This is a genomic window from Alsobacter sp. (assembly GCF_059501845.1).
In genome coordinates, this window is sequence record NZ_JCACDK010000001.1 from 633184 (window position 1) to 688878 (window position 55695).

The following is a 55695-nucleotide window of genomic DNA, read 5'->3' on the forward strand; positions in this document are numbered from 1 at the left end:
GACGCGCAGTCTTGCGGAACGGCCATGCGGGTCTGAAGACCCGCGCTCCGTGGACTGCGCGTCTTCAGACGCGCCGTGAGGCGCTGGCCAGTGGGTCTGGAGACCCGCGCTCCACGCGCAACCTCCTGTCAACGCTTCCTTAACGTTAACCATGTGTTGTGGAACGGATGCTCCTGCGGGCCTCCCGCGAGGGCTCGCGCACCCGTCCCGTTCCATTGACGACCATATAGTCCCATGGTATCCCAAATCATCCCGTACCTAAGGCGTTGCGGATCTGCCGTTCGGGGAGAGGTCACGGTCTCTCCCGGTGCGCAGCCGTGCCGTCGAGTGGGCGGGGTGCGTGAAGCCGGTGCGTGTTCCGCCGGCCGTGCGGCACAGGGACCGGATGGATCGCTTCGTTTCCAGCTTCACCAACAGGTTGGATGCGAAGGGGCGCGTCTCGATCCCGGCTCCCTACCGGGGCGTGCTGGCGAGGGATGGTTTCGAGGGGCTCTACGTGCATCCGTCGCTGGAAGCATCGGCGCTGGATGCCGGAGGCAACGGGCTCCTCGCCGAGATCGACGGGCTCATCGCGGGCCTGACGCCGTTCTCGGACGAGAGGGATACCTTCTCGACCGCTCTCTACGGCATTTCGGAGGTGCTGAAGGTGGACCCGGAGGGCCGCGTCGGCTTGACGGAGACCCTGAAGGGCCACGCGGGGATCACGGACGCGGTCACGTTCGTGGGCCTTGGACACAAATTCCAGATCTGGGAGCCCGAAGCCTTCAAACGTCATCTCGACGAGGCCAAATCGAAGGTCAGGGAACTCAGGAAGGGGCTCGGCGCGATCGCGCGCCAGGCTCCCGACCCCGGAGCACGGGAACGATGACGGGTCGCGGCGAAGGGAACTCCGACGCCGCTGGCGGACCGGCCCGTCACGTTCCCGTGCTGGTCCGGGAGGTCATCGACGCGCTCGATCCCCGTCCCGGCGGCTCCTATTGCGACGGCACCTTCGGCGCCGGCGGCTATACCGGCGCCATCCTCGACGCCGCCCCCGACACCCGCGTCGTCGCGCTCGACCGCGATCCCACCGCCATCATGGGCGGCTATGGGATGGTCGAGGCCATGGCCGGCCGGCTGACGCTGGTGCAGAGCCGCTTCGGCGAGCTCGACGAGGTGGCGCGGGCCCACGGCTTCACGCCGCTCGACGGCGTCGTGCTCGACATCGGCGTGTCGTCCATGCAGCTCGACGATGCCGAGCGCGGCTTCTCCTTCCGGCAGGACGGCCCGCTCGACATGCGCATGGAGAACGCCGGCGAGAGCGCGGCCGACCTCGTCAACACGCTGACGGAGAGCGCGCTGGCCGACGTGATCTACGAATATGGCGAGGAGCGCCGCTCGCGCGCCGTGGCGCGGGCCATCGTGGCCGCACGGCGCGATGAGCCGATAACCACCACCAAGCGGCTCGCCGACATCGTCGGCTCCGTCGTGCGCTCCGCCCCCGGCGACATCCACCCGGCGACCCGCACCTTCCAGGCGCTGCGCATCGCGGTGAATGACGAACTGGGAGAACTCGAGGCCGCGCTCACCGCCGCCGAGCGGGCGCTCGCCACCGGCGGGCGGCTCGTCGTCGTCACCTTCCACTCGCTGGAGGACCGCATCGTCAAGCGCTTCCTCACCGAACGGTCCGGCCGCGAGGCAGCCCCCTCCCGCCACGCACCGGCCACGGCCGGGCTGGCGCCGACCTTCCAGCTCCTCGGGCGCAAGCCCGTGGTAGCGGGCGAGGAGGAGTTGCGTGCCAATCCGCGCGCCCGTTCCGCCAAGCTCAGGGCCGCGATCCGCACCGACGCGCCGGCCCGCCGGCCGGGCGGGAGGCGCTGACATGCGCAAAGTCCTGCATTCCGTCGCGATCGTCGCCCTCGTCGGGTCCGCCCTTTACGCGTACCGGACGAAGTACGACACGATCTATCTCTCCGAGCAGGTGGCGAAGCTGAAGACCCGCATCGGCCGCGAGCGCGAAGCCATCGCGGTGCTGCGGGCCGAGTGGCAGTTCGTCTCGCGCCCGGACCGCATCCAGGCCCTCGCCGACCGCAATCTCGACCTGCAGCCGGCGGCCGTCACCCAGATCGTGCGCTGGCAGGACGTGCCGGTCCGCCCGGCCCCCGTGGATTCCATCGGCCAGAAGCTGGAAGCGCTCGGCCTGGCGGAGCCCACGAACACCCCGTCCCGAGCTCCGTCCGGCGGCTCGAGTACGCCGACCAGCAGCAAGAAGCCCTGAGGGCCGCCCGATGCGCGATCCGGTTTCCCCAGACGATCACGGACATCTCGGCGGCTACGTCCCCTCGGGCGAGGTGGGCGACGATGCTCCGGCCGTTTCCCCCGGGCGCCGTGTCGTCCGGACGTGGCGCTGGGTGTCAGACCTGTTCCGCATGCGGCTCGACAAGAGCGGCCAGCGCGTCTTCATGGTCGCCGCGGGCTTTGCGTGCATCTACCTCGTGATCGGGGCGAGGCTCGTTCAGCTCGGGCTCCGGCCGGATCCGCCGACGGCCTACCGGCGGGCGGCCGCTGAGGTGTCGGGCGCGCGGCCCGACATCGTCGACCGCAACGGCACGATCCTGGCCGCCGACGTGAAGACGGTGTCGGTCTTCGCCGAGCCGCGCCGCATCGTCGACAAGGACGAGGCGGTCGAGCTGCTGACGGCGGTGCTTCCCGGCGTCGACGCACGCGAATTGCGCGAGAAGCTCAACACAAAGCGCGGCTTCGTGTGGGTCAAGCGCGAGATCACGCCCAAGCAGCAGCAGGAGGTGTACCGCCTCGGCCTGCCCGGCGTCGGGTTCATGCCCGAGAACAAGCGGGTCTATCCCAACGGCAGCGCGCTTTCCCACGTGCTGGGCTTCACCAACCTGGACAACCAGGGCATCGCCGGGATCGAGAAGTATATCGACGGCCAGGGCCTCGCGGCCCTCAACATGGCCGGGTTCACCACCGACTCGGCCGACCTGAAGCCGGTCCAGCTCTCCATCGACCTCAACGTCCAGCACGCCCTGCGCGACGAGCTCGTGAAGGGCCTGGAGCACTACAAGGCGCGCGCGGCGGCGGGACTGATCCTCGACGTCAATTCGGGAGAGGTGATCGCGCTCTCCTCGCTGCCGGACTACGACCCCAACAACCCCGTCGACGCGCTGGATCCGAACCGCATCAACCGGCTCGCGGTGGGCGTTTACGAGATGGGCTCCACCTTCAAGGCGCTCACCACGGCGATGGCGCTCGACTCCGGCAAGGTGAGCATCAATTCGAGCTTCGATACGCGTGGCGTGCTGCGTTTCGGCCGCTTCACCATCAATGACTACCACGCCACCAACCGCATCCTCACCGTCCCCGAGATCTTCATCCACTCGTCCAACATCGGGTCCGCGCGCATGGCGCTGGCGGTCGGCGTGGACGGGCACAAGGCCTTCCTCAAGAAGATGGGCCAGCTCGACCGTCTGCGCACCGAGTTGCCCGAGAACGCCGAGCCGATCGTCCCCTCGAAGTGGGGCGAGCTGAACACCATCACCATCGCATTCGGGCATGGAGTGGCCGTCGCGCCGCTGCAAGCATCCGCCGCCGTGGCCGCCCTGGTGAACGGGGGCAACTGGATCACGCCCACCTTCCTGAAGCGCAGTCCAGACGACGCCGCCGCGCTCGCCCATCGCGTCATCAAGCCGGAAACGAGCGAGGCGCTGCGCTACGTCATGCGCCTCAATGCCGAGAAGGGTTCCGCCGGCAAGGCGGCGGTCCCCGGCTATTTCATCGGCGGCAAGACGGGCACGGCGGAGAAGGTGATCGGCGGCCAGTACTCGAAGAACCGGCTGTTCACGACGTTCATGGCGATCGCCCCTGCGGACAAGCCGAAATACCTGTTCGTGACGCTCTATGACGAGCCGCAACCCCTTCCCGAGACGTTCGGCTTCGCCACGGCGGCGTGGAACGCGGGCGCCACCACGGGCAAGATCGTCGAGCGCGTCGCGCCCCTGCTCGGCCTGCCGCCGCGCTTCGAACCGCCACAATTGCCCTTCCCTGTGATGACCAAACTGGGCGCATGGGGCACGAAATGAAGCTGGCCGATCTGTTCCCGAACCTTGCCGGGAGCCCGGAGGGCGAAACCCCGGTGGCCGGCCTCACCGCCGACAGCAGGGCGGTGGAGCCGGGCTACGTCTTCTTTGCCGTCGCGGGCGCCAAGGCAGATGGGCTCGGATTCGCCGGCGCCGCCGTTCAGGCGGGCGCCTCGGTCGTGGTTGGCGAGGCGGACCGTCCCGCCGTGCTGCCGGCCGAAACGCTTTATCTCAAGGTGGACGATGCCCGCCGCGCGCTGGCGCTCGCCGCCGCGGCTGCCTTTCCGCGGCAGCCCGGGACGATCGTCGCCGTCACCGGGACCAGCGGCAAGACCTCGGTCGCGGAGTTCTCGCGCCAGATCTTCGCCGGTTGCGGGCGGGCTGCCGCGAGCCTCGGCACGATCGGCGTCGTCACCCCGGCCGGAGCCGTCTACGGCTCGCTGACGACGCCCGATCCGGTGACCCTGCATCGGACGCTCGACCATCTGGCGGGGGAAGGGGTCACGCACCTCGCCATGGAGGCGTCCTCGCACGGGCTCGACCAGCGGCGCCTCGACGGCGTCCGCCTGACCTGCGCCGGCTTTACCAATCTCGGCCGCGACCACCTCGACTATCATCCCAACATGGAAGCGTATCTCGCGGCGAAGTTGCGGCTTTTCGATACGCTCCTGCCCGATGGCGGCACCGCCGTCATCAACGCCGACGGGGAGTATTCGCCCGCCGTGATCGAGGCTGCCCAGGCTCGCGGCCTGCGGGTCGCCACGGTAGGCCGCAAGGGAAAGCACCTGCGCCTGGCTTCGCTGATCCGCGACGGCTTCGGCCAGGTGATGATCGTCGAGGCCGGTGGCCGCAGGATCGACGTGCACCTGCCGCTGGCAGGCGACTTCCAGGCTGCCAACGTGCTGGTCGCTGCGGGCCTCGCCATCGCCGCCGGCGAGGACATGTCGCGCGTCCTCGCCTCGACATCGCGGCTGGCCGGCGTGAAGGGGCGGCTGGAGCGCGTCGCCGAGGTGAATGGTGCGCTCGTCGTCGTCGACTACTCGCACAAGCCCGACGCGCTCGCCCATGTGCTGGACTCGCTGCGCCCCTACGCCAGCGGCAGGCTCGTCTGCCTGTTCGGCTGCGGCGGTGACCGCGACAAGGGCAAGCGCCCGCTGATGGGCGCGATTGCGGCCGAGAAGGCCGACCTCGTCATCGTGACCGACGACAACCCGCGCTCCGAGCCGCCCTCGTCGATCCGCGCCGCGATCCTCGCCGCCGCGCCGGGTGCAGTCGAGATCGCCGACCGGGGCAAGGCCATCCGCACCGCGGTGCATGCCCTGCAGCCGGGGGACGTGCTGCTGGTCGCCGGCAAGGGCCATGAGACTGGCCAGATCGTCGGGGACCGCGTGCTACCCTTCTCGGATCACGAGGCGGTCGCCGCCGCCGTCGCGGAGCTTCAGGCATGAGCCCGCCGCTGTGGACGCCGGAGGCGATGCAGGCCGCCACGGGCGGGCGCTGGGTGGGCTCGCCCGGTCCCGCGACCGGCGTCTCCATCGACACCCGCACCCTGAAGCCCGGTGACCTCTTCGTCGCCCTGCATGTCGCCCGCGACGGGCATGACTTCGTCGCAGCCGCACATGCGGCAGGCGCCGCCGCCGCGCTGGTGGCGGAAGACCGCGCCGGATCGCTGGAGGGGCAGGGGCCGCTGCTCGTCGTCAGGGACACGCTGGAAGGCATGACGGCGCTGGGCCTCGCGGCCCGCGACCGTACCCAGGCCAGGACCATTGGCGTCACCGGCTCGGTGGGCAAGACGGGGACCAAGGAAGCCCTGAAGACAGTGCTGACCCCGCAGGGCGCCACGCACGCCTCCGTCGCGTCCTACAACAACCATTGGGGCGTGCCCCTGACACTCGCGCGCATGCCGGCCGAGACGCGTTTCGGCGTCTTCGAGATGGGCATGAACCATGCCGGCGAGATCGCGCCGTTGTCGGCCATGGTCCGGCCGCACGCCGCCCTGATCACCACGGTGGCGCCGGTGCACCTCGAGAACCTCGGATCCATCGAGGCCATCGCCGACGAGAAGGCTGCGATCTATTCGGGGTTGCGGGATGGCGGGGTCGCCATCGTCACCCGCGACAATGACCAATACGAGCGCATGCGCCGCCACGCGGAAACCTCGCCCGCCGGGCGGATCGTCACCTTCGGCGAAACGGCCGGAAGCGACGTGCGCCTCGTCGAGGTGGCGCTCGACGCGGCTGGCTCCGACGTCGTGGCTGAAGTCTTCGGCCGTCGCGTCCGCTACAGGATCGGAAGCCCCGGTCGCCACATCGCGCTGAACAGCCTCGGCGTCCTTGCCGGCGTCGAGGCGCTCGGTGGCGACGTGGATGCCGCTGCGGCTGCGATGGCCGACGTCCGGCCTCCCGCGGGGCGCGGCGAGGCGATCCGCCTGGCCATCGCCGGCGGGTCCGTCAGCCTCTACGACGAGAGCTACAACGCCAATCCGGCCTCGATGCGTGCCGCGCTCGACATCCTCGGCCGGACCGGCCCCGGCCCCGGCGGCCGGCGCATCGCCGTGCTCGGCGACATGCTGGAGCTCGGCGAAGAGGGCCCGGCCATGCATGCCGGGCTGGCCGAGGTGGTGGCGGCGAATGGCGTCGACCTCGTCTTCACTGCCGGGCCCTTGATGCAGTATCTGTGGCGCGCGCTGCCGGCAGCCCGCCGGGGTGCGCATTCTCCCCAGGCGGCGGGACTCGAGGATGCGGTCATCGCGGCCCTGCGCCCAGGGGACGTGTTGACCGTGAAGGGGTCCAACGGCAGCCGCACGCATGCCATCGTCGCGGCGCTCAAGGACCGGCTCGGTCCTGCGCCCCATTCCGCCGATTGAGGGCCGCAGGTCGTCCATGCTCCACTGGCTCGCCGAATTCTCCTCGACGTTCAGCTTTCTCAACGTCTTTCGCTACATCACCTTCCGCACAGGCGGCGCGGCCGCGACGGCACTGTTCTTCGTCTTCTTCTTCGGTCCGCGCATCATTGCCAGCCTGCGGCTGAAGCAGGGCAAGGGCCAGCCGATCCGCACCGACGGGCCGCAGTCGCACCTGCTGACCAAGAAGGGCACGCCCACCATGGGCGGGCTGATGATCCTGTCGGGGTTCATCGTCTCGACCCTGATCTGGGCCAATCTCGGCAATGCCTATGTGTGGGTGGTGCTGTTCGTCACCGTCGGCTTCGCCGCCGTCGGTTTCTACGACGACTATCTGAAGGTGACGAAGCAGACCCATGCCGGCTTCGGCGGGCGGGCGCGGCTGCTGGTCGAGGCTCTCATCGCCGTGGTCGCCTGCTACGCCCTGTCCAGGATCGGCGTGGGCAAGCTGGCGACCTCCGTGTCGCTGCCCTTCTTCAAGGACGTGCTGATCGACCTCGGGATCTTCTTCGCCGTGTTCGGCGCGCTCGTCATCGTGGCGGCCGGGAACGCCGTGAACCTGACGGATGGGCTGGATGGCCTCGCCATCGTGCCCGTGATGATCGCCGCCGCGACCTTCGGATTCATCGCCTACCTGTCGGGCAACGCCATCTTCGCCAACTACCTGCAGATCCACTTCGTACCCGGCACGGGCGAACTCGCGGTTCTCTGCGGGGCGATGCTGGGAGCTGGTCTCGGATTCCTCTGGTTCAACGCTCCGCCTGCCCAGATCTTCATGGGGGACACCGGTTCGCTGGCGCTCGGCGGCATGCTGGGCTCGATTGCCGTCGCCACAAAGCACGAGATCGTGCTGGCCATCGTCGGCGGGCTCTTCGTGCTGGAAGCGCTGTCGGTGATCATCCAGGTCGCCTCGTTCAAGCTGACGGGCAAGCGCGTCTTCCGCATGGCGCCGATCCACCACCATTTCGAGCAGCTGGGCTGGTCGGAGTCGCAGGTCGTGGTGCGGTTCTGGATCATCGCCGTCGTGCTGGCGCTGGTCGGCCTCTCCACCCTCAAGCTCAGGTGAGGCGCGCATGACGCCGGTCACCTGCTTCTCAGGCCGGGAGGTCGCACTGTTCGGGCTCGGCGGATCCGGGCAAGCGACTGCCATGGCCCTGGCCGAGGGAGGAGCGCAGGTCGCGGCGTGGGACGACAGCGAAGTCTCCCGCGACAAGGCGCGCGGCGCCGGCATCCCCATCGTCGACCTCGCCCGCGCCGACTGGAGCCGCTTCGCGGCGCTGGTCCTGTCGCCTGGCGTGCCGCTCACCCATCCGGCCCCGCACTGGACGGCGGTGAGGGCCCAGGCGGCAGGCATCGAGATCGTTGGCGACGTCGAGCTTTTCCGCCGCGAGCGTCGGATCCGGGCACCGGGGTCGCCCTTCGTCGCCATCACCGGAACCAACGGAAAGTCGACCACGACGGCGCTGACCGCCCACCTGATGCGTGCCAGCGGACGCGACACCCAGATGGGCGGCAACATCGGCACGGCCGTCCTTCTGCTCGAGCCCCCGGCTCCCGGGCGGGTCCACGTCGTCGAATGCTCGTCCTTCCAGATCGATCTCGCGCCGGGGATCGACCCCTCGGTCGGCATCCTGCTCAACGTGACGCCCGACCATCTCGACCGCCACGGGACGATGGACAACTACGCCGCGGTCAAGGAGCGCTTGGTCGCGGGCGCCGACGTTCCAGTGGTTGGGGTCGACGACCCCTGGTGTCAGGCTATCCATCGCAGGCTTGCGGAAGCGCGCAAGCCCGTCATCGCCGTCTCGGTCGAGCGCCCGCTCGCCGACGGCTTCTTCCGCGACGGGTCCGCCGTGGTGCGAGCAAAGGACGGCCGCGAGACCGGGCGGTTCGACCTCGCCGGAATTGGATCGCTGCGCGGTGCACACAACGCCCAGAACGCGGCGTGCGCCATCGCGGCTGCGTCCGCGCTCGGCCTCTCGGATGAGGAGATCCGGGTCGCGCTGGCGAGCTACCCGGGCCTCGCGCACCGCATGGAGCAGGTGGCGCGGGAAGGGCGGGTGCTCTTCGTCAATGACAGCAAGGCGACCAATGCGGACGCGGCCGAGAAGGCGCTGCTGGCCTTTCCCGGCGGCATCCACTGGATACTCGGCGGCATCGCGAAGGAGGGTGGCATCACCCCCCTGGAGCCGCTCTTCGGCAGGGTCGAGCACGCCTACCTCATCGGGCAGGCATCGCAGGCCTTCGCCGCCGCGCTGGAAGGCCGGGTTCCCTACACGCTGTGCGAGACGCTTCCCGCGGCGGTAGATGCGGCGGCAGCCGGGGCGGCGCGGTCGTCCGCCGGCGAGCCGGTGGTGCTGCTGTCGCCCGCCTGCGCGTCCTTCGACCACTACCCGAACTTCGAGGTGCGCGGGACGCATTTTCGCGACCTCGTCCTCGCCCGGCCAGGCGCCGGGCCCCTTGCCGCCACCGCTTCCGGAAAGGCCTGAGCCATGGTCTCTCGCGTCGAACGCACGCCCTTCGCCGACTGGTGGTGGACCGTGGACCGCGTGCTCCTGGCCGCGCTCGCCGTGCTGATGGTGTCGGGGATCGTGCTCGGAATGGCCGGCAGCCCGCCCGTGGCGGAGCGGCTGGGCCTGCCCACCTTCCACTTCGTCAACCGGCAGGTCGCCTATCTCATCCCGGCCGTGATCGTCCTCATCCTGACGAGCTTTCTGTCACCGCGCCACGTGCGGCGCACGGCTCTCGTGCTGTACGTCGTCGGTATGGCGCTCGTGGTGGCGACGCTGCTCTTCGGCGCGGAGGTGAAGGGCGCAAAGCGCTGGATCTCGCTCGCCGGCATCGCCGTGCAGCCTTCCGAGTTCGTGAAGCCCTGCTTCGTAATCCTCGCCGCGTGGGCCTTCTCCGAGGGCGGACGACGGCCGGACGTGCCCGGCAACATCGTCGGCTTCGCACTCCTCTTCTGCACCATCATTCCGCTCGTGCTGCAGCCCGACATCGGCCAGACCATGCTGATCACCATGGTGTGGTGCGGTCTCGTGTTCCTCTCCGGCCTGCACCTGTTCTGGGTGATGGGGCTCGGCGGCTTCAGCATGCTCGGGCTGTTCGCGGCCTACCAATTGCTGCCGCACGTCACGGCCCGCATCGACAGCTTCATGGACAACGACACGATCGGCTTCCAGCCGGGTCTCGCCATCGAGAGCTTCGTCACGGGCGGCTGGCTGGGCAAGGGGCCGGGCGAGGGCTCGGTGAAGCGCATCCTGCCGGACAGCCACACCGACTTCATCTTCGCCGTGACGGGCGAGGAGTTCGGCATCCTCGTCTGCCTGCTGCTCGTCTTCGTCTTCGCGCTCGTGGTGATGCGCGGCTTCGTGCTCTCGCGCCGCAACGAGGAGCCGTTCTGCCGGCTGGCCGCCGCCGGGCTGGTGATGCTGTTCGGCCTGCAGTCCTGCATCAACATGGCGGTCAACGTGCACCTGATGCCCGCCAAGGGCATGACGCTGCCCTTCATCTCCTATGGCGGCTCGTCGCTGATCTCGCTGGCGCTGGCCATGGGCTTCCTGCTGGCTGTCACCCGGCGCCGCCCGCGCTCGGAGTATTTCGACCGGATCGTTCCCGCCGCCTCGCGGGAGGCGTGAGGTGGCCGGCAACCCCCGTCATTCCGAGCGAAGCGAGGTAATCCAGGCCTGTTCGCCATTTCCGGAGGCCGCGGCTGGATTGCTTCGTCGCTCCGCTCCTCGCAAGGACGGGCTCGAGGCATGACCGGCCGTCGCATCCTGCTGGCCGCCGGCGGCACTGGCGGCCACCTGTTTCCCGCCGAGGCGCTGGCCACCGTGCTGACGGCGCGGGGATGCGAGGTGCACCTCGCCACCGACGAGCGTGCCACCCGCTATGGAAAGGCCTTCCCGGCGAAGGAAACCCATGAGATCCCGTCCGCCACCTTTTCCGGCCGCTCGCCGGGAGCGGTGGCGGGGGCGCTCTTCCAGCTCGGGCGCGGTTTTCTGTCCTCATGGAGTTTGGTCGGCCGCCTTAGGCCGGCCGTCGTGATCGGCTTCGGCGGGTATCCGACCGCACCGCCGGTGCTGGCTGCAGCCCTGCGGGGCGTGCCGACGGTCATCCACGAGCAGAACGGCGTCATCGGCCGCGCCAACCGGATGCTGGCGCCGCGCGTGAAGATCATCGCCACCGGTTTCCCGTCGGTGAAAGGCATCTCCCCGGCCGCCGCGGCCAAGGTGCGCCAGACGGGAAATCCGGTGCGCCCGGCCGTGCTGGACGCCGCGCGCATTCCGTTCCAGCCGCCTCAGGAGAATGGTCCCATCCGCCTCGTCGTCTTCGGCGGCAGCCAGGGTGCACGCGTAATGAGCGACGTGGTCCCGCCTGCCATCGAGCGGCTTCCGCCCGAAGCCCGCGCCCGTCTCTCCATCGTGCAGCAGGCGAGGGTGGAGGACGAGGGCCGCGTCCGCGATACCTATGCCCGGCTCGGCGTTCCCGCCGAGGTCTCGCCTTTCTTCCGCGACATGCCTGCCCGCATCGCCGCGGGGCACCTCGTCATAGCCCGGTCGGGCGCCTCGACGGTGGCGGAACTGTCGGTGATCGGACGCGCGTCCATCCTCGTGCCCTTGCCGCACTCGCTCGACGGCGACCAGGCCGAGAACGCTGCCGTTCTCGCGGCGACGGGGGCGGCGCAGGTCGTGAAGCAGTCCGAGTTCACCCCTTCATGGCTCGCAGGAGAGTTGCAGCGCCGCCTTGCCGATCCGCAGGGTTTGACCCGCGCGAGCGAAGCAGCCAAAAGCGCGGGCGTGCCCGATGCCGCAGAGCGCCTGGCCGGCCTCGTCCTCGACCTCGCCGGCCCGGCCTGACCCCGGAGAGACCGATGAGACTGCCCAGCACCCTCGGAGCTATCCACTTTGTCGGCATCGGCGGCATCGGCATGTCCGGCATCGCCGAGGTTCTGCACAATCTCGGCTACACGGTGCAGGGCTCGGATGCGTCCGACAGCGCCAATGTCAGGCGCCTGCGCGACAAGGGCATCACCTGCCATGTCGGCCATGCTGCCGAGAACCTGGGCGAGGCGGCCGTCGTCGTCGTGTCCACCGCCATCAGGCGGGACAATCCCGAGCTGATGGAAGCGCGCGAGCGCCGGCTGCCCGTCGTCCGCCGGGCCGAAATGCTGGCCGAACTCATGCGGCTGAAGCAGTGCGTCGCCATCGCCGGGACGCACGGGAAGACCACCACGACCTCGCTCGTCGCGACGCTGCTCGATGCCGGTGGCTTCGACCCCACCGTCATCAATGGCGGGATCATCAATGCCTACGGCACGAACGCCCGCCTCGGCGCCGGCGAATGGATGGTGGTTGAGGCCGACGAATCCGACGGCACGTTCCTCAAGCTGCCGGCCGACGTTGCGATCGTCACCAACATCGACCCCGAGCACCTCGACCACTTCAAGACCTTCGACGCGATCAAGGACGCGTTCCGGGACTTCGTCGAGAACCTGCCCTTCTACGGCTTCGCGGTGATGTGCCTCGACCACCCGACGGTGCAGGAGCTGGTGGGCAAGATCGAGGACCGTCGGGTGATCACCTATGGCGAGAACCCGCAATCCGACGTGCGCCTGATGGACGTCGACCTCACCGGCGGACGCTCGCGTTTCCGTATCGTCATCCGCGACCGCAAGTCCGGGCGGCTCAACGGCATCGAGGAACTGACGATGCCGATGCCGGGACACCACAACGCGCTGAACGCCACGGCCGCGATCGCTGTGGCGTACCATCTCGGCGTGCCGCTCGAGACGATCCGCGAGGCGCTGCGCAGCTTCGGCGGCGTCAAGCGCCGCTTCACCCGGACGGGGGACTGGAATGGCGTCGCCATTTTCGACGACTACGGCCATCACCCCGTGGAGATCTCGGCCGTCCTGAAGGCGGCGCGGGCCTCCACGACAGGCCAGGTGATCGCCATCGTCCAGCCGCATCGCTATTCGCGCCTGGCCTCGCTCTTCGACCAGTTCGCCACCTGCTTCAACGACGCCGACATGGTGATCGTCGCGGACACCTATGCGGCCGGAGAGCAGCCCATTCCGGGTGCGGACCGGGATTCGCTTGTCGCGGCTCTGAAGGCGCATGGCCATCGCAACGCGGTGCCGCTGCCGGCACCTTCCGACATCGCAGGGATCGTCGCCGGCATCGCGGAGCCTGGCGACTACGTCGTGTTTCTCGGCGCCGGCACGATTACCAACTGGGCCTACGCGCTGCCCGGCGAACTCGCCGCCCTCGGCGGAGGGCGGGGGTGACCTGCTCCGGACACCCTTCCGTCCTCCCCAGCCCGCGGCGGGCGGATGCCTGCCTATTCCGCGATCACGTCGAGCGGTGCGCCCAAAGCGGCGGCGACGCGCTTGAGGACGGAGACGTCACCAGTCTTCTTCCGGTTCTCGATCTCGGAGAGAAAACCCTGTGTGATCCCGGCCTTGCTTGCGAGCTGCGTCTGGGTCAGCCCGCGGAAGCGACGGATCGCCTCAATGGGATGCGTGCCGGTTTCGATCTGCTCCCACGTTTCGGTGGGGAGGAAGATTTCCTCTCCGCGCTTTTCGGCTTCGAGGCTTTCGCGGATGAGCCGCGCGGCAACGGCATCTTCGGCGTCCTCGTCGCCCAGCCGGGCGAGAAGCACCTCGTATTCTTCGCGGGGGAGAACAACGAGTTCGTCCCCGGACGGCGTTCTGATAATCTGCGGCTTCGACACGGTCTCCGTCCTTCAGTAGATATTCGAGCGATGGCCGATCTTCGAAACGGCTATCCGACTGCGGTCCTCGGCAAAGAGGACGCGATAGTCGCCAACTCTCAGCCTGTAGAGTTCGGAATTGGCGATAGCCTTGATGTCGGCCGCTCCGGTCATCGCGTATCTTTCGAGTTTCTGGGTAATGCGAAGCCTGACCTCTTCCGGCAACACCAGCAGTTCCCGGCGAGCCTTCGCCGAGTAGACAACCACTTTCATCGAAATATCTCAATTAGCAATATCGCTCGGGGATATCTTCATTCGGTCGATCAGCGCAACGGACCGGAGGTTGCATGAGCCAGCAAACCTTCGCGTTCGACCTCCCGGCCAAAGCGAGGCTTCGCGGCTCTCACCGCGCTGCCACACCGCTCGCGCCGTTGTCCTGGTTCCGGACGGGCGGGCCGGCCGAATGGCTGTTCGAGCCGGCTGACGAGGAGGACCTGGCGCTTTTCCTGTCGCAGTGCCCCGCCGAGATCCCCGTGACCGTGATCGGGCTCGGCTCGAACCTCCTCGTGCGCGATGGAGGGGTCAGGGGCGTGGTGATCAGGCTGGGAAGGCCGTTCCAGGTGATCCGGACGGACGGCCTACGGGTCGAGGCCGGGGCGGGCGCAGCCGACGTCAAGGTGGCGCGCGCGGCGGCCGACGCGGGTATCGACGGGCTCACCTTCCTGCGCGGCATTCCTGGCACCATCGGCGGCGCCCTTCGGATGAATGCCGGCGCCTATGGCGGCGAGGTGAAGGACGTCCTGGTTTCCGCGCGCGGCGTCGACAGGGCCGGGCGGCTGCGGGAATACACGCTGGCGGACATGGGCCTCACCTACCGGCACTGCGCCGTCGAAGGCGGCGTCGTTTTCACGCGTGCGGTCTTCCAGGGCCGCCCGGGAAATCCGGCCGCCATTCTCGCGGCCATGACGGCGATCACCGAGGCGCGCTCGGCGACGCAGCCTGTGAACACGCGCACGGGCGGCTCAACCTTCAAGAACCCGCCGGGAACGAGCGCCTGGAAGCTGGTGGATGCCGCCGGCTGCAGGGGCCTGACCATGGGCCGCGCGCAGGTTTCGGAACTGCACACGAATTTCCTCATCGCCCATGACGGCGCAACGGCCGCCGAGGTCGAGGCGCTGGGCGAGGAGGTACGCCGGCGGGTGCGCGAGCATTCCGGCGTCGAACTGGAATGGGAGATCAAGCGGATCGGCCTGCCGGCAGGGCAGGGCTGACCGCCGTCGCCGGGGCGCATGCGCCCGGCAAGGGGGATCGCATGAGCAAGCATGTCGCCGTCCTGATGGGCGGCCTTTCCGCCGAGCGCGAGGTGTCGCTCAACACGGGCAAGGGGTGCGCCGCCGCGCTCGAAGGCGAGGGCTACCGCGTCACGCGCGTCGACGTCGGGCGGGACATAGCGGCCGTGCTCACCGGGCTGAAGCCTGACGTCGTCTTCAACGCCCTGCACGGGCGGTGGGGAGAGGACGGCATCATCCAGGGCATCCTGGAGATGCAACGGATCCCTTACACCCACTCAGGCGTGCTGGCGTCCGCCCTGGCCATGCAGAAGGACCGCGCCAAGGCGGTGATGGCAGCCGCTGGTGTTTCCGTGCCACACGGCGTGACCGTTAACCGTTTCGAGGCGGCGCGCGCGCATGTCCTGCCCGCGCCCTATGTCGTAAAGCCCGTCAGCGAGGGCTCCTCGGTCGGCGTCATCATCGTCAAGGAGGAGCGGAGCCATCCTCCGCAGGAGCTCGCAGGCAGCGAGTGGGCCTTCGGCGAATTCGTTCTGGTGGAAAAATTCGTTGCAGGACGGGAGCTTACGTGCGCCGTGATGGGCGACCGCCCGCTCGGCGTCATCGAAATCCTGCCCCATGCCGGCGCCTTCTACGACTATGAGTCGAAATATGCGCAGGGGGGATCCGTCCACGAGCTCCCGGCGAAAATTAAACCGAATATTTACCATCAGGTCCAACAAATGGCGTTAACGGCGCATCAAGCACTCGGCTGCCGCGGGGTCAGCCGTGCAGACTTCAGATACGACGACACGCCCGGCGGAACCGGGGAACTCGTCTGTCTCGAGGTCAACACGCAACCCGGCATGACGGCCACGTCGCTGGTGCCCGAACTCGCTGCCCATGCGGGCATGACATTCGGTGAGTTGGTTCGATGGATGGTGGAGGACGCCTCCTGCGATCGGTGAATGCGGCGCTCGGCGTCGGCATTGCCCATGGGCCCGCCTTTGCGGGCGCCGGGCTGCCGGCGAGGGCGGGCCGGATGCTCCCGCTCGCCCCCAGGCTGGCCCCCACGAGGCCCCGCATGCCGTTGCGCGCCAGCGAGAGGTCGCGCCGCAAGCTCCCCCGCTTCCTGGGTGTCGCCCTGCTCGGGGGCTTCTTCGGCGCTGTCGCCTTCTACGGCGTCTACAAGGGCGGGCAGTACGAGGATTTCGTCGCCGTCTACGGCGAGCCCGCCGACATCGTCGCCCGCACGCTCGGCTTCGGCATCGACCAGGTCACGATCTCCGGCATCGTCGAACTCGACCAGACCGAGGTCCTGCAGATCGCCGGCGTCGATCCGCGTGGCTCGACGCCGTTCTTCGACGCGGCCACCGCGCGCGACCGGCTGCTGGCGACGCCGATCGTGAAGGAAGCCTCGGTCCGCAAGCTGTTCCCCAACGCGCTCGCCATCTCGCTGGTCGAACGCCAGCCCTTCGCGCTCTGGCAGTCGCATGGCGATCTCTATGTGGTCTCCGACGACGGCACCGTGATCCAGCGCTACGACGACGAGCGCTACGCCGGCCTGCCCCTCGTGGTCGGGGAGGGGGCCGCCGCCAAGGCTCCCGAGTTCACGAAGCTCCTCGAGGCGGCGCCGTCCCTGCGCACGCATGTGCGTGCCGGCATCCTCCATGGCGAGCGGCGCTGGGACATCAAGCTCGACAACGGCATGGACGTACGCCTGCCGGAAGAGGCGCCTGAGAAGGCGCTCGTGCGTCTCGCCGCTCTCGAAAAGGAGCAGAAGCTTTTCGAGCGTGACGTGCTCTCCATCGATCTCCGCCAGCCCGACCGGGTGGTTCTCCGCCTGACGGAAGAAGCGGCGGCCGGGCGTGCCGACGAGGTGAAGGCCCGGTCCAAGAACAAGGGGAGCCCGATTTGAGCCACCGCCGGCCGAGCCTCACCCCGCGCCTGAAGCCCCTGTCGCCGCGCAAGAGCGCGGTGCTGTCGGTGCTCGACATCGGCACGAGCAAGATCGCCTGCCTCGTCGCGCGGCTCGACCCGGTGGCAGAGAGCGATCTTCTGCGTGGACGCACGCACCGGGCCCGCATCATCGGCATCGGCCACCAGCGCTCCCGTGGTCTCAAGGGCGGGGTCATCGTCGACCTCGACGCCGCCGAACATGCCATCCGCCTCGCCGTCGACGCTGCCGAGCGCATGGCGAAGGTCGAGGTGCGGTCCGTCATCGTCAACATGACGGGCGGGCGGCTCGGCTCGCAGTCCTTCCACGCCGAGGTCAAGCTGCGCGGTGCCGTCGGCGAGGGCGACGTGCATCGCGTGCTCGAAGCCGCATCTTCCGTGGCCTCGCTGCCCGGGCGCACCGTGCTGCACGCACTGCCGACCGGCTTCTCGCTGGACGCGACGCGCGGCATCAACGATCCGCACGGCATGGTCGGTGAGACGCTCGGCGTCGACATGCACGTCGTGTCGAGCGACCAGAACGCCACGCGCAACCTGATGCTCGCCGTGGAGCGCTGCCACCTCGACGTCGAGGCGGTGGTCGCGACACCGTACGCGGCCGGCCTCGCCGCGCTCGTCGAGGACGAGGCGGAGATGGGCGTCGCCGTCGTCGACATGGGCGGCGGCACGACGAGCGTCGGCGTCTTCGCCGGCGGTCACTTGGTGCATACGGACGCGGTTGCCGTGGGCGGCAACCACATCACCATGGACATTGCCCGCGGGCTCGCCACGAGCCTCGCGCATGCCGAGCGTCTCAAGACGCTCTATGGCTCCACCATCGCCACCGCGTCCGACGACCGCGAGACCATCGCCGTCGCCTCGGTCGACGAGGACGACCGCGACAGCGTCAACCACGTGCCGAAGTCGCAGCTCGTCCGCATCATCCGGCCGCGGGTCGAGGAAATCCTCGAACTCGTGCGCGACCGCCTGAAGGCGGCCGGCTTCTCCGCCCAGTCGGGCCGGAGGGTCGTGCTGACCGGTGGCGGATCCCAGCTCACCGGGCTCGTCGAGCTCGCCCGCACCACCATCTCCAAGCAGGTGCGTGTCGGGCGGCCGCTGGGCGTGCAGGGGCTTCCGGAAGCGGCAAAAGGCCCTGCCTTCGCCGCTCCGGTCGGGTTGCTCGTCTATCCGCAGGTCGCGGGGCTCGAGCATTTCGTTCCACGCCAGACCGGGGGCGTTCTCCTCGGCACGGGCACGGACGGGTACTTCTCCCGCATGGGGCGGTGGATCAAGGACAGTTTCTGAGAAGGTAGCCCGGCGGCGGCGCGGCGGCCGACGTCGGAACGGGGAACAAGGCGCGAAGGCGCCGCATCGAGAGGCCTAGGACGATGACGATCAATCTGAAGGTTCCGGACATCCGCGAGCTGAAGCCCCGCATCACGGTGTTCGGGGTCGGCGGCGCCGGCGGCAACGCCGTCAACAACATGATCGAGATCGGCCTGCAGGGCTGCGAGTTCGTCGTCGGCAATACCGACGCGCAGGCGCTGACCACGTCCAAGGCGGACCGGGTTATCCAGATGGGCGTGCAGGTGACCGAGGGTCTCGGCGCCGGGTCGCAGCCGGAAGTCGGCCGCGCTGCCGCCGAGGAGGTCATCGACGAGATCCGCGACCAGCTCGCCGGCGCGCACATGGTGTTCGTCACCGGCGGAATGGGCGGCGGCACCGGCACGGGCGCGGCCCCGGTCGTGGCCCGCGCGGCCCGCGACATGGGCATCCTCACCGTCGGCGTCGTGACCAAGCCGTTCCAGTTCGAGGGCGCCCGGCGCATGCGCCTGGCCGAGGCCGGCATCTCCGAGCTTCAGAAGGCGGTGGACACCCTCATCGTCATCCCGAACCAGAACCTCTTCCGCGTCGCCAACGAGCAGACGACATTCGCCGACGCCTTCGCGATGGCGGACCGGGTGCTCTACTCCGGCGTCGCCTGCATCACCGACCTGATGGTCAAGGAAGGCCTCATCAACCTCGACTTCGCCGACGTGCGCGCCGTGATGCGCGAAATGGGCAAGGCGATGATGGGCACCGGCGAGGCGACCGGCGAGAAGCGCGCCCTGCGCGCCGCCGAGGCCGCCATTGCCAATCCGCTCCTCGACGACGTCTGCATGAAGGGCGCGCGCGGCCTGCTGATCTCGATCACCGGCGGCTCCGACCTCACCCTCTACGAGGTCGACGAGGCTGCCACCCGCATCCGCGAGGAGGTCGACCAGGACGCGAACGTGATCTTCGGCGCCACCCGCGACGATTCCCTGGAAGGCATCGTCCGCGTTTCCGTGGTGGCCACCGGCATTGACCAGGAGATCGGCCGCGAGATCGCTCCCGAGCGCGGCATCGCCGAGGCCGCCGAGCGCCTCCGGCAGGAAGCCCGCCTGCGCCACGAGGCACAGGCCCAGCGCCCCGTCCGCGTCGAGACCCAGGTCGAGGCTCCCGCAGCCCACCACCAGGGCCACTACGCCAACCAGGCCCACCACCACCAGCAGCAGATCGAGGCCGCCGCCGCCGCGCAGGCGCTCGAAGTCAGCCTGCGTCCGGTGGCTCCGAAGCCTGTCGTCTACTCCGCGCAGGTGGCCGAGACGGCGCCTGCTCAGATCCAGGACCACACCCCGCCGTCCACCTTCATCCCGCCGCGGGCCGAGGAAGTGGTTCGCCCGCCGCGCATGCCGCGCGTCGACGAGCTGCCCATGCCGGGCCAGCGCATCGTCGAGCAGAGCCGCCAGGCCTCGCCGCAACAGGCCCCGGTCGAGAAGAAGCGCGTAACCCTGATGGAGCGGCTCGCACAGGCCGGCTTCGGCCGCCGCGACGAGGCTGCGCCCGCTCCGCAGGCCCCTCGCCAGGCTTCCGCCCAGCCGCAGCCGGCGCAGGCACAGCCCCAGCACCAGCCGGGGCCTGCGCAGTACGCTCCGCAGCAGCCGGCGCCGGTGCACCACGAGTATGGAAAGCGCCCGGCCGCCCCGATGCAGCGTCCGCACCAGGGTCTCGACCAGCACGGCCGGCCCGCGCCGCAGCCGCGCGCCTTCGAGGACGACCAGCTGGAGATTCCGGCCTTCCTGCGCCGCCAGACCAACTGACGGCAGTCGTCATCTTCGCCACGATTGGCGCCCGGCTTTTCATTAAGCCGGGCGTAACTCGTTCAAATCAGTTACGTTTTTGTGGCAAGAGAAGCGGCCGGAAAGGCTCGGAATTGTGTTACAAACCGTTAGAAACCGTGATTTGGATGGCCTAAGGCACCCCGCTATGTTCCGACTGCGAGACGGGGCCGCAAGGCCGATAATCAAAGCCCGTCAAACGTCTCGCAGGGGCGCGTCAAGCTGAGCACGGACACCGGAACGGAATGAAGGTCGGCCCTGACGAAGGAATACCGGCATTGCTCCGCGATCCGATGAAAGTGTGGAATGGGATGATGGCTGGACAAAAGCAGGCGACACTGCGCGATCGCGCAGAGCTCAAAGGGGTCGGGGTCCATTCGGGCGTACCCGTCCGCATCATTCTCCATCCCGCAGACATCGACACCGGGATCGTGTTCCTGAGGACCCGCATCGAAGGCGGGCATGAGCGCCTCATCGAGGCGCGCCACGATCTGGTCAGCGCCACGGAGCTCTGCACCATCATCGGCGAGACCGCCTCCGGGTCGGTCGCCACCATCGAACATCTCCTCGCCAGCCTGGCTGGTCTCGGCATCGACAACGTGCTCGTCGAGATCGATGGGCCGGAAGTGCCGATCATGGACGGCAGCGCCGCCCCCTTCGTCGAGGCGATCGACAGGGCTGGCATCGTCCGCCAGTCCGCGTCCCGCCGCTATCTCAAGGTCCTGAAGCCGGTCCGCATCGAGCATGGCCGCGCCTTCGCCGAGCTTCGCCCCTACACCCGCGGCTTCCGGCTGGAGGTCGAGATCGACTTCCAGACGCCGGTCATCGGCCGGCAGAAGCGCATTACGGATCTCGACCCGACCACTTTCCGCCGCGATCTCGCCAGGGCCCGCACGTTCGGCTTCATGAGCGATGTCGAGCGGCTTTGGAAGGCCGGCTTTGCCCTCGGCGCTTCGCTGGAGAACACCGTCGCTCTGGGCGAGGACAAGGTGATCAATCCGGAAGGGCTTCGCTTCTCCGACGAGTTCGTGCGCCACAAGACGCTGGATGCCGTCGGCGACCTCTCTCTCGCCGGAGCACCCATCCTCGGCCACTACCGCTCCTATTGCGGCGGCCATCGGATGAATGTCGCGGTCCTCGCTGCACTCTTCGCCGACCGCACGGCGTACGCCTTCGTCGAGTCGGCCAGCCGCGAGACGACCTCGCGCGGTGTCGACGCCGGTGCACTGGCGCCGGCCATGGCGTTCGCGCCGGACGTCAGCTGAACCGCAAGGTCCCGCTCAAGCCGTGTCCTGCCTGCACCGCCCTGCGTCCGATCGACCGAGGCGGGTAGCGGCGCGGTCCGGCTTGCGGTAAACAGTCGCCGCGAGCGTGGTCGTGTCAGCGATCCGCAGCCGACCATCCGAGGGTTTCCCGGTCCATGCGCATTGACGTCAGATCGATTGCAGCCGCCCGCCCCTGCGCCGGCTTTTCCGTGGTCCGGCCCTTCCTGGTGCTCGCGCTTCTCGCGCCACTGGCCGCGTGCGACACGATCCAGAACTTCAATCCGTTCGACAAGACGGAAAAGTACACGCCTCAGATTACCCCTGAGGTGCCCGCGGACACGCTCTACAACCAGGGCCTCGCCCTGGTGAACAAGGGCGACTACGACGGCGCCGCCAAGAAATTCGCGGATCTCGACCGCCAGTATCCCTTCTCCCAGTGGTCGAAGAAGGCCCTGATCATGCAGACCTACGCGGCCTATACGGGCCGCGAGTACGACGATGCGGTCGTCAACGGGAAGCGCTACCTGTCGCTCTATCCCACCGCGCCGGACGCGGCCTATGCCGCCTACATGGTGGCATCCTCCTACTACGCCCTGATCCCCGACGTGACGCGCGACCAGGAACGCACAGAGAAGGCGCTGCTCTCCTTCCAGGAGATCGTCCAGCGCTGGCCGCAGTCGGAGTACGCCGAGGATTCGCGCTTCAAGATCCAGGTCGTCAAGGACCAGTTGGCCGGCAAGGAAATGACCGTTGGCCGCTACTACCTGAAGCAGCGCAACTACACGGCCGCGATCAACCGCTTCCGCACCGTGGTCAGCCAGTACCAGACCACCAACCAGATCGAGGAGGCGCTGGCCCGCCTTGCCGAGGCCTACATGGCCCTCGGGATCGTCAACGAGGCGCAGACGGCCGGCGCGGTGCTCGGGCACAACTTCCCCGACAGTCAATGGTACAAGGACACCTACGCGCTCCTGCAGAGCAAGGGCCTCGAGCCGCGCGAAGACGCGGGCTCCTGGATCAGCCGCGCCATGAAGGGCGTCGGCCTGGGCTGAGTCTTCACCAGTCTGCGCTGTCGCAGCGGCCAGCGGGCCCGCACCGCCGCCCGTAGCCCGGTGCCGCGCCATCGTGTAGGAGGGGCCCATGCTCGAAGGGACGCCTCCTCACAACCCCACCCACCTCATGCGACTCGTCACGGACGAGCTGACGGCACGCCGCGTGGCGGACGTCGTGGTGGAGATGTTCGACCCCGCCGAAACGGCCGCGGCCGCCTTCGAGAACGAGCAGACCCTGGCCTGGGAGGTCGAGGTCTATTTCTCCTGGCCGCCGGACGAGGACGAGATCCGCGCGCTCGTGGCGGCATCCGCAGGTCCCGCGGCGGCAGAGGCCGTCCGGTTCGACGCGATCGGCGAGAAGGACTGGGTGCGCGCCTCGCTGGAGGGGCTCGCTCCCGTGCCCGCGGGCCGCTTCCTCGTCCATGGATCGCACGACCGGGACCGCGTGCCTCTCAATGCCATCGCTATCGAGATCGAGGCGGCGCTCGCTTTCGGCACCGGCCACCACGGCACGACGCGTGGCTGCCTGCTGATGCTGGATGGCGTCCTGAAGCAGAGGCGGCCCCGGCACGTCCTCGATGTCGGCACGGGCACCGGCGTCCTCGCCATCGCTGCCGCGCGGGCGCTGCGCCGGCCGGTAAGGGCAGGGGATATCGATCCGGTGGCCACGGAGGCTGCCCTCGCCAATGCCCGCCACAATCGCGCCGGAGCGTGGGTGCGGCCGGTGACGGCGAGGGGCCTCGAGCATCCCGGCCTGCGCGCTGACGGTGCCTATGACCTGGTGTTTGCCAACATCCTCGCCCGCCCGCTGGTGCGGCTTGCCCCCTCCATCGCGAGGGCGGCATCGGACGATGCGGACATCGTGCTGTCCGGCCTGCAGATGTCGGACGTGCCCGCCGTGCTCGCCGCCTATCGCGCCCAGGGCCTGACGCTGGCCCGTCGCCTCGGCCTGGACGGCTGGGCGACGCTGCTGCTGCGCCGGGGCGGTGCCTCGCCGCGCCGCCTTTTCCGCTGACCCGCATCCATCGCACCGGAGCGCCTCCGATGGCAAACGCCGTGTTCCAGAGCTTCGACGAAATTTCCGACCGCACGAAGGGCGCGCCCCGGCTCGCGCTGCTGCGGGTCGAGTTGAAGCGCCGGGGCGTGCAGGGCTTCGTCGTGCCGCGCGCCGACGAGCACCAGAACGAATACGTCCCGCCCTGCGCCGAAAGGCTCGCCTGGCTCACCGGCTTCACCGGGTCCTGGGGCACTGCCATCGCGCTGATGGACAAGGCGGCCGTGTTCGTGGACGGGCGCTATACGGTCCAGGTTCGCGAGCAGGTCGATGCCGGGGCCTTCACGCCGGAGCACCTGATCGAGACCCCGCCGGAGACCTGGCTGGAACTGCACCTGAAGAAGGGCGACCGGCTGGGCTACGATCCCAACCTGCACACGCCCGACGCCGTGAAGAAGCTCGAGCGCGCCTGCGCCAAGGCGGGCGCCACGCTCGTGCCGCTCGACGGCAACCCGATCGATTCGGTGTGGGAGGGGCGCCCGCCCGTGCCGCTCGCTCCCGTCGTTCTGCACGCACTCGACAAGGCGGGCGAGGACACCGCCGCGAAGCTCCGCCGCATCGGGGAGAAGCTCGGCTCGCTGGGCGACGACGCCCTGGTCGTTTCCGATCCGCACGCGCTGGCGTGGATTTTTAATGTGCGTGGGGGAGACGTCTCCCATACGCCGCTGCCGCTGGGCTACGCCGTCGTGCCGCGCGAGGGTCGGCCGGAGATCTTCATCGACGGCCGCAAGCTCTCCAACGCCGTGCGCTCTGAACTCGCCGGCATGGCTGAGATCGCCGAGCCTGCCGCGCTCGACACGGCGCTTGCGGCGCTCGGCAAGGCTGGCCGGAAGGTGCGGTTCGACCAGGCGACGGCGGCGCAGCGCCTCGTGACGCTAGTCGAGAAGGCGGGCGGAACGGCGGATGTGGGCGTCGACCCCGTCGCCCTGATGAAGGCCGCCAAGAACGTCACCGAGATCGAGGGCACCCGTGCCGCCCACCGGCGGGACGCCGTCGCAATGGCGGCTTTCCTGGCCTGGCTGGCACGCGAGGCGCCGAAGGGGTCCGTCACCGAGATTGCGGCCGCGGAGAAGCTGGAGGAGTGCCGCAGGGCGACGGGCGCGCTGAAGGACGTCAGCTTCCCCAGCATCGCGGGCGCCGGGCCGAACGCCGCGCTGCCGCACTACCGGGTGTCGCGCGGCTCCGACCGCAGGCTCGATCCCGGCATCTTCCTGATTGATTCCGGCGGCCAGTACGAGGACGGCACCACCGACATCACCCGCACCGTTGCAGTGGGCGAGCCGACGCCCGAGATGCGCGACCGCTTCACCCGCGTGCTGAAGGGGCACATCGCGATCTCCACGGCGGTGTTCCCGAAGGGCACCTGGGGCGCGCAACTCGACAGCTTCGCCCGGCGGCCCCTGTGGGAGGCCGGTCTCGACTTCGACCACGGCACGGGCCACGGCGTCGGCAGCTACCTGTCGGTGCATGAGGGCCCGCAGCGCATTTCCAAGCTGGGAACCACTCCGCTGGAGCCCGGCATGATCCTCTCCAACGAGCCGGGTTACTACAAGGCAGGCGCGTGGGGGATCCGAATCGAGAACCTGATCCTGGTCGAGAAGCGCGACATCCCCGGGGCCGTGCGGGAGATGTACGGCTTCGAGACGCTGAGCTTCGCGCCGATCGACCTCGCTCTCGTTGAGCCCGCCCTCTTGACGGCGGAGGAAAAGGCCTGGCTGGACGCCTACCACGCCGAGGTCCGCGCCATCGTCGGGCCGCAGGTGACCGGCGAGACGCTGGTGTGGCTCGACCAGGCCACGCGGCCTGTCGGGTGAGAGCAGTGGAGCGCGCGTCTTCAGACGCGCTGTTTCGAACCGGCCGGATGCGGGTCTGAAGACCCGCGCTCCAAGCTAAACCCCGGCCATGCGCAGCAGAACCACGGACACGACGCCGACCGCGACCACTGCCAGCAGCGGCAGGCGAGCCGCGGCGAGGATGGTGACGGCGGCGGCGATGGTCTCCGCCCAGCCGGTCGCCAGCATGACGGGAGCCACCACCGCCACGAGGACGGCCGCGGGGATGGCCTCGAAGGCAGCCTTCGCCCTTCCTTCCAGGGCGACGCGCCCGACCAGGAACACGCCGGCGATGCGTGTGGCATAGGTCACGGCCGCCATTGCGGCGATGGCCAGCGCCGTCATGGGATCGACAGACAGCGCGCTCATGTTCGCACCTCGGCCAGTTCCGCCGGACGGACGTCGGCAAGGTAGGCAGCCGCGATTCCGGCAGTCGCGCCGGCCGCGACATGCCAGGGCGGGCCGAAGAGAAAGTACGTGCCGGCCGACGCGATGGCGCTGGCCACCACCGTGACCGCGGTGGCCCGCCCCTTCCAGAAGCCCGCGACGAGGCCAATGAAAAGGGCCGTGAAGGCGAAGTCCGCGCCGATCCGCCTGGGGTCACCCAGGAAGCTCCCGGCAATCGCACCGGCGGTCGAGGTGACGAGCCAGGCGAGATAGAAGGGCACGATGGCGCCGAAGAAGTAGGACGGGGTGAGGGTGCGCTGCCCCGCCCGCCGCTCGGCCATGGCCCAGTTCTCGTCCGCGAGCACGTAGAAGCCCAGCGCCCTCTGCCACGGCCTCCAGCTTCCCGTCCTCGGCGCAAGTGACGCGCTCATCAGGACGAGCCGGAGATTGATGAGAAGGGTCGAGAAGGCGAGCACGAGGACAGGGGCCGGCGTGCGCCAGATCTCGACGGCCGCGAACTGTGCGCCTCCGGCAAAGACGAAGGCGGACATGAGGGCCGTCTCGGCCACGCTCAGCCCCTTGGCCGAGGCGAGGGCGCCGTAGAGAAGGCCAATGGGGATGCAGGCGATGAGGGCGGGCGCGATGTCGCGCAGCCCGTCGCGGGCTTCCGGCCAGCGGGACATGATTGCGGGACCTTCAGTGCTGGAAGGCCGCCCTGTAGGCTCCCGGGGTCACGCCGTGGCGTGCCTTGAAGGCCCGTGTCAGGTGGCTCTGGTCGAAGAAGCCGACGGCGAAGGCCGCGTCGGCCGGGCTGGTGCCGGCGCGCAGGAGGGCCCTCGCGGCAAGCGTGCGGCGGTTGACGAGATAGGAATGCGGCGTCGTCCCGGTCTCCTTGCGGAAGGCCCGGATCAGGAGATGCCGGGGCAGGCCCGCTGCCCGGGCGAGGTCCTCCAGCGAGAGGCTCTCGTCGTAGCGCGAATCGATCAGTGCCCGTGCCCTCGCCACCGGTCCGGTCTCCCGGCCGAGCGGCCGAAAGGGCAGGTCACCATGCCGGCTGACGAGGAGCGCCATGGCGCGCAGGAGCGTCTCCTCGCCGAGCAGCCGGTCCTCGTCCTGCTCCAGAGCACGGTGCGCCGACAGGAACAGCGCGACGCCCTCGGGGTCGCGGACACACGGCGCCCGGAAGCTCGGCAGGGTTGGCCGACCCGTTGCCTCCAGCGCGGCCTCGGCCATCAGCGCCGGGCCGGGATAGGTCATGCGATAGCTGTATCCGCCCTCGTAGGGCTCGCCGTCATGCATCTCGAGCGGATTCACGAAGGTGAGGTCGTCCGGCCCCACATAGTGGCGTGCACCCCGGCAGACGAAGGTTTCGCACCCTTCGACCACGGTGCCGACAACGTAGGTCTCGTGCGCGTGCGGCGCATAGACATGCGTGCGGAAGGTCGCGCTCAGGCATTCGAGGTCGCCATGCTGAGGCGACACGAAGAACCGCGCCCTCTCGGTGTTTCCGAGCGGGCTCAGGCCGAGTGTCTCTCGCTGGGTGACCACGTTCATGCGCCGGACACTAGCCGAACCGCGGCGACCGTCTTGGAAAAAAGTGACGATGCGATCCAGCCGCAAACGCAACGCTGGTGCGACAGGCTGCGGCGTGGCGCTTTCCTCGGGCACGGCCATTCGTTATAAGGCGCGCCTTGCTGTAAACTGCTCGTCCGCCGTCGCGGGCGAAGGGGAAGAGACCATGAGCGAGCGCTGGACGCCGTCGAGCTGGAGAGACAAGCCCATCCAGCAGGTGCCCGACTACCTTGATCCGTCGGCCCTTGCCGCGGTCGAGGGGCAGCTCGCCGGGTTTCCGCCGCTCGTTTTTGCAGGCGAGGCGCGCAAGCTCAAGCGGACGTTGGGCAAGGTCGCGGCCGGCGAAGCCTTCCTCCTGCAGGGCGGAGACTGCGCGGAATCGTTCGCCGAGCACTCGGCCGACAACATTCGCGACTTCTTTCGCCTGTTCCTGCAGATGGCGGTGGTGCTGACCTTCGCCGGCTCCTCGCCTGTCGTGAAGGTGGGCCGCGTCGCGGGCCAGTTCGCCAAGCCGCGCTCGGGCCCGACCGAGAAGATCGGCGACATCGAGCTGCCGTCCTACCGCGGCGACATCATCAACGGCATCGAGTTCACGCCGGAGGCGCGGATGCCCGATCCGCAGCGCCAGCTGGATGCGTACCGCCAGTCGGCGGCGACGCTGAACCTGCTGCGCGCCTTCGCCACCGGCGGCTATGCCAATCTCGAAAACGCGCATCGCTGGATGCTGGGCTTCGTCAAGGACAGCCCGCAGTCCGGCCGTTACACGGAGTTGGCGGAGCGCATCACCGAGACGCTCGACTTCATGCGCGCGATCGGGCTCGATCCCGAGGCGCATCCGGAGCTGCGCGCGACGGACTTCTACACCTCGCACGAGGCGCTTCTGCTCGGCTACGAGCAGTCGCTCACCCGCGTCGATTCCACGTCGGGTGACTGGTACGCCACTTCCGGCCACATGATCTGGATCGGCGACCGCACGCGCCAGCCCGACCATGCCCATGTCGAGTACTGCCGGGGCATCCGCAACCCGATCGGCCTGAAGTGCGGGCCGTCGCTGAAGCCTGACGAGTTGATCCGGCTCATCGACCTCCTCAACCCGTCGGACGAGCCTGGCCGCCTCACCCTCATCGCGCGCTTCGGCGCCGACAAGGTGGGCGACTACCTGCCCGGGCTGGTGCGTGCGGTGAAGCGCGAGGGCCGCACCGTCGTTTGGTCGTGTGATCCGATGCACGGCAACACGGTGAAGGCGGGGTCCGGCTACAAAACGCGGCCCTTCGACCAGATCGTCGGCGAGGTGCGGGACTTCTTCGCCGTCCACGCGGCGGAAGGGACGCATGCCGGCGGCGTGCACCTGGAGATGACGGGCAAGAACGTCACCGAATGCACGGGCGGCGCCCGGGCCATCTCGGATGCCGACCTGCACGACCGCTACCACACGCATTGCGACCCGCGCCTCAACGCCGAGCAGGCGCTGGAAATCGCGTTCCTCGTCGCCGAACTCCTCAAGAAGGAACGCCTCGCCCGGGGCCGCCCGGCGGTGGAAGCGGCGGAGTAGGCGGTAGCTGGCCTGGAAACCAAAAAGGGCGGCCCCGGTGGCCGCCCTTTTTCGTTGATCCGCTTCGGGTCAGTACTTGATGCCGATGCCGACCCGGCCGATGTGGGCAGAGACGCTGGTGCCCTTGAAGTCGGCCATGCCGATGTACTCGTACTCGGCGCGGGCGAAGACATTGTCGAGGAAGGCGACGTCGACGCCGAGGCCGGCGGAGAAGCCGTAATTCCAGCCGCTGTTGGAGATGTAGGCGGGCGACGGCGAGTACGAGGCGGTCAGGACACCTGCGGTGGTGATGGTGGCATCGCCCTGGTAGGACGTGGCGACCTTTTGGTTGGCCACCACGACGCCGAGCGTCCCGTAGAACAGCACCCGGTCCCACGCCCAGCCGCCGCGCACCCTGAGATCGAGGTAGTCTCCGAGGCGCGAGGTCTGCTCTGCGGACCAGTTCAGGCGGCTGACGACGCCGCCTGCGCTGTTGGTCGCGACCCCCGCATTCGTGGAGTCGCCCTGCATCTTGCTGAACCAGTGATTGTAGCCGAGTTCGACACCAACCACCGCGTCGTCGAATGTGCGGTTATAGCCGACAAAGGCGCCGATCAGCGCCTGGTTGTCGGAGCTCGAATTGTCCACGGACGCCACCGAGGCGAGCCCCGTGAGCCCCACCGGGTTCCAGGTCTGGTTGACGAGGCCCCCGAGATCGTCCTGGTTGGTGAAGTCGGCCGTGCCTGCACCGGCATGGATGCCGCCATAGAGGCCTTCCCAGGAAAAATCGGAATGCGTCGCGTCCTCCAGCGTCGGCACGGGAGGCAGCATGTCGGCCGCCATGGCCGGGCCCATCGGAAGGGCGGCGGACAGCGACAGCACGGCGAGAGCGGCGGAAGCGCGCATGGCTCAAAACCCTTGGAACGCGGCCGCACGCCGGCCGCTTCTGCCCTTCGATAAGTAAAGAAGTAACCCTAACGGGGAGTTAAGCCTGTCATGCTCAATCCGTCCCAAACGTGGGCAGCCGAATGACTTGCATCATGGGCGGTCTACGTCGGGTGCCGGGCCGGCATTGCGAAAGGAGGGGGGCCGCGCGATAGAAGGGCCATGACCCAAGAGAGTCGACCGGCACCGCACGCCGCTCCCGTCCTGCGCTTCGCGCCTTCGCCAACGGGAAAGATCCATATCGGCAATGCCAGGACGGCGGTCCTGAACGCGCTCGTCGCGCGGCGGGAGGGCGGCACCTTCATCCTGCGCTTCGACGATACGGACCAGGCGCGATCGAGGCCCGAGTTCGAGCGGGCCATCGCCGACGATGTCGAGTGGCTGGGCATCGCGCCAGACCTGACCGTACGCCAGTCCGAGCGGCTGACCCTCTACGACGCAGCGGCGGAACGCCTGCGTGCTGCGGGGAGGCTCTACCCCTGCTACGAGACCGAAGAGGAACTGGAGCGCCGCCGCAAGCTGCAGGCCGCGCGCGGTCTTCCACCCGTCTACGACCGAGCCGCCCTGAAGCTGACGGAGCCCGACCGGGCGCGGCTGGAGGCCGAGGGGCGGCGGCCGCACTGGCGCTTCCTGCTCGATCACCGCGCCGTGGCCTGGCACGACCTCGTCCGCGGCGAAAGTCACATCGATTGCGCCTCGCTTTCCGATCCCGTCCTCGTGCGGGCTGACGGAAGCTTCCTCTACACGCTTCCCTCGGTGGTGGACGACCTCGACCTCGGCGTCACCCACGTGGTGCGCGGCGAGGACCACGTCACAAATACGGCCGTTCAGATCCAGATCGCCGAGGCGCTCGGCGGCCCGGTTCCCGCTTTCGGGCACCACAATCTGCTCACCACGGTGGAGGGGGAGGGCCTGTCGAAGCGGCTCGGTCATCTCTCGGTCGGTGCACTGCGCGAGCAGGGCTACGAGTCGCTTGCCGTCGCGGCGCTGGCGGTGCTGGTTGGATCCGCCCATGCCGTGCAGCCCGTGCACGACCTCGCCGAGCTGGCGGGCCTCGTCGACCTCGCCCGCCTGTCACGCGCGCCTGCCCGCTTCGACGAGGCTGAGCTTGCCGGGCTGAACGCGCGCATCCTGCACCAGGCGGAGTTCGCGACGGTCTCTGCGCGGCTGAGCGCGATGGGCGTCGACGGCGGCGAGGAGTTCTGGCTGGCCGTCCGCGGCAACGCCGCCATGCTCAAGGATGCCGCGCTCTGGTGGCGCGTGGTGCAAGGGCCGGTCGAGCCTGTCATCGAGGACCGCGACTTTGTCGCCGCCGCGAAGGATCAGCTTCCGGCCGGAGCGTGGGACCAGACGACGTGGGGGACCTGGACCGAAGCGGTGAAAGCCACGACCGGCCGGAAAGGACGAACCCTCTTCATGCCGCTTCGCCTGGCGCTGACGGGGCTCGAGCACGGCCCGGAACTGCGCGGCCTGCTGCCGCTGATCGGGCGCGACCGTGCGACGGCGCGGCTGTCGGGCATCGCGGCCTGACGCGCCACGTCATTGCGGCACGATGTCCGGCCCGAGCGTCGGCGCGACGATGCGAACCGACTTCTTCGACCCGTCGGGTTGCACGACCTGCCGGGTCTCGCCTTCTCCGACCCGCAGCGTCGCCGGACCCTTGGCGCCCCCGCCTATGCCGGACGACTGGTTTCCCGCCGTCGGCGCCGCGGCCGCTGCGGCAGCCTGCGCTGCGCTCTCATTGGGAGCGGCGGCCTGCGCTGCGGCAGCCTGCTTGCCCTTCTGCGGCTTGGCCGGCTTCGGCTTCGGTGGGTCGAGAGGTCTGGCCATCTCGGCCGACTTCTCCTCGGTGACCATCATGTCGTCGCCGCGCTCGCCGATCAGGCGCTCGGCTTCCCCCAGAGCTTCCACCCAGGTCTGGCCGTCACGGCGGCAGGTGCAGGACTGGTCGACAGCCTTCCTGTAGCGGTACGCATTGGGCAGCGAGGCGTATGCGGTTCCGTCATAGGCAGAGACCGAGGCATCCGCCTCTCGCCCGAGCGGCTGCAGGAACAACTCGACTTCCGCATTGGGGCACGATGCCTGGCACAGGGCCGTGTCCTCCTCGATCCGCGCGCGATTCGAGACCTGCGAGATCGGGAAGTAGTAGCCGTCGCACTTGCGAACGCAGATCGTCTTGAACGTCGCGCCGACGCCCTCCGGCCCGACGGGCTCCTCGACGGGCGCAGGTTCCTCCTCGACGGGCGGCGGATCGTCGGCCGCGCCACCAAAGAGCCGTTCGAGGAGACCGGGCTGACGTGTGGCACTGCGCTGCGCGGGGGCCGTGTCCACGGCGGAGCAGTTGGATTCGTAGGCGGCAACGAGCGAGGCGCGCTGCGCGTCGAGGCCCGGCCCGCCGCCGCGCTGTGCCTGCGCATCGAGCTCGGCCAGAGCCGCTTCCATGCGGTTGATCCGCGCTTCCAGCGCCGCGCATTCCGGTGGGGGCGGATCGCCGAAGATCAGGAAGACCTGCCGGCCGCAGCCCAGCGCGCGGCTCCGCGCAGCCGCACGGTCGAGTTCGCCCCGCTGCCGGGCGATCTGGTCGTTGACGGCGCGATTGCGCCCTGCATTCGCGTACCTGTCGAGTGACGCGATATCGGCGCGCAGGCGTTCGCAATAGGACGACTGCGCGAGAGCCTGTCCTGCACCGGCGCAGAATGCGGCGACGGCGAGCAGGACACGCCAGCGAACTGGGATCATGAAACCTTGGCTCCGGCCGGGCTCGTGCCGGGCTGGCCCGGCGACTCACCCGGACACCGATCCTTCGTCGGCAATGTCGACCAAACTATGGAGCCCGGCGCGCGTGCGCCAGCGGCTCAGCCCTGTGCGTCGAGCTTTTCCAAAAGCTTCTCCATCGGCACGGCGCGCGAGAAGAGATAGCCCTGGGCTTCGTCGCACTGGGCCTGGCGGAGCATGTCGGCAACCGAAGCCGTTTCGATGCCCTCGGCGACGGCCTTCATGCCAAACTCGCGGGCCAGCGACAGGCTGGCGCGGACGATCTTCCACGCAAAGGGATCGGTGTCGCAGGCCTGGACGAAGGAGCGGTCGATCTTGAGCTCGCTGAACGGCATGCGCAGCAGCGACGCCAGCGAGGAATAGCCCGTCCCGAAATCGTCGAGCGAGATCTGCACGCCCTTGATGCGCAACCGCGTCAGCACGTCGCCGCTCGCAACCGCGTCCGACATCGCGGTCGTCTCGGTGACCTCGATGGTCAGCGAGCCCGGCGGCACGCCGACCCGGGCAATCTCGTCCTCGATGAAGTCCGGCAGGTCGAGGTCGCCCAGCGCATGGGCTGGCACGTTCACGGCGAGGCCGATCTCATGGCCGGCGGCGCGCCAGCGGGCGAGGTCGCTCAGCGAGTTGCGGAGCATCGTCGTGGTCAGCTCGAAGGCCAGGTTCCAGCGGTCGGCGAGCTCGACGAAGACGATGGGCGGCACGTCCCCGTGCAGGGAACTGCTCCAGCGCGCCAGCGCTTCGACGCCGGCGATGCGGCCCGTCCGCAGGTTCACTTTCGGCTGGTAAAACGGCCTGACCTCGCCGATCGCGAGTGCCGTGCGCAGGTGCTCCGGCTTGATCTCGGAGCTCGCGGCGTATGGCTTGTCGGAAATCTCCGTCGTTCCGACCTTTTGAGACAGGGCGGCCCTGAGGTCGGCCACGTTCAGCGGCTTGCGCAGTTCGCCCAGCGCAGCGAGGCCGAGCGACTGACCGAAGCGCATCGCGGCATCGCGGATGCGGCTGTCGAAGCCGGAGATCACGAGGATGGCCGGGCGCTGGCCCGAACTGGCGATGCGGCGGATCACCTCGACGCCGTCCTGGGTGCCCAGCGAGAGGTCGACCACGACGCGGCAGTAGGTCTGTTCGGCGAGGCGCTGAACGGCCTCCTCGACCGAGGCGGCCTCGTCCACGACGTAGCCGACCCGGCGGCCGACCTCACCGACCAGCAGGCGCTGGATGCGGTCGTCGTCGACGACGAGAAGGCGCAGGCCCTCCGCGATGTCGCCGGAATTTCGCGCACCTCCGCCCGGCATCGCGGCTGCGCCGTCGCGGAAGACAGGGGATGTGCTGGCCATGGTTGGCGTCCGGTCCGCTCTCGGTTCAGGCCGCTTCCCGTTCTGGGTTACGGTCGGGATGACGTCTCGGCTCGCGGCGGCGGTCACATGGGAAACCGTCGGTAAGCCTCTCCTGACGCAATTGTCATGTGCAAACGTTCGCCGCTGCTTAACCGAATTGTCGAAATCGAGCGTTTCGCAAACAAACGTTGAATCCGGCAACCCGGAGTGGTGGATCCCGCCCGGAACACTGGCGATGGCAGGCGGCCAGTACCATATGCGCTCGCGTCAGGAGGACTTCCATGCGTCTTGCATCCCGAATCGTTGCCCCGGCCCTCGCCGTCGCCTTCGCCATGTTCGCCGCGGCGCCGTCGCTCGCGCAGGATGCCGAGGTGATCTTCAAGAAGTCGACGGTGTGGAAGATGCTCACGCCGGACGACAAGCTCGTCACCTACGTCGTGGACGATCCCGACGTCGATGGCGTGTCGTGCTTCTTCACCGCTCCCGAGCGGGGCGGGGTGAAGGGCATGATCGGCGTTGCCGAGGAGGTGTCGGACGTGTCGCTGGCCTGCCGCCAGACCGGGCCGATCAAGATCAAGAGCAAGTTCGAGCAGGGAGCCGTCGCGTTCCGCCAGTCGCGCTCGCTTTTCTTCAAGAAGATGCAGATCGTGCGCGGCTGCGACGCCAAGCGCAACGTGCTGGTCTACCTCGCCTACTCCGACAAAATCATCGACGGATCGCCCAAGAACTCGACGTCGGCCGTGCCGATCATGCCCTGGGGAGCGACGAACGACGCTCCGCGCTGCGGGGAATTTCTCGAGTAGGGGTAATTTCCGAACTCGCTCGGGCCGTTGTCACCGGCCGATGCAGACCGGCGGACCTCGCGTCGCGCCGGTCAGGTGTTTCCGCTCACTCGTGGCAGGTGACAACGTAAGCCTGGGCCGGGTGCTGCGGCTGGGCAGCCTGCGTCACACGAACCGTACCGGTGACGTCCGTCGCATCGGCGGGGCCGAAGGACTCGGCCTTGCCGAGGCCCTGTGCCTCGCACCAGGCATCCGCGACCAGCCGGCCGCAGGGGGCACCCGTCGCAAGGCACTCGCCCAGCCCGTAGCCGTCATTGGCCGGGATGACGAAGGAGCGGCCGGTCTCCGCTGCGGCGGCAGCGGTGACGCATCCGGCGGCGACGATGGCGGAGGCGAGGAGACGACGAAACATGGCTTTTCCGGTCCGGGAGAGGTCGGGCGACTTTTTGGCTCAATCCGTAACGAACGGGTTAAAGATTCAGCAGGCACGCAGCGGTGTGCCGGCGCACGTGGCGTTCGTGCAACGCCCGGCACCGGTACCCTGCTCAAACGTCGTTGCCTCCCAGGAGATCCAACGTTCCGCGGCGGACGGTGAACCGCGTCTTGACGCGTCACCCCTGCTGTGCGCACGGTCTTGCCCATGACGACCCCGCGCCTTCCACTTTTCGGAAGCATTATCGGCTAGCGTTGCTGCTGGCTGGAGCCGTCGTTTCCTGACATACGGAGCGGTATCCCCGGCCAGAGGCCAAGGTGGACGCCCGCATGGAACTGAAGCTCTACAACACGCTGACCCGCCGCAAGGAGACGTTCGAGCCGCTCGATCCGGCCCGGGTGCGGATGTATGTCTGTGGACCGACGGTCTACGACTACGCGCATATCGGCAATGCCAGGCCGGTGATCGTGTTCGACGTGCTGAACCGTCTTCTCCGGCACGTCTACGGGGCCGGGAACGTGCGCTACGTCCGCAACATCACGGACGTCGACGACAAGATCAACGACCGCGCTGCCCGCGATTTTCCGGACCTGCCTCCGGACGAGGGCATCCGGCGCGTGACGGAGGCTACCGCCGCGCAATTCCACTCCGACGTGGCCGCGCTGGGTTGCCTTCCGCCCGACGTCGAGCCGCGCGCCACCGAGCACGTCGCCGAAATGAAGGTGATCATCGAGCGCCTCGTCGCCTCCGGCTTCGCCTATGTGGCAGAAGGGCACGTGCTGTTCTCGCCCGCGGCCATGGATGCGGCCAATGGCGTTCTTCCGCGCTACGGCGCGCTCGCCAACCGCTCCCTGGACGAGATGATCGCGGGGGCCCGCGTCGACGTTGCTCCCTACAAGAGGGATGCGACCGACTTCGTGCTGTGGAAGCCGTCGAAACCCGGCGAGCCCGGCTGGCCGTCTCCCTGTGGCATTGCCGAGGCCGGGCGGCCCGGCTGGCACATCGAGTGCTCGGCCATGAGCTGGAAGCACCTCGGAGAGACATTCGACGTCCATGGCGGCGGCATCGACCTCGTGTTTCCCCATCACGAGAACGAGCTGGCCCAGTCGACTTGCGCCTTCGGGAAACCGGTGATGGCACAGGTCTGGATGCACAACGGCTTCCTGCAGGTGGAAGGCGAGAAGATGTCGAAGAGCCTCGGCAACTTCGTCACCATCCACGAGCTCCTGGCGACGGGGAAGATGGGCGGCCGTGCATGGCATGGCGACGTGCTGCGCCTCGCCATGCTGCGCACCCACTACCGGCAGCCGATCGACTTCACCGCCCGTGCGCTGGAGGAGGCCGAGACGACACTCCTCGCCTGGCGCGCGACGGGGGAGGGGGCAGGGGCGGCTCCGGACGGTCAGGTTCTGGCGGCGCTCGCGGACGACCTCAACACGGCCGCCGCCATCACCCGTCTGCACAGGGTCGAGGATGCCGCCGTGCGCGCCGCGACGCTCGACTTCCTCGGCTTCCGGGCCACGGCGGACGAAATCGCCCGGCATGACGCGACGGCACGGGGCGTCGATACTGCGGTGGACACGGCCAGGGTCGAGGCTTTGATCGCCGAGCGCATTGCCGCCCGCAAGGCCAAGAACTTCTCCGAGTCCGACCGCATACGCGACGAACTCGTCGCCATGGGGATCCAACTGATGGACGGCAAGGATCCCGCCACGGGCGAGCTCGTCACGGCGTGGGACGTGAAGAGATGACGAGCTTCCACCGTCCCTTCGTTCTCGCTGGTGCGGGCGCGAGCCGCCGTAGCGCGTCAAGGCCAGCCCTTCGTCTCCACGGCCTCGCCTGAAAGGCCCCGGGTTCCACCATGTCCGCCGCACCCTATGACGCCCGCGAGCGCATCTATCTTTTCGACACAACCCTGCGGGATGGGGCGCAGACGACGGGTGTCGATTTTTCGCTCGACGACAAGCTGCACATTGCCGGGCTGCTGGACAGGCTGGGCATCGACTATGTCGAGGGCGGGTATCCCGGCGCCAATCCGCTCGACACCGAGCTGTTCGGCAGCCGGCGTACGCGGTCTGCGATCTTCACCGCCTTCGGGATGACGAAGCGGGCCGGGCGCTCCGCCGCCAACGACCCCGGTATCGCGTCGCTCCTCGACGCCAGTGCGGACGCAATCTGCTTCGTCGCCAAGTCGTGGGACTACCATGTCCGTGTCGCGCTCGGAGTGACGCTGGAAGAGAACCTCCAGGGTATTCGCGAAAGCGTTACCCTCGCCCGCGAAGCCGGGCGGGAGGTGCTGCTGGACTGCGAGCATTTCTTCGACGGCTACAGGGCCAATCCCGACTACGCGCTCGCGTGCGCCCTGGCCGCCTTCGAGCAGGGCGCGCGCTGGATCGTCCTCTGCGACACCAATGGCGGCACGCTCCCGCACGAGGTCGAGCGCATCGTCGGTGAGGTCACAAAACGCATCCCGGGAGACCGGCTCGGGATCCACGCTCATGACGACACCGGGCAGGCGGTCGCGAACTCGCTCGCGGCGGTCCGGGCCGGCGCCCGGCAGATCCAGGGAACGCTGAACGGGCTCGGCGAGCGTTGCGGCAACGCCAACCTGGTGACGCTGATCCCGACTCTGATGCTCAAGCCGGACTATGCCTCGCGATACGCCATCGGGGTAGATGCCGCCGGGCTGGAGTCGCTCACCGCTGTGTCCCGGGCCCTCGACGAGTTGCTCAATCGCGCGCCGAACCGCCATGCGCCCTATGTCGGCGCGTCCGCCTTCGCAACCAAGGCCGGCATCCATGCCAGCGCGGTGCTCAAGGATCCCCGCACCTATGAGCACGTGCCGCCCGACACCGTCGGTAACCGGCGGCTCGTCCTGGTGTCGGACCAGGGTGGCCGCTCGAACGTGCTGGCGGAGCTGGAAAGGCTCGGCATCGACGTCCAGCGCGACGATCCGCGTGTCGCCCGCCTCCTCGACGAGATCAAGGACCGCGAGGCGATGGGCTACGCCTATGAGGGGGCCGACGCGTCGTTCTTCCTGCTCGCCAAGCGCGTGCTGGGACAGGTTCCGGAGTTCTTTTCGGTCGAGCGCTTCAAGGTCAATGTCGAGCGTCGCTACAACGCGGCGGGCGAACTGGTGACCGTCGCCGAGGCGATTGCCAAGGTGAAGGTCGGCAACGAGGTGCTGATCTCGGCGGCCGAAGGCAACGGCCCGGTGAATGCGCTGGACCTCGCTTTGCGCAAGGACCTCGGCAAGTACCAGCGCTACATCACCAACCTCGTGCTGCTGGACTACAAGGTCCGCATCTTCCAGGGCGGATCGGACGCCGTGACCCGCGTGCTCATCGAGAGTGGCGACGGCACCGGCGACCGCTGGACCACCGTTGGCGTGTCGGCCAACATCATCGATGCGTCTTTCCAGGCGCTGATCGACTCGATCACCTACCGCCTCGTCATGTCCGGCGCGGAACCCTGAGCGCTGAACAGCACGTTTTCAGGCGCGCTGTCTTTCATTTTTCTAGAGAAGCGGGTCTGGAGACCCTCGCTCCTTCTCCAAGAAAATGGCGGGCCTCAGATCCCGCGCGCCGTCCGTTCAAATCGGAACGATCCCCTGTTGCCGACGTTGGGCCTCCCACACACCGGGACCATTACGGACAGGAGGACCCCATGACCTTTGACCCCGCCGATCCGAACCGCCGCACGACCACGACCGGCACGACTGACCCCTATGTCGGCACCACGGCGACCACAGAGGCGGACCGCATCCGGACCACCGCGCCCCGCTCGCGCAACACCGGAATGATCGGCGCGATCGTCGGTGTTCTCGCGGTCGTGGCCGTCGTGTTCTTCGTCTGGCGCGGCGTCGACAAACCCGGCACCCCCGACACCGGGACAGCGACTTCCGCCAACCAGGGCGCCACGAACGCGCCGGCCGCGCCGGCTCCTGCAGCGCCGGCAGCGCCCGCGACCCCGTCGACAACGGGCTCCACGCAGCCCTGATCGGTCCTTCCCAGCGCATCGGACGGCCGGCCTCGCGCCGGCCGTTTTGCGTGGTGGGACAAGCGGTTCAGCAGTTCTTCACAACGCGCGTGTAAGCGTGCCGGTCTGGGCCGTGCGCCGCCGTGGCCGGCCTCTCCCTTGTGAGGCTTCGGCGCAGCTTCTATGCTCCCGCCGCCAAACGGACCGAGATGACCGACCTTTTTCCGCCTTTTGATCCCGGAGACGAACCGCGCCGCCGCCGCTTCAAGGGCGTTCCCCTTCGCGTGCTGCTGCCGAACCTCGTGACGCTCCTGTCGCTGTGCGCCGGCCTCACGGCGATGCGCCTGGCCATCGAAGGCGGCAGCGAGAAGCTCGACCGCGCCGTGCTCTTCATCCTGGCTGCGGCCGTGCTGGATGGCCTCGACGGACGGCTCGCGCGGCTCCTCAAGGGCACGTCGCGCTTCGGAGCGGAGCTCGACTCGCTTGCCGACTTCGTCAGCTTCGGCGTGGCGCCGGCGATGGTGCTCTACATTTTCGGGCTGCACGAGATCACCTCGATTGGCTGGATCGTGGCGCTGGTCTTCGCCATGGCCTGCGCGCTTCGCCTCGCCCGCTTCAACGTCATGCTGGACGATCCATCGCGGCCGGACTGGCAGAAGAATTTCTTCACAGGCATTCCCGCGCCGGCTGGGGCGCTCACGGTACTTCTGCCCGTCTACCTCCACCTCGTCGGCCTGCCCATTCCCGCCGGAGCGTCGGTCCTCGAGGCGGTGTACGTGCTGTTCGTCGCCTTCATGATGGTGAGCCGCATACCGACCTATGCCGGGAAGACGCTGGGCAGCCGGGTGCCGCGCGAATGGGTGATCCCGCTGCTGCTTGCGGTGGCGCTCTTCGTGGCACTGCTGCTCAGCTACACTTTCCAGGTGCTGCTCGCGATCACACTCGTCTATCTCGCACTCATCCCGTGGGGCGTGAGCCGCTACCGTTCCCTGGAGCGGGCCGATGCATCGCGGTCGCGCAGCACTCCGGCCATCGAGGAAAAGCCGGCGAAACCATCTCCCTCCGGCGAGGCCGGCTAGCGGCCGGACAGCCTCTTCGCATTGGCCCGCACGCGCCGGTGGGCGGGCCGGATCGCCGCTTCGGCAATGTCCACGAAGCCGTGTGCGAGCGCGGTGGGGCCGCGAACGCCGCCGAACGCCATCTGCACCCACAGCGACCACATCGCCATCTGCGCCGCCATAACGCCCTCGGCGGCGGCCTCCATCTTCTCCGTCACCATGCGCAGGCTTTCGTCGGGGCGGCCTGAGCGGGTGCCCGCGACGTGACCCGCGATGATGGGAGCCCGGGCGGCGATCGTCACCGCTGCTGCGACGGAGGCCTCGAAGGCGGCGAAGGACGCGCCAAAGGCGCGAGATTGCAGGCTCTGCATTGAGACTCCGGTGGTTTGGCCCGAAAAGTGTCCACTGATCAGTGGACGAGCCCGGCATCAGGAATATGGCCGCGGCTGGATGGTGTCGAGCTTTTCCGGCCGCGCCGGTTCACAAGCCCCTGCGATTCGACTACGGTCCGCGCGCTCCGGCCGGGTGGTGGCCTCCCGCGGCCCTCCGCACAGGCGGAGCCGGAGCTTTCGGAGAGCGTCACGTGGGAGTCGAGGGCAAGGACTGGCGCGCCAAGGTTGTGCTCGCCTCCGCGTCGCCGCGGCGGCTGGCGCTGCTGCAGCAGATCGGCATCGAGCCCGACGCCATGCTGCCGAGCGACATCGACGAGCAGCCTCTCAAGAGCGAGCGGCCCAAGGCGCTTGCACGGCGGCTGGCGCGCGAGAAGGCCGAGCGGGCCCTGCAGGTCCTGAAGACGCGTCCGGAACTCGCCGGCGCCTTCATCGTCGCCGCCGACACGGTGGTGGCCCGCGGCAACCGCATCCTGCCCAAGCCCGAGCATGTCGACGAGGCCGCGCAATGCCTGCGCCTGCTTTCGGGCCGCGGCCACCGGGTCTATTCGGGCCTTTGCGTCGTGACGCCGAAGGAAGGGTTCCGGGAGCGCCTCGTCGAGACCCGGGTCGCTTTCAAGCATCTCTCCCGCAGCGACATCGAGGCGTACCTCGCCTCGGGCGAGTGGCGCGGCAAGGCTGGTGGCTACGCCATCCAGGGTAGGGCCGGCGCCTTCGTCACCAAGCTCGTCGGGTCGCATTCCAGCGTGGTGGGCCTGCCGCTCTATGAAACGCTCTCGGTGCTGGGCGGTGAGGGCTATCCCGTGCACCTCTCCTGGCTGAATGCGGTGTAGCTGGTCTGCACGGCACGCCGGGCGGCGCGCTTGCCTGCGGCCCGGTGCCGCCCGATATGCCGCTGCCTGCAAGGACAGGGCCGATGAAGAACGACAAGACCATACCGCAGGCGGCAAACGACGCCGTCCCCGTGATGTCGGGCGAGTGCCCGATGTGCGGGAAGCCCGTGCAACTGCAATACCGCCCATTCTGCTCGAAGCGATGTGCCGACCTCGACCTGTCGCGCTGGCTGAACGGCGTCTACGCCGTGCCGGTGGCGGCGGTGGACGACGATGAAGACGAGCGGCCCGAACTGGGGTCCTGAGCGGCCGTGCCACGCAAAAAAGCTGTCGCCCTTGCCCAGCGCCTAGCTGCGGTTGTATCGACCTGACCGCTGGCGCGGGCCACCCCGTTGCGGCGCGGACGGGACGGAGCGCAGCGATGAACATGTCGGCCTGGTACGGGCGCGAGCGCCCCGGGGTCGTGCTGGCCGGCCTCGTCGTGCTCTGCGCGGCCATGCCCGTCGCCGTGCTCAGCTACCGCGCCGTGCCGCTGACGGCCGGCGTCGGCATGCTGCTGATGGCGCTCGGGGCAGGGCGGCCGGCCTCCGGCGGAAACCGCTTCGACGGGCTTCTCGCCGCATTGCTGGCGGCACTGTTGCTGCTGGGCGCCGTGTCTCTCTCTTGGACGCTGGACTTCCGGTCGGGGTTGCGCGTCTTCGGCTTCGAAGTGCTGCTGTTCGTGGCGCTGGCCTGCTTTGCCTGGTGGGCAGGGCCAAGGGTCGAAGCCGGCCGCGCGGCCGCCGTCATGGCCGGCATGCTGGCACTCGGCGCCGTGCTGCTGATCGTGGAAACGCGCATGGGCATGCCCCTGCGCCGGCTGATCGGCTCGCGCGAATGGGCCTCGAAGATCAACCAGGCCGCCGTCATTCTCTCGCTGTGGGTCTGGCCTGTGTTGGCTTTGCTGATGGGGCGCCGGGCGCGCCTGGCGGCGGGCGGGCTGTTCGTCGTCGTGCTCGCTGCCGTGATGGTGAGCGAGAGCGAGTCGGCCAAGCTCGGCTTGCTGCTCGGCATTGTCGCCGCGCTCGTCTGGGCGCTGCCCTGGAAGGGCAGGGCGGCCGTGCTGGCGCTGGCGCTGGTGGCCGCCATGGCCTTTCAGCCGCTGATGGCAGATGTCGTCGCGCGGCTGCTCACCGGCCCGGTCGAGCACGCCCTCAAGGGCGCGCATATGGAGGAGCGGCTGGTCATCTGGCAGGCCTTCACCGAGGCGGCGGCGATGAAGCCGGTGCTCGGCTGGGGCTTCAACGCCTCCGGCTGGATCGGGCGCGGCGAGCGGCTGGACCTGTTCGCCGAAGCGCTGAGGCCCGGCATCGTCGACAGCCATCCCCACGACATGCTGCTGCAGGTTTGGGTCGAGCTCGGCGCCATAGGTGCCCTGCTGATGGCCGCCTTCCTGGCCCGCGCCGGATGGCTGGCCGCGGGGCTGAAACCCTGGCTCTCCCCCTACGTCGCCGCCGCGCTGGTGACCGGGATCATCATTGCCATGGTCGGCTATGGCGCGTGGCAGGCCTGGTGGGTGGCGGGGCTTGCGGGCTTCGTGACGCTGGCTCGGGTGGTAGAGCGCATGCTAGTCTTGGAACAATGACGACCGGCGACATCGTTTCAGATACCGAATTCAGAGAAGCGCCTTTTGAAATGGCGAACCTGCGTCCCGAGCGGACCGGGCTGCCCTTCATTGTCTGGATTTCCCAGCGTGGCGGTGCCCAGCACGATATTCGCATCAAGCTGTCGCGCACGCCGAAGGCGGGCCCCGACTGGGTCACCATCGCCCTCAGGCCGACAGTGGAGGATCTGAGCGGAACCTTGTCCAGGGCGGAACTGGTCCAGGTGCGGAAGTGGGTTCTCCTCAACCTCGCCGTTCTCGTCGACCATTGGGACGGCCGCATCCCTTACACAGAGGATGTGCTCGCGAAGATCCGGCCTCTTCCGGAAGCCTGAGCCTCGGGGCAAAACGGTCTCGTTTTGTAGACCAAGCCCTCACGCCGCCTTTACGAAGCTCTCCAGCACCATTTTCCGGCCCGCCTTGTCGAAGTCGATCGTCAGCTTGTTGCCGTCGACTGCGGCGACGGTGCCGTTGCCGAACTTGATGTGGAAGACGCGCTGGCCCGTCGCGAAGGAACTCGGCGAGCCCGTCGACTTGGCGACCAACTCGCCCTCGATCAGCAGGGGCCCGCGCCGGCCGGGTCCTGGCGTGTAGGAAGCGCCCGCCTCCTCGAAGCCGCTGCTGTCATCGCCGCGGCTTCCGCCGCGGGATGTCTCGCGTGGACCCGTGTCCCGGCCATACTGGCCTTGCCGCATGCGGTCCTGCGCGCGCTGCCAGCCCGGCGTCGAGTAGGTGGAGCCGAAGGGCGTGACCCGGTCGAACCGGCTGCCGCCATAGCCGCCATAGTGGGCCGGGGCCTCGGTGACCTCGACGTGGTCCTCCGGCAGTTCGTCGACGAAGCGCGAGGGGATGGTCGACTGCCAGAGCCCGTGGATGCGGCGGTTGGAGGCGAAGTAGATCTTGGCTCTTCGCCGGGCCCTCGTAATGCCGACATAGGCGAGGCGGCGCTCTTCCTCCAGCCCGGCACGGCCGCTCTCGTCGAGGGCGCGCTGGTTGGGGAACAGGCCCTCTTCCCAGCCGGGGAGGAACACGGTGTCGAACTCCAGCCCCTTGGCGCCGTGCAGCGTCATGATGGAGATCTTCTCGGTTTCGTCGCTGTCGGCAGCCTCCATCACCAGCGAGACGTGCTCGAGGAACGCACCGAGGTCCGGAAACTCCTCCATGGAGCGGACGAGTTCCTTCAGGTTCTCGAGCCGCCCGGCGCTCTCGGCGGTGCGCTCCTTCTGCCACATCTCCGTGTAGCCGCTCTCCTCCAGGACAAGCTCGGCGAGCTCGCCGTGCTTCATCGTCTCGGAGGCAGCGGCCCAGCGGGCGAACGCGCCGGTGAGGTCGCGCAGCGACGTGCGGGGTTTGGGCTTCAGCTCCTCGCTCTCGACCAACATGCGTGCGGCCTGCATCAGCGGCACGCGCTGTTTGCGCCCGAAGGTATGCATCAGCTCCAGCGTGGCGTCACCCAGGCCGCGCTTGGGCGTGTTGACGATGCGCTCGAAGGCGAGATCGTCGCCTGGATTGGCCACGCAGCGCAGATAGGCCAGCGCATCGCGGATCTCCAGGCGCTCATAGAAGCGCGGTCCGCCTATGACCCGGTAAGGCAGGCCGAGCGTGATGAAACGCTCCTCGATCTCGCGCATCTGGGCGGAGATGCGGACGAGGACAGCCATTTCGGCCAGGGAATGCCCCTTGGCCTGCAGAGCCTCGATCTCCTCGCCGATGAGGCGGGCCTCTTCCTCGCTGTCCCACGCACCCGTGAGTGTCGGCTTCTCGCCGTCCTCGTCGTCGGTGTGCAGCGTCTTGCCGAGCCGTCCCTCATTGTGGGCGATGAGGTGCGATGCGGACGCGAGAATGTGGCCAGTCGAGCGGTAGTTGCGTTCAAGCCGAACTACAACCGCGCCCGGGAAGTCCTTCTCGAAGCGTAGGATATTGTCCACCTCGGCACCGCGCCAACCGTAGATCGACTGGTCGTCGTCGCCGACGCAGGCGACGTTCTGGCGTCCCTGGGCCAGCAGGCGAAGCCAGAGATATTGGGCGACGTTGGTATCCTGGTACTCGTCGACGAGAATGTAGCGGAAGCGTTCCTGCCAAGCCGTCAGCACGTCCGGGTTCTCCCGGAAAAGCCGCAAATTTTCGAGCAGCAGGTCGCCGAAGTCGGCGGCGTTCAGCTGCTTCAGGCGCTCCTGGTAGGCGGCGTAGAGCTTGGCGCCCCGTCCGTTGGCGAAGGCCGCGGCTTCGCCGGAGGGCACCTTGTCCGGTGTCAGGCCCCGGTTCTTCCAGCCGTCGATGAAGGCGGCGAGGGCCCGGGCCGGCCAGCGCTTCTCGTCGATGTCCGTCGCCTGGATGACCTGCCGCATCAGGCGGATCTGGTCATCGGTGTCGAGAATGGTGAAGTCCGACCTCAGGCTCACCAGTTCCGCGTGACGGCGCAGGATCTTTGTACCGATGGAGTGGAAGGTACCGAGCCACGGCATGCCCTCGCCGGCGCTCCCCACCAGGACGGCTATACGCTCGCGCATTTCGCGGGCCGCCTTGTTGGTGAAGGTGACGGCCAGGATCTGCGACGGCCAAGCCCGTCCGGTGGCGATGATGTGCGCGATGCGCGTCGTCAGCACGCGGGTCTTGCCCGTTCCGGCTCCTGCCAGAACCAGGACCGGCCCGTCCGAAGCTTCCACCGCCTTACGCTGCTCGTCGTTGAGACCGGACAGATAGGGCACGGGCGCAGCTACCCCTGCGCGAGCGCGGGCAGCGAGGCCCCCTGGGCGGGGGGTAAAATCGTCGTCTTGAGTCAGATCCGTCACGTCGCTTGAGCTCGGGTGAGGACGCGGCAGCGCCGGTCCGGTCCTATGGCACGGACCGTGGAAGGGTGCCACGCACAACCGTGCGGGCACGATTCGTTCTCACCGAAAAATGCAGCCAAACGGCGGCGGTGTCGACCGTGCGCCGTCAAAGCTCCTCAAGCAGGCATCGGGCCGCAGCTGCCTTCTCAGGCCGCGTTGCGATGATCATCCATTGGCCTGCTCCTCTGCACCGGCAGCAGGTCGGTTCGCGCCCCCCGCGGTGCCACGATCGCCAAGGGGGACAGATCGATGCCGACCGCGGCCTGGTCCTGCAGCGAGACGGCGTCCCAAGGATGCGTGGTGGCGCGGTTGTGCGGATCCAACTGCTTCCGGCCAAAGATGGCGCGTAAGCTGGCCCCGACGAGGTTTGCAATGATCATCATCAATGCAGATGCTGCGAGAACCTCGATCGCGTCACCGACGGCCTCGGTATTCTTGAAAAACGGCATGATCGTCTCTGTAAATGATGAGACTGAACCAAGTTCAGCGAATATCGTCATGTCATATCCTGCTTCTCTGAAACAATCGTCATCGCCGTCAGGTCAAGCGACGATCAATATAGCGTCGAATTCGCGGCGACAGGTTCATACTATGACAGAGTTTGAACCAAATCGTCTGCCGATACTGTCCAGCTGTGTTAATTGCGAGTTAAAGAACAGCTGAAAATGCGGAGTATAAGATCGATAAATTTTGACGCTTTCCGTTGCGCGGCTGCCCGGAAGGAGCGTAGCTGGTGCGATACCCGGAGGAATGCCGTGATCAGCCTTGGTCTGTTTGCCGCGACAGTCGCGGCGGGTTTCATCTACGCGGTCACGCCTGGTCCGGCCTTCCTCGCCGTCTTCGCTCTGGCAGCACAGAAAGGGCGCGGGGCAGGCGGAAAGTTCCTGCTGGGCCATCTGGCGGGCGACGTGCTCTGGGGCGGCCTCGCGCTGGCGGCGATCGTCGGCGTGAACCAACTGGGCCCAATGCTCTTCGACACGCTCGGCATCGCCTGCGGCGTGTACCTGATCTACCTCGGGATGAAGGCGGTGCTCTCAGGCAAGTCTTCGTCGCAGGCGCCTGTCGGGGCGTTGCGGCCGGTGCAGGCAGGGCTCCTTTTCGGCGTCACGAACCCGAAAGCCTATCCGGTGTCGCTGGCCGTCTTCACGGCACTCACCGTGCGCTTCGCCGGCGAGATTGGCTGGCAGACGGCGCCGGCACTGATGGCGGCGGCCATAGCCGGCTTTCTCGCCGGCTACGTCGTCATCCTGTTCTGGGCCGGGCTCCCGCCAGTTCGGCGCTTTTTCCTGCGCCACGGCGCCACGGTGACGCGCGTGGTGGGCGTCACCTTCATCCTGTTCGGCATCAAGTCGATGTCTGATGCCGGGCGCAGCATCGCGTCGCGGGCGTGAGCCTAGTGGACGCCCGTCTCCAGCTGGCGCATCGGCATGGCCACGCGGCGGCCGAGGTCCCCCGGCGCGGGAAGCCTGGCATGCGCCGCCTTCATCACCGCGAGCGCGTCGAGCACCTCTAACGGAAAGGGCGCGGCCTTGCGCTCGCGCAGTCCGACGTGGATGTTCATCGTCTCCGACGTGGCCGAGAGCCACAGGTCGCGGGCGTGCCGAAGCTCGCTGAAGAAGTGGATGCGCTTCTCGTCATAGCCGATCAGCTGTACGGTCACGCGCGCCGGCTCGCCGGCCGTGAGCTCGCGCAGGTAGCGCACATGGCACTCCGCCGTGAAGGTCGAGGCATCGGCGGAAAAACGATAGGCCTCACCGAGGCCGAGGCAGGCGAATGCCTCCTCCAGCGCCCGGTCGAACAGGACATGGTAATAGGCCATGTTCATGTGGCCGTTGTAGTCGATCCAGCCGGGCTCGACCCGCATCGTCGACGAGACGAAGGGCGCGAAGAAGAATGCGGTGCTTTCGGTACCCTTCGACATGGGCTCGTCGTCGTCTCGGCAGAGTGGAGCCGCAAGATCTTCAGAAGACCGTCGCGGACGTCCTGAAATAGGCGTACCCCGATAGTGTGGAGATGGAGCGAGGAAAGCAAGGGCATGACTGGACAGCACACACTCCGTCAGCGGCCAGATTCGACGTTGCTCGCGGAAGTTGTGGATATCCTGCGCCACCGCATGGGCAACCGTGCCTCCACGGCAGACGCGGTCCGCCGCCAGCACGCCAGCACGCTCACGTGGCTGCCGGTGCAGCCGCCCGATATCGTCGTACAACCGCTCGACGAGGCGGAGGTGGTCGACATCGTGAAGCTGTGCGGGGCACGCGGGGTACCGGTTGTGCCTTTCGGAACAGGCACTTCGTTCGAAGGACACGTGAACGCGCCCTTCGGCGGCGTCAGCATCGACATGATGCTGATGAACCGGGTTCTCGCCATTCACGCCGAGGATCTCGACTGTGTCGTTCAGCCCGGCGTCACCCGCAAGCAGCTGAATGTCGAGCTCAGGGAGACCGGTTTGTTCTTCCCCATCGATCCCGGCGCCGACGCCTCGATCGGCGGCATGGCGGCAACGCGCGCCTCGGGCACCAACGCGGTGCGCTATGGAACGATGAAGGACAGCGTGCTTTCGCTTCGGGCCGTGCTGCCCAACGGCGAGGTGGCCGTGACCAGCCGGCGAGCCCGCAAATCCTCGGCCGGCTACGATCTGACCCGGCTCATGGTGGGCTCGGAAGGCACGCTCGGCGTCTTTACCGAACTCACCCTGCGGTTGTTCGGGATCCCCGAGGCGATAGCGGGCGGGGTTTGCCCCTTTCCCACCGTGCGGGCCGCCTGCGACGCCACCATCGCGACCATCCAGTCGGGGTTGCCGGTCGCCCGCATCGAGATCGCGGATGCGTTGCAGATCCACGCCATCAACCTGCACTCGAAGCTCGGCCTGGCCGAAGTGCCGATGCTGTTTCTCGAGTTCCACGGCACGCAGGCCGGCGTCGAGGAGCAGTCGCGCCGCTTCGGCGAGATCGCGGCAGAGTTCGGCGGAGGCCCATTCTCCTGGGCAACGCAGGCCGAGGAGCGCTCCCGCCTCTGGCAGGCCCGCCACGACGCCTATTGGGCGACGGGCACGCTGCGGCCGGGCGCGCGCACCATGGCCACCGATGTCTGCGTGCCGATCTCCCGCCTGGCCGACTGCGTCGAGGCGACGCACAGGGACCTCGAGGAGACTGGCATCGTCGCTCCCATCGTCGGCCATGTTGGCGACGGCAACTTCCACCTCACGCCGCTCGTCAATGCCGATGATCCCGGCGAGGTGGAAAGGCTCACGGCTTTCCTGGGCCGGCTGGTGGAGCGCGCGCTCGCCATGGACGGGACATGCACGGGGGAGCACGGGGTCGGCCAGCAAAAGATGAAGTATCTGCACCTTGAACATCCGGCCGCGACACTCGACCTGATGCGGACCATCAAGAGCGCGATCGACCCGACCGACATCATGAATCCTGGCAAGATTATCGCCGTGTGATTGACAATGCCGCCTGATTCCTGCGTCAACCTGCGACCATGAAGACTCCTGAGGTTCATATCCGCTTCGTTTCGTCCCGGGGCCATGGGCATTGCGTGATCTACTGACCGGCCTCGCCATCCTGCTGATCATTGCGCTTTCGGTGGCGCTGGCAGGACCATATTTCGTCGACTGGAACTCCAGGCGCAGCGACATCGAGGCCCGCATCAGCAACTATGTCGGGGCTCCCGTCACGGTTCGAGGGCCGATTGACCTTAAGCTCCTCCCGACGCCCCGGCTGAGGCTGGGTGACGTGCAGGCGGTAACCCCCGGCGACGGCCCCAAGCTCGGCGTGCGCCAGGTGGTGGTCGAAGTGTCGGTGATGCCGCTGCTGCGCGGTGACGTCCTCGTCACCGAGGCGCTTCTGGACGGGGCGCGCGTGGACGCACGCATCGCACCAGACGGCACCGTCGACGGGCTCGGCGATCTCGTGGCGGGGCTCCGGCGCTCCGCCGGCGCAATCTCGATCGAGCGCCTGTCCCTGCGAGACGGCGTGCTCGCCCTGACCGATCCGGCCGCGGGCAGGACGCTTCGGCTGGACGACATCGACGTCGAGGCGGATGCAGCATCGCTCACCGGCCCGTGGCGCGCGACGGGGCAGGTCCGGGCGGGCGACGCGCCGCTGAACGTGCGGCTCGCGACCGGCAGCCCCGAGCCCGACGGGTCCGCCAGGATGAAACTCGTCGTGGAGGCCCAGTCCGGCGACCGGCGGGGCGAGATCGACGGCCGTCTCGTGCCTGGCGACCCTGCCGGCCCACGCTTCGAGGGCCGGCTGGCGGCCAGTGGCCGCCTGCGCTGGCCGGACCGCGACAGTGTCTCGCCGCGCCCCTGGACGTTGGCGGCGAACCTCGATCTGCGCGGCCGGTCCGGCACCCTGGAGGGCATCGACTTCGATGCCGGCGGTGACGAAAGCGCCGTGAAGTTCACGGGGGCCGGCACGCTGGATTTCGGCGCGCAGCCCCGCCTTTCGCTGGACGTCGAGTCCCGCCAAATCGACTTCGACCGGCCGTACACGTCGCAGACGCCGCCTTTGCCGGCGCCGTTCCCGACCGTCGCGGCGGCCTGGCTGGGGGCCTTCGCGCAGGACGACGCGCTCGACCTTCCGCTGCCCATCGCCATCCAGGCGAAGGTCGGCAACGCAATCCTCGGCGGCGACGCGCTGTCGGGGATCGATGCCGCTATCGAGCTGACGCCGACCGGCATCCAGGTGAAGCGCTTTGCCGCGGCGCTTCCCGGCAATTCGTCGCTGGACGCCGCCGGTGAGGCGTCGCTGGCCGGCGGTGGCGAGTTTTCTGGTCGCATGTCGCTGCGGTCTCGTGACGCGCCTCGCCTGGCCGCGTGGCTGGAAGGGCAGGGGGGACGCTCGTCGCGGCTGGGCGACGCGTCGGACCTGGTGGCGCAGGCGGACGTGACGCTCTCGTCGAGCGTCATCGGCGCGCGGAACATGAAGCTGACGCTCGGGCGCTCGAACCTGCAGGGCACGCTGCGCTATACGCCGCCGGAGGATGCCACCCGCGGCCATTTCGAGGCACTGCTGACCTCCGACGGACTGGTCATCGACCAAATCCTCGATCCCGACGTGGTCTCCGCCGCCGCCCGGGGCATCGACGTCGACGTCACGCTCGATGCCCGAAACGTCAGGCTCGGCCAGGCCACCGGCGCCAATGTCGGCGCGGGCCGGGTGGGCCTGCGGTTCTCGATCGGTGCAGCGGGGATCGACATCAAGACCCTCGACATGGCCGACGTGGCTGGCGCGTCCGTCAGGGCGAGCGGGCGCGTCGGACCCGATGGCGGCCGCATGGAAGCCGTGGTCGATGCAAGGCGGGTCGAGCCGCTCGCCAACATCCTCGCCCGCATCATGCCCGGCCGCTTCCCGGAGCTGGTGGCCTCACGGGCTGCCGCCCTTGGACCTCTCAAGCTCAAACTGGTGGCCGAGCGCGGCAAGGGCCAGTTCAGCGAGACGGTCTTTTCCGCGCAGGGCACGGCGGCGGGCACGAAGATCGACGCCAATGCGCGGATCGGCGGCCCGCAGGCGGCCGATCGCGTGGTCGGCGGCTTCAAGGCCGATGCGCCCGAGGCGGTTGCGCTGCTCACCCAGCTCGGCTTCGACGTTCTTCCCCTTCCCGGCCTCGGCCGCGGCCAGATCGCGGTTGAACTCGACGGGCGGTTCGGCAACGGGGCCACGCTGCGCATGGCGGCCGACGCCCTGGGCACCGCGGTACGGGGCGAAGGGCGGCTTGGTGTCGGCCCGCAGGAACCCGATCTCACCGGGACCCTGACGCTGGAATCCCAGGATCTCGGCCCGCTGACGCAGGTGCTCGCGCTCCCCGGTCCCGACAGTCTCAGCCGCCTTCCGGCCCAGCTGAAGGCGAAAGCCTCGCTGGCGGGGACGCGGTTCGCGCTGTCCGACATCACAGGAAACGTCGCGGGTCAGCCGGTGGGCGCTGCCCTCGTGGCCGACACCAAGGCGGGAGCCCTCACCGGCGAAGTCGCCGTGGACCGGCTGTCACTCGGCGTCATCGCCGGGCTCAACCTCGGCCAGCTACAGGCGCCGTTGCCGGGCAGCATCTGGCCGGCCGGCCGCTTCGGCACGCCGCTGCCGCCGCCGCTCGATACGACGCTGAAGGTGCGGGCAAAGCAGGTGGATGTCGGTCTTCCCGCACCGGCCACCGACGCGGCTTTCCAGCTGCGCTGGACGGCCGAAGCCCTCGAGCTCTCCGGAATTGACGCGGCGATCGGCGGCGGCCGGGTGTCCGGCAGTCTCGGCCTGAGGCGGCAGGGCGGGCTGGGCAGCGTCGCGCTGCGCCTCGGCATGAAGGATGTGGCGCTGCAGCGCATGATGCCGGCTTCGCCCGTCCTCGCCTATGTCAGCGGTGATTTCGACGCCGCAGGCTCGGGCGACGGCATGGCCGCGCTGCTCTCGACCTTGTCCGGCGGAGGCACCATGCGCCTGTCCGGCCTCACTTTGCCGCGGATGGCCGTCGGGGCGGTCGCGGAAGTGGCGAAGCGGTTCGACCTCGGGCAGGACGCGCCGGACCTGCCGCAGGTACAGGCTGCCGTGGCCGCCGGCCTCGACTCGGCGCCGCTCGTCGTGCCCAGCCTCGATGCGCCGCTCACGGTCTCAGGTGGTATCGCCCGCCTCGGCCCCCTCGCGTTCAAGGCGGGTGCCGCCGAGATCAACGGTCTCGCCAGCCTGGACACGCGCTCCGGACGCTTCGACGCAAGGGCCGCGATCGTCACCCGCGACACACCGGATGGCTGGTCGGGTCCGCTGCCCGAGGCGAACCTGACCTGGAAAGCTGCCAGGCTCGGCACGCCTGCCATCCGCGATCTCGACGTGTCCGGGCTCACCAACGTGCTGACGACGCGCATCGTGGCGCGCGAGCTCGCCAAGATGGAAGCGGCCGAGGCCGACCTGCGCGAACGCACCTACTTCCTGCGCCGCCTCAATGTCGGCCGCGAGATGCTGGAGCGTCAGCGCCAGGCCGAGGAGGAGGCGAGGCTCGCCGAGGAGGCCCGCAAGGCCGAGGAGGAGCGCAAGGCCGAGGAGGAGCGCCGCCGCCGCGAGGCAGAGGTCATCCGCCGCGCCGAGGAGGCCAAGCAGGCCGAGCTCGCCCGCCAGGCCGAGGAGGCGCGCCGGCGCGAGGAGCAGGCCGCCGCCGAGGCCGCGGCAAAGGAGCAGGCGCAGCAGAAGCAGGCTCCGCCTGCCGTGCAGGGCTCGGGAGAGACGCCGGCGCCGGGCGTTCCGGCCGGGCCTGCCACGCCCCCGCAGCCCCCGCAACGCCAGGGAGCCGCCGCCCAACCTCCCGCCAACATCGTGCCGGAGATGGACGACGAGGAGCGGATGAAGGCGCTGGAGGAGGCGACGCGCCTGATGGGCCTGACCAAGCCGACCGTTACCGTGCCCCGTGCCGCCATCCAGCCGCTCCAGATAAACCCCGTGCAGACCTTCGTTCCGCCGAAGCCGGGGTCCGCGGCTCCCGCCCAGCAGTGAGCGGCGCCGGTCAGCCCGGTGCCGTGCCGCCCGGGCTGGCGCCGTCGCGGTAGTGCGCAAGGACGGCGAGGCGGATCGCGGACGAGAGATTTGCCGTCGCCCGTTCCGAATCGATTCGGGCCACGAGGCTGTTGAGGCTGACGCCGCGCTCCCGCGCGATCGTCTTGAGCCCGTCCCAGAACGCGGCCTCGATCGAAACGCTGGTGGCGTGCCCGGAAATCAGAACCGAGCGCTTAACGATCGCGGTATCGCGGCGTTCCGCCATCGCGCCGTCAGGCGTCGCCGCCCGGCTCGTCGCGGCGATGTGCGTCGAGAGCGCGGGCCTTGCGGGCCTCCTCGAGGCTCGAGGCCTGGCGATCGGCCCTGGCGCGGCCGAACTTGGCCCGATTGGCGTCTGCCTCGGCCTCGCGGACGGCACGGGCCTTCGACTTGCGGGCCTTGCGGAGGTTGACGATCTCGGCGGTCATGCCGCCTCAGGTCTTCTTGCGGAATGCGTCGAGGCTCACGACCTCGGCCCCGCTGCCGTCCTTGCCGTCCTCCGCCTCGGCATCCTTGTCGGGCTTGGCGGCTGCAGTCCCGGCCTTGTCCTTGCCGGCGGCAGAGGTTTCCGGACCCGCCTTCTTGTCACCCTCACCGGGCCGGGTGCCCGAGGGCGACAGCATCACGGGCAGGGCACCCTTGCCGGCGATGTCCTCGTCGTCGTCTTCGTCATTGTCGGCCGGTTCGGATCCGGACAGCTCGAACTTCAGGCCGAACTGCACGCTCGGATCGAAAAATCCCGTCAGCGCATCGAAGGGTACGAGCAGGCGCTCGGGGATCCCGGAGAAGGACAGCCCGACCTCGAAGGTGTGCTCGGTGACGGCGAGGTCCCAGAACTGGTGCTGCAGGACGATCGTCATCTCGACCGGGTATTTCTCCCGGAGGCGCTGCGAGATGCGAACGTTGGGATCCTCGGTCCTGAACGAGATGTAGAAATGATGATCCCCCGGCAGGCCGTGGGCGGCCGCATCGGTCAGGACCTTGCGGACGACGCTCTTCAGCGCGTCCTGGACCAGGAGGTCGTAGCGGATAAGATCCTGTGCCATTCCATGGTCTGCTGAGAAGGCAAAAAGGTGGAGGCTTCTGTTGCCAGGCGCCTCCGGGCCCCGCCTTACGGTGCTACCCGCAAGGGCTTCGTTTCGGCGTTAGAGACCGCTTACGCGGCCACCGCAACCGGAGCATAGTTGTCGTTGGCAACTATACGATCGGCCCGATAACGGCGGAACCATGCCGGGCAAAAGAACACCCTTTACACCCTCGTCGATCCTATTTCGCCCCCGCCGGAGACCACCCTTGCGAGTGGGCCCTGGTGGAGGCGCCGGGTACCGCCCCCGGGTCCGAAAGGCTTATTCCGATGACCGTTTATCACCATAGCCGCCTTGCGACGGCACACCGAATATAGGCAGTCCGGGCTCGCGAAGGAAGGGTGCCCAGCACGTTTTCGTGGGCAACCTGTTCTGCGGGTTCGACGGCACCCGGGACTCGGCTAATATGAAGCCCATGCAGGCCTATCACGACCTCCTCTCCCGCATCCTCGCCGAAGGCGTCCGCAAGGACGACCGGACCGGCACGGGTACGCTGTCCCTGTTCGGCCACCAGATGCGCTTCGACCTCGCCGAGGGGTTTCCGCTCGTCACGACGAAGAAGCTGCACCTGAAGTCGATCGTCCACGAACTGCTCTGGTTCCTGGCGGGGGACACCAACGTGGCCTATCTCCAGGCGCACGGCGTGACGATCTGGGACGAGTGGGCGGACGACGAGGGCGAACTCGGCCCCGTCTACGGCAAGCAGTGGCGCTCCTGGGAGAAGCCGGGCGGCGGCACCGTCGACCAGATCCGGTGGGTGCTGGACGAGATCCGCCGCAATCCCGACAGCCGCCGGCTCGTCGTTTCGGCCTGGAACCCTGCCGATCTCGACCGCATGGCGCTGGCGCCGTGCCACTGCCTGTTCCAGTTCTACGTCGTCGAGGGCCGGCTCTCGTGCCAGCTGTACCAGCGCTCCGCCGACGTGTTCCTCGGCGTGCCCTTCAACATCGCCAGCTACGCCCTGCTGACCCACATGGTGGCGCATGTCACCGGACTAAAGCCCGGAGATTTCGTGCATTCCTTCGGCGACGCGCACCTCTATTCGAATCACGTCGAGCAAGCCCGGCTGCAGCTGTCCCGCGATCCACGTCCGCTTCCGCGCCTGCAGCTCAACCCCGCCGTTCGCAGCCTCTTCGACTTCGCCTTCGAGGACATTGCCGTCGTGGGGTACGACCCGCACCCCGCCATCCGGGCGCCGGTGGCTGTGTAGAAGCTGCGATTGCCGCCCACCGCGGCACTCGTCGAGCACTTTGTCATCCCGGCCGAAGCGAAGCGGAGACCCGGGATCCAGGGCCACCACGCTTCTGAGTTCCTGGATCCCGTGTCTGCGGCGCACCGCTCCGCGCTGCTCCGCGCATGGAATGA

General features: G+C 68.5%; 51 protein-coding genes and 1 other RNA gene. 35 read left to right on the forward strand and 17 right to left on the reverse strand.

All coding sequences use genetic code 11. The annotated features are described in order from the left end of the window. The first annotated feature begins 385 nt into the window (after positions 1 to 385). The 11 genes from AC5JCN_RS02925 to murC all read left to right on the forward strand — a co-directional run bounded on the left by AC5JCN_RS02925 (position 386) and on the right by murC (position 13264). Positions 386 to 868 carry a division/cell wall cluster transcriptional repressor MraZ gene (locus AC5JCN_RS02925; protein ID WP_495753501.1) on the forward strand — a complete coding sequence of 161 codons (483 nt, stop codon included), beginning with the start codon at positions 386 to 388 and terminating at the stop codon, positions 866 to 868. Continuing rightward, positions 865 to 1860 carry a 16S rRNA (cytosine(1402)-N(4))-methyltransferase RsmH gene (gene rsmH / locus AC5JCN_RS02930; RefSeq protein ID WP_495753502.1) on the forward strand — a complete coding sequence of 332 codons (996 nt, stop codon included), beginning with the start codon at positions 865 to 867 and terminating at the stop codon, positions 1858 to 1860. The genes AC5JCN_RS02925 and rsmH overlap by 4 nt, the downstream gene beginning before the upstream one ends. A 1-nt stretch (position 1861) precedes the next feature. Continuing rightward, a complete protein-coding gene (gene ftsL / locus AC5JCN_RS02935; protein WP_495753503.1) occupies positions 1862 to 2257 on the forward strand; it encodes a cell division protein FtsL in 396 nt (131 codons plus the stop codon). Positions 2258 to 2267: 10 nt separating this feature from the next. Continuing rightward, positions 2268 to 4076 (forward strand): peptidoglycan D,D-transpeptidase FtsI family protein, encoded by a 1809-nt coding sequence (locus AC5JCN_RS02940; protein ID WP_495753504.1) that lies wholly within the window; start codon positions 2268 to 2270, stop codon positions 4074 to 4076. After that, a complete protein-coding gene (locus AC5JCN_RS02945; RefSeq protein WP_495753505.1) occupies positions 4073 to 5521 on the forward strand; it encodes a UDP-N-acetylmuramoyl-L-alanyl-D-glutamate--2,6-diaminopimelate ligase in 1449 nt (482 codons plus the stop codon). Before AC5JCN_RS02940 ends, AC5JCN_RS02945 begins: the two co-directional genes overlap by 4 nt. Further along, positions 5518 to 6939: a UDP-N-acetylmuramoylalanyl-D-glutamyl-2,6-diaminopimelate--D-alanyl-D-alanine ligase gene (locus AC5JCN_RS02950; protein ID WP_495753506.1), complete on the forward strand. Its 1422-nt coding sequence runs from the start codon at positions 5518 to 5520 to the stop codon at positions 6937 to 6939. The genes AC5JCN_RS02945 and AC5JCN_RS02950 overlap by 4 nt, the downstream gene beginning before the upstream one ends. Positions 6940 to 6955: 16 nt before the next feature. Continuing rightward, positions 6956 to 8041, forward strand: a complete 1086-nt coding sequence (gene mraY / locus AC5JCN_RS02955) for a phospho-N-acetylmuramoyl-pentapeptide-transferase (RefSeq protein WP_495753507.1) — start codon at positions 6956 to 6958, stop codon at positions 8039 to 8041. 7 nt (positions 8042 to 8048) lie between these two features. Beyond that, entirely contained in the window at positions 8049 to 9464 is a 1416-nt protein-coding gene (gene murD, locus AC5JCN_RS02960; protein ID WP_495753508.1) for a UDP-N-acetylmuramoyl-L-alanine--D-glutamate ligase, read from the forward strand. 3 nt (positions 9465 to 9467) lie between these two features. Next, positions 9468 to 10613 (forward strand): FtsW/RodA/SpoVE family cell cycle protein, encoded by a 1146-nt coding sequence (locus AC5JCN_RS02965; protein WP_495753509.1) that lies wholly within the window; start codon positions 9468 to 9470, stop codon positions 10611 to 10613. A 120-nt stretch (positions 10614 to 10733) separates the two neighbouring features. Then, positions 10734 to 11834 (forward strand): undecaprenyldiphospho-muramoylpentapeptide beta-N-acetylglucosaminyltransferase, encoded by a 1101-nt coding sequence (murG, locus tag AC5JCN_RS02970; protein ID WP_495753510.1) that lies wholly within the window; start codon positions 10734 to 10736, stop codon positions 11832 to 11834. A gap of 14 nt (positions 11835 to 11848) precedes the next feature. Further along, positions 11849 to 13264 carry a UDP-N-acetylmuramate--L-alanine ligase gene (gene murC, locus AC5JCN_RS02975; protein WP_495753511.1) on the forward strand — a complete coding sequence of 472 codons (1416 nt, stop codon included), beginning with the start codon at positions 11849 to 11851 and terminating at the stop codon, positions 13262 to 13264. 53 nt (positions 13265 to 13317) lie between these two features. On the opposite strand, the gene AC5JCN_RS02980 is transcribed toward murC, so the two are convergent. Then, positions 13318 to 13710, reverse strand: coding sequence for a helix-turn-helix domain-containing protein (locus tag AC5JCN_RS02980; RefSeq protein WP_495753512.1), 393 nt, complete (start codon positions 13708 to 13710; stop codon positions 13318 to 13320). Positions 13711 to 13722: 12 nt separating this feature from the next. Beyond that, positions 13723 to 13962, reverse strand: coding sequence for a type II toxin-antitoxin system RelE family toxin (locus AC5JCN_RS02985; protein WP_495753513.1), 240 nt, complete (start codon positions 13960 to 13962; stop codon positions 13723 to 13725). Positions 13963 to 14036: 74 nt separating this feature from the next. Between AC5JCN_RS02985 and murB the strand changes: the two genes are divergently transcribed. The 9 genes from murB (at position 14037) to AC5JCN_RS03030 (ending at position 25217) form a co-directional block, all read left to right on the forward strand. Further along, positions 14037 to 14960 (forward strand): UDP-N-acetylmuramate dehydrogenase, encoded by a 924-nt coding sequence (gene murB / locus AC5JCN_RS02990; protein WP_495753514.1) that lies wholly within the window; start codon positions 14037 to 14039, stop codon positions 14958 to 14960. 41 nt (positions 14961 to 15001) lie between these two features. Beyond that, positions 15002 to 15925 (forward strand): D-alanine--D-alanine ligase, encoded by a 924-nt coding sequence (locus AC5JCN_RS02995; protein ID WP_495753515.1) that lies wholly within the window; start codon positions 15002 to 15004, stop codon positions 15923 to 15925. A 116-nt stretch (positions 15926 to 16041) separates the two neighbouring features. Continuing rightward, positions 16042 to 16875 carry a cell division protein FtsQ/DivIB gene (locus AC5JCN_RS03000; RefSeq protein ID WP_495753516.1) on the forward strand — a complete coding sequence of 278 codons (834 nt, stop codon included), beginning with the start codon at positions 16042 to 16044 and terminating at the stop codon, positions 16873 to 16875. Beyond that, on the forward strand, positions 16872 to 18197 hold the full coding sequence (gene ftsA / locus AC5JCN_RS03005; RefSeq protein ID WP_495753517.1) for a cell division protein FtsA: 1326 nt from the start codon (positions 16872 to 16874) through the stop codon (positions 18195 to 18197). The genes AC5JCN_RS03000 and ftsA overlap by 4 nt, the downstream gene beginning before the upstream one ends. Before the next feature lie 83 nt (positions 18198 to 18280). Then, positions 18281 to 20014, forward strand: coding sequence for a cell division protein FtsZ (gene ftsZ, locus AC5JCN_RS03010; protein ID WP_495753518.1), 1734 nt, complete (start codon positions 18281 to 18283; stop codon positions 20012 to 20014). 332 nt (positions 20015 to 20346) lie between these two features. Continuing rightward, a complete protein-coding gene (gene lpxC / locus AC5JCN_RS03015) occupies positions 20347 to 21297 on the forward strand; it encodes a UDP-3-O-acyl-N-acetylglucosamine deacetylase (RefSeq protein WP_495753519.1) in 951 nt (316 codons plus the stop codon). A 155-nt stretch (positions 21298 to 21452) separates the two neighbouring features. Then, a complete protein-coding gene (locus AC5JCN_RS03020; protein ID WP_495753520.1) occupies positions 21453 to 22349 on the forward strand; it encodes an outer membrane protein assembly factor BamD in 897 nt (298 codons plus the stop codon). An 88-nt stretch (positions 22350 to 22437) separates the two neighbouring features. Then, the gene (locus AC5JCN_RS03025; RefSeq protein ID WP_495753521.1) at positions 22438 to 23364 is read left to right on the forward strand and encodes a 50S ribosomal protein L11 methyltransferase; all 927 of its coding nucleotides are present in this window, start codon (positions 22438 to 22440) and stop codon (positions 23362 to 23364) included. A 29-nt stretch (positions 23365 to 23393) separates the two neighbouring features. Beyond that, complete coding sequence (locus tag AC5JCN_RS03030) at positions 23394 to 25217, forward strand: aminopeptidase P family protein (RefSeq protein ID WP_495753522.1); 1824 nt, start codon at positions 23394 to 23396, stop codon at positions 25215 to 25217. Positions 25218 to 25292: 75 nt separating this feature from the next. On the opposite strand, the gene AC5JCN_RS03035 is transcribed toward AC5JCN_RS03030, so the two are convergent. From AC5JCN_RS03035 to AC5JCN_RS03045, 3 genes are read right to left on the reverse strand one after another with little or no spacing between them, the layout of a single operon-like run. Then, positions 25293 to 25604 carry an AzlD domain-containing protein gene (locus tag AC5JCN_RS03035; RefSeq protein WP_495753523.1) on the reverse strand — a complete coding sequence of 104 codons (312 nt, stop codon included), beginning with the start codon at positions 25602 to 25604 and terminating at the stop codon, positions 25293 to 25295. Further along, positions 25601 to 26305, reverse strand: coding sequence for an AzlC family ABC transporter permease (locus tag AC5JCN_RS03040; protein ID WP_495753524.1), 705 nt, complete (start codon positions 26303 to 26305; stop codon positions 25601 to 25603). Before AC5JCN_RS03040 ends, AC5JCN_RS03035 begins: the two co-directional genes overlap by 4 nt. A 13-nt stretch (positions 26306 to 26318) precedes the next feature. Continuing rightward, a complete protein-coding gene (locus AC5JCN_RS03045; RefSeq protein ID WP_495753525.1) occupies positions 26319 to 27176 on the reverse strand; it encodes an AraC family transcriptional regulator in 858 nt (285 codons plus the stop codon). Between the two features lie 184 nt (positions 27177 to 27360). Here AC5JCN_RS03045 and AC5JCN_RS03050 point away from each other — a divergent pair, with 184 nt between their 5' ends. Then, the gene (locus tag AC5JCN_RS03050) at positions 27361 to 28746 is read left to right on the forward strand and encodes a class II 3-deoxy-7-phosphoheptulonate synthase (RefSeq protein ID WP_495753526.1); all 1386 of its coding nucleotides are present in this window, start codon (positions 27361 to 27363) and stop codon (positions 28744 to 28746) included. A 69-nt stretch (positions 28747 to 28815) separates the two neighbouring features. Here the strand turns inward: AC5JCN_RS03050 and AC5JCN_RS03055 are convergent, their stop codons facing one another. Continuing rightward, the gene (locus tag AC5JCN_RS03055; RefSeq protein ID WP_495753527.1) at positions 28816 to 29631 is read right to left on the reverse strand and encodes an outer membrane protein; all 816 of its coding nucleotides are present in this window, start codon (positions 29629 to 29631) and stop codon (positions 28816 to 28818) included. 201 nt (positions 29632 to 29832) lie between these two features. Here AC5JCN_RS03055 and gltX point away from each other — a divergent pair, with 201 nt between their 5' ends. After that, complete coding sequence (gltX, locus tag AC5JCN_RS03060; RefSeq protein WP_495753528.1) at positions 29833 to 31200, forward strand: glutamate--tRNA ligase; 1368 nt, start codon at positions 29833 to 29835, stop codon at positions 31198 to 31200. Positions 31201 to 31209: 9 nt separating this feature from the next. Here the strand turns inward: gltX and AC5JCN_RS03065 are convergent, their stop codons facing one another. Continuing rightward, positions 31210 to 32409: a DUF2865 domain-containing protein gene (locus AC5JCN_RS03065; protein ID WP_495753529.1), complete on the reverse strand. Its 1200-nt coding sequence runs from the start codon at positions 32407 to 32409 to the stop codon at positions 31210 to 31212. Between the two features lie 116 nt (positions 32410 to 32525). Continuing rightward, positions 32526 to 33779, reverse strand: coding sequence for an EAL domain-containing response regulator (locus AC5JCN_RS03070; RefSeq protein ID WP_495753530.1), 1254 nt, complete (start codon positions 33777 to 33779; stop codon positions 32526 to 32528). Between the two features lie 281 nt (positions 33780 to 34060). Between AC5JCN_RS03070 and AC5JCN_RS03075 the strand changes: the two genes are divergently transcribed. Beyond that, entirely contained in the window at positions 34061 to 34582 is a 522-nt protein-coding gene (locus tag AC5JCN_RS03075) for a CreA family protein (protein ID WP_495753531.1), read from the forward strand. A gap of 85 nt (positions 34583 to 34667) precedes the next feature. Here the strand turns inward: AC5JCN_RS03075 and AC5JCN_RS03080 are convergent, their stop codons facing one another. Further along, a complete protein-coding gene (locus AC5JCN_RS03080; protein ID WP_495753532.1) occupies positions 34668 to 34973 on the reverse strand; it encodes a hypothetical protein in 306 nt (101 codons plus the stop codon). A gap of 350 nt (positions 34974 to 35323) precedes the next feature. Between AC5JCN_RS03080 and cysS the strand changes: the two genes are divergently transcribed. The 4 genes from cysS (at position 35324) to pssA (ending at position 40051) form a co-directional block, all read left to right on the forward strand. After that, positions 35324 to 36745 carry a cysteine--tRNA ligase gene (gene cysS, locus AC5JCN_RS03085; protein WP_495753533.1) on the forward strand — a complete coding sequence of 474 codons (1422 nt, stop codon included), beginning with the start codon at positions 35324 to 35326 and terminating at the stop codon, positions 36743 to 36745. Between the two features lie 110 nt (positions 36746 to 36855). Continuing rightward, positions 36856 to 38469, forward strand: coding sequence for a citramalate synthase (gene cimA, locus AC5JCN_RS03090; RefSeq protein ID WP_495753534.1), 1614 nt, complete (start codon positions 36856 to 36858; stop codon positions 38467 to 38469). A gap of 191 nt (positions 38470 to 38660) precedes the next feature. Further along, on the forward strand, positions 38661 to 38993 hold the full coding sequence (locus AC5JCN_RS03095) for a hypothetical protein (protein WP_495753535.1): 333 nt from the start codon (positions 38661 to 38663) through the stop codon (positions 38991 to 38993). Positions 38994 to 39181: 188 nt separating this feature from the next. After that, a complete protein-coding gene (gene pssA, locus AC5JCN_RS03100; RefSeq protein ID WP_495753536.1) occupies positions 39182 to 40051 on the forward strand; it encodes a CDP-diacylglycerol--serine O-phosphatidyltransferase in 870 nt (289 codons plus the stop codon). Here the strand turns inward: pssA and AC5JCN_RS03105 are convergent. After that, positions 40048 to 40401, reverse strand: a complete 354-nt coding sequence (locus AC5JCN_RS03105; RefSeq protein WP_495753537.1) for a hypothetical protein — start codon at positions 40399 to 40401, stop codon at positions 40048 to 40050. The two genes, pssA and AC5JCN_RS03105, sit on opposite strands and share 4 nt — an antisense overlap. 212 nt (positions 40402 to 40613) lie before the next feature. On the opposite strand from AC5JCN_RS03105, the gene AC5JCN_RS03110 reads away from it, so the two are divergent. The 4 genes from AC5JCN_RS03110 (at position 40614) to AC5JCN_RS03125 (ending at position 43229) form a co-directional block, all read left to right on the forward strand. Further along, the gene (locus tag AC5JCN_RS03110; protein WP_495753538.1) at positions 40614 to 41252 is read left to right on the forward strand and encodes a Maf-like protein; all 639 of its coding nucleotides are present in this window, start codon (positions 40614 to 40616) and stop codon (positions 41250 to 41252) included. 83 nt (positions 41253 to 41335) lie between these two features. Then, a complete protein-coding gene (locus AC5JCN_RS03115) occupies positions 41336 to 41557 on the forward strand; it encodes a DNA gyrase inhibitor YacG (protein WP_495753539.1) in 222 nt (73 codons plus the stop codon). Between the two features lie 116 nt (positions 41558 to 41673). Further along, positions 41674 to 42876, forward strand: coding sequence for an O-antigen ligase family protein (locus tag AC5JCN_RS03120; protein WP_495753540.1), 1203 nt, complete (start codon positions 41674 to 41676; stop codon positions 42874 to 42876). Beyond that, complete coding sequence (locus AC5JCN_RS03125; protein ID WP_495753541.1) at positions 42873 to 43229, forward strand: hypothetical protein; 357 nt, start codon at positions 42873 to 42875, stop codon at positions 43227 to 43229. Before AC5JCN_RS03120 ends, AC5JCN_RS03125 begins: the two co-directional genes overlap by 4 nt. A gap of 39 nt (positions 43230 to 43268) precedes the next feature. Here the strand turns inward: AC5JCN_RS03125 and AC5JCN_RS03130 are convergent, their stop codons facing one another. Together AC5JCN_RS03130 and AC5JCN_RS03135 are read right to left on the reverse strand one after the other, a co-directional pair. After that, positions 43269 to 45686, reverse strand: a complete 2418-nt coding sequence (locus AC5JCN_RS03130) for an ATP-dependent helicase (protein ID WP_495753542.1) — start codon at positions 45684 to 45686, stop codon at positions 43269 to 43271. Positions 45687 to 45871: 185 nt separating this feature from the next. Continuing rightward, positions 45872 to 46225 (reverse strand): hypothetical protein, encoded by a 354-nt coding sequence (locus tag AC5JCN_RS03135; protein WP_495753543.1) that lies wholly within the window; start codon positions 46223 to 46225, stop codon positions 45872 to 45874. Between the two features lie 255 nt (positions 46226 to 46480). Here AC5JCN_RS03135 and AC5JCN_RS03140 point away from each other — a divergent pair, with 255 nt between their 5' ends. Beyond that, positions 46481 to 47116 (forward strand): LysE family translocator, encoded by a 636-nt coding sequence (locus AC5JCN_RS03140; RefSeq protein ID WP_495753544.1) that lies wholly within the window; start codon positions 46481 to 46483, stop codon positions 47114 to 47116. A gap of 2 nt (positions 47117 to 47118) precedes the next feature. Here AC5JCN_RS03140 and AC5JCN_RS03145 read toward each other — a convergent pair whose 3' ends face one another. Next, positions 47119 to 47646: a thioesterase family protein gene (locus tag AC5JCN_RS03145; protein WP_495753545.1), complete on the reverse strand. Its 528-nt coding sequence runs from the start codon at positions 47644 to 47646 to the stop codon at positions 47119 to 47121. Between the two features lie 114 nt (positions 47647 to 47760). On the opposite strand from AC5JCN_RS03145, the gene AC5JCN_RS03150 reads away from it, so the two are divergent. Then, entirely contained in the window at positions 47761 to 49173 is a 1413-nt protein-coding gene (locus AC5JCN_RS03150; protein ID WP_495753546.1) for an FAD-binding oxidoreductase, read from the forward strand. Positions 49174 to 49264: 91 nt separating this feature from the next. After that, positions 49265 to 53206, forward strand: coding sequence for an AsmA family protein (locus tag AC5JCN_RS03155; RefSeq protein WP_495753547.1), 3942 nt, complete (start codon positions 49265 to 49267; stop codon positions 53204 to 53206). Between the two features lie 10 nt (positions 53207 to 53216). Here AC5JCN_RS03155 and AC5JCN_RS03160 read toward each other — a convergent pair whose 3' ends face one another. From AC5JCN_RS03160 to ssrA, 4 genes are all read right to left on the reverse strand, one after another. Beyond that, a complete protein-coding gene (locus AC5JCN_RS03160) occupies positions 53217 to 53471 on the reverse strand; it encodes a ribbon-helix-helix domain-containing protein (protein WP_495753548.1) in 255 nt (84 codons plus the stop codon). 7 nt (positions 53472 to 53478) lie between these two features. After that, positions 53479 to 53673: a DUF4169 family protein gene (locus tag AC5JCN_RS03165; protein ID WP_495753549.1), complete on the reverse strand. Its 195-nt coding sequence runs from the start codon at positions 53671 to 53673 to the stop codon at positions 53479 to 53481. 6 nt (positions 53674 to 53679) lie between these two features. Further along, entirely contained in the window at positions 53680 to 54291 is a 612-nt protein-coding gene (locus tag AC5JCN_RS03170) for an SspB family protein (protein WP_495753550.1), read from the reverse strand. A 26-nt stretch (positions 54292 to 54317) separates the two neighbouring features. After that, positions 54318 to 54673, reverse strand: a transfer-messenger RNA (tmRNA) gene (ssrA, locus tag AC5JCN_RS03175). A gap of 72 nt (positions 54674 to 54745) precedes the next feature. Here ssrA and AC5JCN_RS03180 point away from each other — a divergent pair. Further along, positions 54746 to 55540 carry a thymidylate synthase gene (locus AC5JCN_RS03180; RefSeq protein ID WP_495753737.1) on the forward strand — a complete coding sequence of 265 codons (795 nt, stop codon included), beginning with the start codon at positions 54746 to 54748 and terminating at the stop codon, positions 55538 to 55540. Positions 55541 to 55695 lie beyond the last annotated feature (155 nt).

What these genes read in the sequence shown, in the direction of transcription:
- AC5JCN_RS02925 (WP_495753501.1), top strand. Translation starts at nt 386, where the DNA reads ATGGATCGCTTCGTTTCCAGCTTCACCAACAGGTTGGATGCGAAGGGG.
- rsmH (WP_495753502.1), top strand. Translation starts at nt 865, where the DNA reads ATGACGGGTCGCGGCGAAGGGAACTCCGACGCCGCTGGCGGACCGGCC.
- ftsL (WP_495753503.1), top strand. Translation starts at nt 1,862, where the DNA reads ATGCGCAAAGTCCTGCATTCCGTCGCGATCGTCGCCCTCGTCGGGTCC.
- AC5JCN_RS02940 (WP_495753504.1), top strand. Translation starts at nt 2,268, where the DNA reads ATGCGCGATCCGGTTTCCCCAGACGATCACGGACATCTCGGCGGCTAC.
- AC5JCN_RS02945 (WP_495753505.1), top strand. Translation starts at nt 4,073, where the DNA reads ATGAAGCTGGCCGATCTGTTCCCGAACCTTGCCGGGAGCCCGGAGGGC.
- AC5JCN_RS02950 (WP_495753506.1), top strand. Translation starts at nt 5,518, where the DNA reads ATGAGCCCGCCGCTGTGGACGCCGGAGGCGATGCAGGCCGCCACGGGC.
- mraY (WP_495753507.1), top strand. Translation starts at nt 6,956, where the DNA reads ATGCTCCACTGGCTCGCCGAATTCTCCTCGACGTTCAGCTTTCTCAAC.
- murD (WP_495753508.1), top strand. Translation starts at nt 8,049, where the DNA reads ATGACGCCGGTCACCTGCTTCTCAGGCCGGGAGGTCGCACTGTTCGGG.
- AC5JCN_RS02965 (WP_495753509.1), top strand. Translation starts at nt 9,468, where the DNA reads ATGGTCTCTCGCGTCGAACGCACGCCCTTCGCCGACTGGTGGTGGACC.
- murG (WP_495753510.1), top strand. Translation starts at nt 10,734, where the DNA reads ATGACCGGCCGTCGCATCCTGCTGGCCGCCGGCGGCACTGGCGGCCAC.
- murC (WP_495753511.1), top strand. Translation starts at nt 11,849, where the DNA reads ATGAGACTGCCCAGCACCCTCGGAGCTATCCACTTTGTCGGCATCGGC.
- AC5JCN_RS02985 (WP_495753513.1), bottom strand. Translation starts at nt 13,962, where the DNA reads ATGAAAGTGGTTGTCTACTCGGCGAAGGCTCGCCGGGAACTGCTGGTG.
- murB (WP_495753514.1), top strand. Translation starts at nt 14,037, where the DNA reads ATGAGCCAGCAAACCTTCGCGTTCGACCTCCCGGCCAAAGCGAGGCTT.
- AC5JCN_RS02995 (WP_495753515.1), top strand. Translation starts at nt 15,002, where the DNA reads ATGAGCAAGCATGTCGCCGTCCTGATGGGCGGCCTTTCCGCCGAGCGC.
- AC5JCN_RS03000 (WP_495753516.1), top strand. Translation starts at nt 16,042, where the DNA reads ATGCCGTTGCGCGCCAGCGAGAGGTCGCGCCGCAAGCTCCCCCGCTTC.
- ftsZ (WP_495753518.1), top strand. Translation starts at nt 18,281, where the DNA reads ATGACGATCAATCTGAAGGTTCCGGACATCCGCGAGCTGAAGCCCCGC.
- lpxC (WP_495753519.1), top strand. Translation starts at nt 20,347, where the DNA reads ATGGCTGGACAAAAGCAGGCGACACTGCGCGATCGCGCAGAGCTCAAA.
- AC5JCN_RS03020 (WP_495753520.1), top strand. Translation starts at nt 21,453, where the DNA reads ATGCGCATTGACGTCAGATCGATTGCAGCCGCCCGCCCCTGCGCCGGC.
- AC5JCN_RS03025 (WP_495753521.1), top strand. Translation starts at nt 22,438, where the DNA reads ATGCTCGAAGGGACGCCTCCTCACAACCCCACCCACCTCATGCGACTC.
- AC5JCN_RS03030 (WP_495753522.1), top strand. Translation starts at nt 23,394, where the DNA reads ATGGCAAACGCCGTGTTCCAGAGCTTCGACGAAATTTCCGACCGCACG.
- AC5JCN_RS03035 (WP_495753523.1), bottom strand. Translation starts at nt 25,604, where the DNA reads ATGAGCGCGCTGTCTGTCGATCCCATGACGGCGCTGGCCATCGCCGCA.
- AC5JCN_RS03040 (WP_495753524.1), bottom strand. Translation starts at nt 26,305, where the DNA reads ATGTCCCGCTGGCCGGAAGCCCGCGACGGGCTGCGCGACATCGCGCCC.
- AC5JCN_RS03045 (WP_495753525.1), bottom strand. Translation starts at nt 27,176, where the DNA reads ATGAACGTGGTCACCCAGCGAGAGACACTCGGCCTGAGCCCGCTCGGA.
- AC5JCN_RS03050 (WP_495753526.1), top strand. Translation starts at nt 27,361, where the DNA reads ATGAGCGAGCGCTGGACGCCGTCGAGCTGGAGAGACAAGCCCATCCAG.
- AC5JCN_RS03055 (WP_495753527.1), bottom strand. Translation starts at nt 29,631, where the DNA reads ATGCGCGCTTCCGCCGCTCTCGCCGTGCTGTCGCTGTCCGCCGCCCTT.
- gltX (WP_495753528.1), top strand. Translation starts at nt 29,833, where the DNA reads ATGACCCAAGAGAGTCGACCGGCACCGCACGCCGCTCCCGTCCTGCGC.
- AC5JCN_RS03065 (WP_495753529.1), bottom strand. Translation starts at nt 32,409, where the DNA reads ATGATCCCAGTTCGCTGGCGTGTCCTGCTCGCCGTCGCCGCATTCTGC.
- AC5JCN_RS03070 (WP_495753530.1), bottom strand. Translation starts at nt 33,779, where the DNA reads ATGGCCAGCACATCCCCTGTCTTCCGCGACGGCGCAGCCGCGATGCCG.
- AC5JCN_RS03075 (WP_495753531.1), top strand. Translation starts at nt 34,061, where the DNA reads ATGCGTCTTGCATCCCGAATCGTTGCCCCGGCCCTCGCCGTCGCCTTC.
- AC5JCN_RS03080 (WP_495753532.1), bottom strand. Translation starts at nt 34,973, where the DNA reads ATGTTTCGTCGTCTCCTCGCCTCCGCCATCGTCGCCGCCGGATGCGTC.
- cysS (WP_495753533.1), top strand. Translation starts at nt 35,324, where the DNA reads ATGGAACTGAAGCTCTACAACACGCTGACCCGCCGCAAGGAGACGTTC.
- cimA (WP_495753534.1), top strand. Translation starts at nt 36,856, where the DNA reads ATGTCCGCCGCACCCTATGACGCCCGCGAGCGCATCTATCTTTTCGAC.
- AC5JCN_RS03095 (WP_495753535.1), top strand. Translation starts at nt 38,661, where the DNA reads ATGACCTTTGACCCCGCCGATCCGAACCGCCGCACGACCACGACCGGC.
- pssA (WP_495753536.1), top strand. Translation starts at nt 39,182, where the DNA reads ATGACCGACCTTTTTCCGCCTTTTGATCCCGGAGACGAACCGCGCCGC.
- AC5JCN_RS03105 (WP_495753537.1), bottom strand. Translation starts at nt 40,401, where the DNA reads ATGCAGAGCCTGCAATCTCGCGCCTTTGGCGCGTCCTTCGCCGCCTTC.
- AC5JCN_RS03115 (WP_495753539.1), top strand. Translation starts at nt 41,336, where the DNA reads ATGAAGAACGACAAGACCATACCGCAGGCGGCAAACGACGCCGTCCCC.
- AC5JCN_RS03120 (WP_495753540.1), top strand. Translation starts at nt 41,674, where the DNA reads ATGAACATGTCGGCCTGGTACGGGCGCGAGCGCCCCGGGGTCGTGCTG.
- AC5JCN_RS03125 (WP_495753541.1), top strand. Translation starts at nt 42,873, where the DNA reads ATGACGACCGGCGACATCGTTTCAGATACCGAATTCAGAGAAGCGCCT.
- AC5JCN_RS03135 (WP_495753543.1), bottom strand. Translation starts at nt 46,225, where the DNA reads ATGACGATATTCGCTGAACTTGGTTCAGTCTCATCATTTACAGAGACG.
- AC5JCN_RS03145 (WP_495753545.1), bottom strand. Translation starts at nt 47,646, where the DNA reads ATGTCGAAGGGTACCGAAAGCACCGCATTCTTCTTCGCGCCCTTCGTC.
- AC5JCN_RS03150 (WP_495753546.1), top strand. Translation starts at nt 47,761, where the DNA reads ATGACTGGACAGCACACACTCCGTCAGCGGCCAGATTCGACGTTGCTC.
- AC5JCN_RS03160 (WP_495753548.1), bottom strand. Translation starts at nt 53,471, where the DNA reads ATGGCGGAACGCCGCGATACCGCGATCGTTAAGCGCTCGGTTCTGATT.
- AC5JCN_RS03165 (WP_495753549.1), bottom strand. Translation starts at nt 53,673, where the DNA reads ATGACCGCCGAGATCGTCAACCTCCGCAAGGCCCGCAAGTCGAAGGCC.
- AC5JCN_RS03170 (WP_495753550.1), bottom strand. Translation starts at nt 54,291, where the DNA reads ATGGCACAGGATCTTATCCGCTACGACCTCCTGGTCCAGGACGCGCTG.
- AC5JCN_RS03180 (WP_495753737.1), top strand. Translation starts at nt 54,746, where the DNA reads ATGCAGGCCTATCACGACCTCCTCTCCCGCATCCTCGCCGAAGGCGTC.